58 protein-coding genes and 1 pseudogene (1 of these 59 only partly in view) are annotated in these 54,969 nt (G+C 69.0%); 43 read left to right on the top strand and 16 right to left on the bottom strand.

Going from position 1 to position 54,969, the window contains the following annotated elements:
* Positions 1–696, top strand: partial view of a class I SAM-dependent methyltransferase gene (locus BKN37_RS00820; RefSeq protein WP_071019911.1) — the 3' portion only. Its footprint begins 111 nt before the window's first position; the window shows 696 of its 807 coding nt (coding positions 112–807); its start codon lies off the left edge, out of view; it ends in the stop codon at positions 694–696.
* Between the two features lie 64 nt (positions 697–760).
* Positions 761–1,141 carry a DUF427 domain-containing protein gene (locus BKN37_RS00815; RefSeq protein WP_071019713.1) on the top strand — a complete coding sequence of 127 codons (381 nt, stop codon included), beginning with the start codon at positions 761–763 and terminating at the stop codon, positions 1,139–1,141.
* On the opposite strand, the gene BKN37_RS00810 is transcribed toward BKN37_RS00815, so the two are convergent.
* Positions 1,138–1,533: a nuclear transport factor 2 family protein gene (locus BKN37_RS00810; RefSeq protein ID WP_095406960.1), complete on the bottom strand. Its 396-nt coding sequence runs from the start codon at positions 1,531–1,533 to the stop codon at positions 1,138–1,140. The genes BKN37_RS00815 and BKN37_RS00810 overlap by 4 nt on opposite strands.
* A gap of 59 nt (positions 1,534–1,592) precedes the next feature.
* Between BKN37_RS00810 and BKN37_RS00805 the strand changes: the two genes are divergently transcribed.
* Together BKN37_RS00805 and BKN37_RS00800 are read left to right on the top strand one after the other, a co-directional pair.
* Positions 1,593–2,501 (top strand): DNA-3-methyladenine glycosylase family protein, encoded by a 909-nt coding sequence (locus BKN37_RS00805; protein WP_071019905.1) that lies wholly within the window; start codon positions 1,593–1,595, stop codon positions 2,499–2,501.
* A gap of 148 nt (positions 2,502–2,649) precedes the next feature.
* Entirely contained in the window at positions 2,650–3,621 is a 972-nt protein-coding gene (locus BKN37_RS00800) for a pirin family protein (protein ID WP_071019709.1), read from the top strand.
* A gap of 12 nt (positions 3,622–3,633) precedes the next feature.
* On the opposite strand, the gene BKN37_RS00795 is transcribed toward BKN37_RS00800, so the two are convergent.
* Positions 3,634–4,197: a TetR/AcrR family transcriptional regulator gene (locus tag BKN37_RS00795; RefSeq protein WP_071019706.1), complete on the bottom strand. Its 564-nt coding sequence runs from the start codon at positions 4,195–4,197 to the stop codon at positions 3,634–3,636.
* Between the two features lie 104 nt (positions 4,198–4,301).
* Here BKN37_RS00795 and BKN37_RS00790 point away from each other — a divergent pair, with 104 nt between their 5' ends.
* From BKN37_RS00790 to BKN37_RS00765, 6 genes are all read left to right on the top strand, one after another.
* Positions 4,302–4,493, top strand: coding sequence for a ferredoxin (locus BKN37_RS00790; protein WP_071019901.1), 192 nt, complete (start codon positions 4,302–4,304; stop codon positions 4,491–4,493).
* A gap of 63 nt (positions 4,494–4,556) precedes the next feature.
* Positions 4,557–5,192: a TetR/AcrR family transcriptional regulator gene (locus BKN37_RS00785; protein WP_071019702.1), complete on the top strand. Its 636-nt coding sequence runs from the start codon at positions 4,557–4,559 to the stop codon at positions 5,190–5,192.
* A gap of 69 nt (positions 5,193–5,261) precedes the next feature.
* Complete coding sequence (locus BKN37_RS00780; RefSeq protein WP_071019898.1) at positions 5,262–6,209, top strand: class I SAM-dependent methyltransferase; 948 nt, start codon at positions 5,262–5,264, stop codon at positions 6,207–6,209.
* Between the two features lie 23 nt (positions 6,210–6,232).
* Positions 6,233–7,168, top strand: a complete 936-nt coding sequence (locus tag BKN37_RS00775) for a class I SAM-dependent methyltransferase (RefSeq protein WP_071019699.1) — start codon at positions 6,233–6,235, stop codon at positions 7,166–7,168.
* 66 nt (positions 7,169–7,234) lie between these two features.
* Positions 7,235–8,632: an aldehyde dehydrogenase family protein gene (locus BKN37_RS00770; protein WP_071019696.1), complete on the top strand. Its 1,398-nt coding sequence runs from the start codon at positions 7,235–7,237 to the stop codon at positions 8,630–8,632.
* 36 nt (positions 8,633–8,668) lie between these two features.
* Positions 8,669–9,532 carry an SDR family oxidoreductase gene (locus BKN37_RS00765; protein WP_071019692.1) on the top strand — a complete coding sequence of 288 codons (864 nt, stop codon included), beginning with the start codon at positions 8,669–8,671 and terminating at the stop codon, positions 9,530–9,532.
* Between the two features lie 100 nt (positions 9,533–9,632).
* On the opposite strand, the gene BKN37_RS29010 is transcribed toward BKN37_RS00765, so the two are convergent.
* The 3 genes from BKN37_RS29010 to BKN37_RS00750 all read right to left on the bottom strand — a co-directional run bounded on the left by BKN37_RS29010 (position 9,633) and on the right by BKN37_RS00750 (position 12,108).
* Positions 9,633–9,821, bottom strand: coding sequence for a hypothetical protein (locus BKN37_RS29010; RefSeq protein WP_158260372.1), 189 nt, complete (start codon positions 9,819–9,821; stop codon positions 9,633–9,635).
* A gap of 257 nt (positions 9,822–10,078) precedes the next feature.
* Positions 10,079–10,894 (bottom strand): tyrosine-protein phosphatase, encoded by an 816-nt coding sequence (locus BKN37_RS00755; protein WP_071019683.1) that lies wholly within the window; start codon positions 10,892–10,894, stop codon positions 10,079–10,081.
* Positions 10,891–12,108, bottom strand: a complete 1,218-nt coding sequence (locus tag BKN37_RS00750) for an acyl-CoA dehydrogenase family protein (protein WP_165618279.1) — start codon at positions 12,106–12,108, stop codon at positions 10,891–10,893. The genes BKN37_RS00755 and BKN37_RS00750 overlap by 4 nt, the downstream gene beginning before the upstream one ends.
* A 133-nt stretch (positions 12,109–12,241) precedes the next feature.
* Between BKN37_RS00750 and BKN37_RS00745 the strand changes: the two genes are divergently transcribed.
* The 4 genes from BKN37_RS00745 (at position 12,242) to BKN37_RS00730 (ending at position 15,644) form a co-directional block, all read left to right on the top strand.
* A complete protein-coding gene (locus BKN37_RS00745; protein ID WP_071019677.1) occupies positions 12,242–12,703 on the top strand; it encodes a nuclear transport factor 2 family protein in 462 nt (153 codons plus the stop codon).
* A gap of 90 nt (positions 12,704–12,793) precedes the next feature.
* Positions 12,794–13,888 carry a Re/Si-specific NAD(P)(+) transhydrogenase subunit alpha gene (locus tag BKN37_RS00740; RefSeq protein ID WP_071019672.1) on the top strand — a complete coding sequence of 365 codons (1,095 nt, stop codon included), beginning with the start codon at positions 12,794–12,796 and terminating at the stop codon, positions 13,886–13,888.
* Positions 13,888–14,223, top strand: a complete 336-nt coding sequence (locus tag BKN37_RS00735) for an NAD(P) transhydrogenase subunit alpha part 2 (RefSeq protein ID WP_071019669.1) — start codon at positions 13,888–13,890, stop codon at positions 14,221–14,223. The genes BKN37_RS00740 and BKN37_RS00735 overlap by 1 nt, the downstream gene beginning before the upstream one ends.
* A complete protein-coding gene (locus BKN37_RS00730) occupies positions 14,220–15,644 on the top strand; it encodes an NAD(P)(+) transhydrogenase (Re/Si-specific) subunit beta (RefSeq protein ID WP_071019666.1) in 1,425 nt (474 codons plus the stop codon). Before BKN37_RS00735 ends, BKN37_RS00730 begins: the two co-directional genes overlap by 4 nt.
* 66 nt (positions 15,645–15,710) lie before the next feature.
* On the opposite strand, the gene BKN37_RS28220 is transcribed toward BKN37_RS00730, so the two are convergent.
* Entirely contained in the window at positions 15,711–15,836 is a 126-nt protein-coding gene (locus BKN37_RS28220; RefSeq protein WP_095406959.1) for a hypothetical protein, read from the bottom strand.
* Between the two features lie 142 nt (positions 15,837–15,978).
* On the opposite strand from BKN37_RS28220, the gene BKN37_RS00725 reads away from it, so the two are divergent.
* Complete coding sequence (locus tag BKN37_RS00725) at positions 15,979–16,641, top strand: TetR/AcrR family transcriptional regulator (protein ID WP_071019662.1); 663 nt, start codon at positions 15,979–15,981, stop codon at positions 16,639–16,641.
* Here the strand turns inward: BKN37_RS00725 and BKN37_RS00720 are convergent.
* Positions 16,604–17,428: a class I SAM-dependent methyltransferase gene (locus BKN37_RS00720; RefSeq protein ID WP_071019659.1), complete on the bottom strand. Its 825-nt coding sequence runs from the start codon at positions 17,426–17,428 to the stop codon at positions 16,604–16,606. The genes BKN37_RS00725 and BKN37_RS00720 overlap by 38 nt on opposite strands.
* On the bottom strand, positions 17,425–17,892 hold the full coding sequence (locus BKN37_RS00715) for a GbsR/MarR family transcriptional regulator (RefSeq protein ID WP_071019656.1): 468 nt from the start codon (positions 17,890–17,892) through the stop codon (positions 17,425–17,427). Before BKN37_RS00715 ends, BKN37_RS00720 begins: the two co-directional genes overlap by 4 nt.
* 224 nt (positions 17,893–18,116) lie before the next feature.
* On the opposite strand from BKN37_RS00715, the gene BKN37_RS00710 reads away from it, so the two are divergent.
* The gene (locus tag BKN37_RS00710; protein WP_071019653.1) at positions 18,117–19,250 is read left to right on the top strand and encodes a cellulase family glycosylhydrolase; all 1,134 of its coding nucleotides are present in this window, start codon (positions 18,117–18,119) and stop codon (positions 19,248–19,250) included.
* Between the two features lie 15 nt (positions 19,251–19,265).
* Positions 19,266–20,039: an SDR family oxidoreductase gene (locus BKN37_RS00705; RefSeq protein ID WP_071019894.1), complete on the top strand. Its 774-nt coding sequence runs from the start codon at positions 19,266–19,268 to the stop codon at positions 20,037–20,039.
* Here BKN37_RS00705 and BKN37_RS00700 read toward each other — a convergent pair.
* Positions 20,036–20,923 carry an alpha/beta hydrolase gene (locus BKN37_RS00700; protein WP_071019650.1) on the bottom strand — a complete coding sequence of 296 codons (888 nt, stop codon included), beginning with the start codon at positions 20,921–20,923 and terminating at the stop codon, positions 20,036–20,038. The genes BKN37_RS00705 and BKN37_RS00700 overlap by 4 nt on opposite strands.
* 47 nt (positions 20,924–20,970) lie before the next feature.
* Between BKN37_RS00700 and BKN37_RS00695 the strand changes: the two genes are divergently transcribed.
* A complete protein-coding gene (locus BKN37_RS00695; RefSeq protein ID WP_071019647.1) occupies positions 20,971–22,767 on the top strand; it encodes an acyl-CoA dehydrogenase in 1,797 nt (598 codons plus the stop codon).
* Positions 22,768–22,829: 62 nt separating this feature from the next.
* Positions 22,830–23,477 (top strand): SDR family NAD(P)-dependent oxidoreductase, encoded by a 648-nt coding sequence (locus BKN37_RS00690; protein ID WP_165618278.1) that lies wholly within the window; start codon positions 22,830–22,832, stop codon positions 23,475–23,477.
* Positions 23,478–23,486: 9 nt separating this feature from the next.
* Here BKN37_RS00690 and BKN37_RS00685 read toward each other — a convergent pair whose 3' ends face one another.
* The 3 genes from BKN37_RS00685 to BKN37_RS00675 all read right to left on the bottom strand — a co-directional run bounded on the left by BKN37_RS00685 (position 23,487) and on the right by BKN37_RS00675 (position 25,681).
* The gene (locus BKN37_RS00685; RefSeq protein WP_071019640.1) at positions 23,487–24,293 is read right to left on the bottom strand and encodes a thioesterase family protein; all 807 of its coding nucleotides are present in this window, start codon (positions 24,291–24,293) and stop codon (positions 23,487–23,489) included.
* A 20-nt stretch (positions 24,294–24,313) separates the two neighbouring features.
* Positions 24,314–25,132 (bottom strand): SMP-30/gluconolactonase/LRE family protein, encoded by an 819-nt coding sequence (locus BKN37_RS00680; protein ID WP_071019891.1) that lies wholly within the window; start codon positions 25,130–25,132, stop codon positions 24,314–24,316.
* A 75-nt stretch (positions 25,133–25,207) separates the two neighbouring features.
* On the bottom strand, positions 25,208–25,681 hold the full coding sequence (locus tag BKN37_RS00675) for an SRPBCC family protein (RefSeq protein ID WP_071019636.1): 474 nt from the start codon (positions 25,679–25,681) through the stop codon (positions 25,208–25,210).
* A gap of 118 nt (positions 25,682–25,799) precedes the next feature.
* On the opposite strand from BKN37_RS00675, the gene BKN37_RS00670 reads away from it, so the two are divergent.
* Both BKN37_RS00670 and BKN37_RS00665 read left to right on the top strand, forming a co-directional pair.
* The gene (locus tag BKN37_RS00670; protein WP_071019886.1) at positions 25,800–26,681 is read left to right on the top strand and encodes an acyl-CoA thioesterase; all 882 of its coding nucleotides are present in this window, start codon (positions 25,800–25,802) and stop codon (positions 26,679–26,681) included.
* Positions 26,682–26,693: 12 nt separating this feature from the next.
* The gene (locus tag BKN37_RS00665) at positions 26,694–27,830 is read left to right on the top strand and encodes an acyl-CoA dehydrogenase family protein (protein ID WP_071019633.1); all 1,137 of its coding nucleotides are present in this window, start codon (positions 26,694–26,696) and stop codon (positions 27,828–27,830) included.
* 3 nt (positions 27,831–27,833) lie between these two features.
* Here BKN37_RS00665 and BKN37_RS00660 read toward each other — a convergent pair whose 3' ends face one another.
* Together BKN37_RS00660 and BKN37_RS00655 are read right to left on the bottom strand one after the other, a co-directional pair.
* On the bottom strand, positions 27,834–28,394 hold the full coding sequence (locus tag BKN37_RS00660) for a TetR/AcrR family transcriptional regulator (RefSeq protein WP_071019629.1): 561 nt from the start codon (positions 28,392–28,394) through the stop codon (positions 27,834–27,836).
* Positions 28,395–28,468: 74 nt separating this feature from the next.
* Positions 28,469–29,602, bottom strand: coding sequence for a phosphotransferase (locus BKN37_RS00655; RefSeq protein WP_071019626.1), 1,134 nt, complete (start codon positions 29,600–29,602; stop codon positions 28,469–28,471).
* Positions 29,603–29,718: 116 nt separating this feature from the next.
* Here BKN37_RS00655 and BKN37_RS00650 point away from each other — a divergent pair, with 116 nt between their 5' ends.
* From BKN37_RS00650 to BKN37_RS00610, 9 genes and pseudogenes are all read left to right on the top strand, one after another.
* On the top strand, positions 29,719–30,912 hold the full coding sequence (locus tag BKN37_RS00650) for a CaiB/BaiF CoA transferase family protein (RefSeq protein WP_071019623.1): 1,194 nt from the start codon (positions 29,719–29,721) through the stop codon (positions 30,910–30,912).
* Between the two features lie 122 nt (positions 30,913–31,034).
* A complete protein-coding gene (locus BKN37_RS00645; RefSeq protein ID WP_071019618.1) occupies positions 31,035–31,607 on the top strand; it encodes a hypothetical protein in 573 nt (190 codons plus the stop codon).
* Positions 31,608–31,621: 14 nt separating this feature from the next.
* Entirely contained in the window at positions 31,622–32,326 is a 705-nt protein-coding gene (locus BKN37_RS00640; protein WP_071019614.1) for an NIPSNAP family protein, read from the top strand.
* 11 nt (positions 32,327–32,337) lie between these two features.
* Positions 32,338–33,552, top strand: a complete 1,215-nt coding sequence (locus BKN37_RS00635) for a cytochrome P450 (RefSeq protein ID WP_071019883.1) — start codon at positions 32,338–32,340, stop codon at positions 33,550–33,552.
* 1 nt (position 33,553) lies between these two features.
* The gene (locus BKN37_RS00630) at positions 33,554–34,522 is read left to right on the top strand and encodes a zinc-binding dehydrogenase (protein ID WP_071019610.1); all 969 of its coding nucleotides are present in this window, start codon (positions 33,554–33,556) and stop codon (positions 34,520–34,522) included.
* Positions 34,519–35,271: an HpcH/HpaI aldolase family protein gene (locus BKN37_RS00625; RefSeq protein ID WP_071019606.1), complete on the top strand. Its 753-nt coding sequence runs from the start codon at positions 34,519–34,521 to the stop codon at positions 35,269–35,271. Before BKN37_RS00630 ends, BKN37_RS00625 begins: the two co-directional genes overlap by 4 nt.
* Positions 35,268–36,008, top strand: coding sequence for an SDR family NAD(P)-dependent oxidoreductase (locus tag BKN37_RS00620; protein ID WP_083341499.1), 741 nt, complete (start codon positions 35,268–35,270; stop codon positions 36,006–36,008). Before BKN37_RS00625 ends, BKN37_RS00620 begins: the two co-directional genes overlap by 4 nt.
* Positions 35,990–37,513: a flavin-containing monooxygenase gene (locus BKN37_RS00615; protein ID WP_071019595.1), complete on the top strand. Its 1,524-nt coding sequence runs from the start codon at positions 35,990–35,992 to the stop codon at positions 37,511–37,513. The genes BKN37_RS00620 and BKN37_RS00615 overlap by 19 nt, the downstream gene beginning before the upstream one ends.
* 2 nt (positions 37,514–37,515) lie before the next feature.
* Positions 37,516–38,415, top strand: a pseudogene (locus tag BKN37_RS00610) (alpha/beta hydrolase).
* On the opposite strand, the gene BKN37_RS00605 reads toward BKN37_RS00610, so the two are convergent.
* Complete coding sequence (locus BKN37_RS00605) at positions 38,412–39,518, bottom strand: alcohol dehydrogenase catalytic domain-containing protein (RefSeq protein WP_071019879.1); 1,107 nt, start codon at positions 39,516–39,518, stop codon at positions 38,412–38,414. The pseudogene BKN37_RS00610 and the gene BKN37_RS00605 sit on opposite strands and share 4 nt — an antisense overlap.
* A 14-nt stretch (positions 39,519–39,532) precedes the next feature.
* Here BKN37_RS00605 and BKN37_RS00600 point away from each other — a divergent pair, with 14 nt between their 5' ends.
* Together BKN37_RS00600 and BKN37_RS00595 are read left to right on the top strand one after the other, a co-directional pair.
* Positions 39,533–40,024, top strand: coding sequence for an acyl-CoA thioesterase (locus BKN37_RS00600; RefSeq protein WP_071019591.1), 492 nt, complete (start codon positions 39,533–39,535; stop codon positions 40,022–40,024).
* A 32-nt stretch (positions 40,025–40,056) separates the two neighbouring features.
* A complete protein-coding gene (locus BKN37_RS00595) occupies positions 40,057–40,497 on the top strand; it encodes an SRPBCC family protein (RefSeq protein ID WP_071019876.1) in 441 nt (146 codons plus the stop codon).
* A 128-nt stretch (positions 40,498–40,625) separates the two neighbouring features.
* Here BKN37_RS00595 and BKN37_RS00590 read toward each other — a convergent pair whose 3' ends face one another.
* Entirely contained in the window at positions 40,626–41,360 is a 735-nt protein-coding gene (locus BKN37_RS00590) for a GntR family transcriptional regulator (protein ID WP_083341494.1), read from the bottom strand.
* 70 nt (positions 41,361–41,430) lie between these two features.
* Here BKN37_RS00590 and fadD5 point away from each other — a divergent pair, with 70 nt between their 5' ends.
* The 11 genes from fadD5 (at position 41,431) to BKN37_RS00535 (ending at position 54,913) form a co-directional block, all read left to right on the top strand.
* Positions 41,431–43,065: a fatty-acid--CoA ligase FadD5 gene (gene fadD5 / locus BKN37_RS00585; protein WP_071019584.1), complete on the top strand. Its 1,635-nt coding sequence runs from the start codon at positions 41,431–41,433 to the stop codon at positions 43,063–43,065.
* Positions 43,066–43,361: 296 nt separating this feature from the next.
* Entirely contained in the window at positions 43,362–44,099 is a 738-nt protein-coding gene (locus BKN37_RS00580; RefSeq protein WP_095406957.1) for an MlaE family ABC transporter permease, read from the top strand.
* A 1-nt stretch (position 44,100) separates the two neighbouring features.
* Positions 44,101–44,970, top strand: a complete 870-nt coding sequence (locus BKN37_RS00575) for an ABC transporter permease (RefSeq protein WP_071019576.1) — start codon at positions 44,101–44,103, stop codon at positions 44,968–44,970.
* 7 nt (positions 44,971–44,977) lie between these two features.
* On the top strand, positions 44,978–46,303 hold the full coding sequence (locus BKN37_RS00570; protein ID WP_071019572.1) for an MCE family protein: 1,326 nt from the start codon (positions 44,978–44,980) through the stop codon (positions 46,301–46,303).
* Entirely contained in the window at positions 46,300–47,340 is a 1,041-nt protein-coding gene (locus BKN37_RS00565; RefSeq protein WP_071019568.1) for a virulence factor Mce family protein, read from the top strand. The genes BKN37_RS00570 and BKN37_RS00565 overlap by 4 nt, the downstream gene beginning before the upstream one ends.
* Positions 47,337–48,908 (top strand): MCE family protein, encoded by a 1,572-nt coding sequence (locus BKN37_RS00560; RefSeq protein WP_071019565.1) that lies wholly within the window; start codon positions 47,337–47,339, stop codon positions 48,906–48,908. Before BKN37_RS00565 ends, BKN37_RS00560 begins: the two co-directional genes overlap by 4 nt.
* 3 nt (positions 48,909–48,911) lie before the next feature.
* Positions 48,912–50,522: a virulence factor Mce family protein gene (locus BKN37_RS00555; protein ID WP_071019561.1), complete on the top strand. Its 1,611-nt coding sequence runs from the start codon at positions 48,912–48,914 to the stop codon at positions 50,520–50,522.
* Positions 50,523–50,560: 38 nt separating this feature from the next.
* The gene (locus BKN37_RS00550; protein ID WP_083341498.1) at positions 50,561–51,670 is read left to right on the top strand and encodes a virulence factor Mce family protein; all 1,110 of its coding nucleotides are present in this window, start codon (positions 50,561–50,563) and stop codon (positions 51,668–51,670) included.
* 2 nt (positions 51,671–51,672) lie between these two features.
* The gene (locus BKN37_RS00545) at positions 51,673–53,289 is read left to right on the top strand and encodes a virulence factor Mce family protein (RefSeq protein ID WP_071019869.1); all 1,617 of its coding nucleotides are present in this window, start codon (positions 51,673–51,675) and stop codon (positions 53,287–53,289) included.
* Positions 53,259–53,948, top strand: a complete 690-nt coding sequence (locus tag BKN37_RS00540; RefSeq protein WP_071019553.1) for a flagellar basal body-associated FliL family protein — start codon at positions 53,259–53,261, stop codon at positions 53,946–53,948. The genes BKN37_RS00545 and BKN37_RS00540 overlap by 31 nt, the downstream gene beginning before the upstream one ends.
* Entirely contained in the window at positions 53,945–54,913 is a 969-nt protein-coding gene (locus BKN37_RS00535; RefSeq protein WP_083341493.1) for an RDD family protein, read from the top strand. Before BKN37_RS00540 ends, BKN37_RS00535 begins: the two co-directional genes overlap by 4 nt.
* The last annotated feature ends 56 nt before the right edge of the window (positions 54,914–54,969 follow it).

Below are 54,969 nucleotides of genomic sequence, written 5' to 3'. Positions count from 1 at the left end.
ATCGTCGACCGCATCGACTACGACTGGAAGAAAACGACGATCACCGCGCGCCGGGCGCCGTCGGTGACCACCCGCACGGCGCACTTCGACATCTGGACCCGCCAGTTTCTGGCCGCCCACCCGCAGGCCGTGGTGCTGCATGTGGGTTGCGGGCTGGACAGCCGGTTTTTCCGGGTGCAGCCCGGGCCCGGCGTGCAGTGGTACGACGTCGACTATCCCGAGGTCGTCGCGCTGCGCAGCCAGCTGTACCCGAGCGCCGACCACTACCGGGTGATCGCGGCCTCGGTCACCGACCCGGGCTGGCTGGCCGACATCCCCGCCGATCGGCCGACCCTACTGATCGGCGAGGGGCTGACCATGTATCTGACCGAGCGGGACGGTGTTGCGCTGCTGCGCCGGGTGGTCGACCGGTTCGGCTCCGGGGAGCTGCAGTTCGACGTGTTCAACTGGCTCGGGGTCAAATCGCAGTGGCTCAACACCGTGGTGCGCCGCTCCGGGTCGACGCTGCGCTGGGCGGTCAACGGGCCCGACGACATTCTCGCGGCGGTGCCCGGGGTGCGGCTGTTGGCCTGGGAGCGGTGGTTCGAGTCGGTCACGTTCGCCCGGCTGCCCCGGTCGTCGCGGGCGCTGGGCAAGGTGATGGCGCTGGTTCCGGCGGCGGCCAATATGTCGCAGTACCACCGGTACGCGTTCTGAGGTTCGGGAATCTTCTCCGGCGACCGGTGTTGGACCTGCTATTCGCATGTGAGGAGAGGTCACCATGAGCCACCGTCCCGTCCTGGAACCGACCGCCGGGCACCCGATCACCATCGAGCCGACCGAAGGCCGGGTGCGGGTCCGCATCAACGGAGAAGTCGTCGCGGACACCCGCGCGGCGCTGGGGCTGCGCGAGGCCACTATTCCTGTGGTGCAATACATTCCGTTCGACGACGTCGTGCAGGAGCGGCTGACCCGCACCGACACCACCACCTACTGCCCGTTCAAGGGCGACGCCAGCTACTACAGCGTGACGACCGCCGCGGGGGACACGGTCGACGACGCGGTCTGGACCTACGAGCAGCCCTACCCGGCGGTGGCGGCGATCGCCGGTCACGTCGCCTTCTACCCCGACAAGGCCGACATCGACGTGCAGCCCGATTAGCCGAAGAGCTGCGCGGCCAACGCGGTGTCGCTGTACTCGCGCACCGAGGTGATCAACCCGTCGCGGGTCTCCACGATGAACACAAACGGGCTGTCGTAGCGCACCCCGGCGGCGGTGACGCCGTCGGCCTGTGCCTCGATCACCACGCTGTGGCCGTCGTTGACGCACCGAATGAGGTCAAGGCTGATCGGTAGGGCGCGGTTGCGTCGCTCGACGTCGCGCCGCAGTGCCGCCTTGTCCACCGCTTGCCGGGTGACGATGCTCCAATAGGTGAAGTCGTCGCTGAGCAGGGCGAAGCATTCGTCGAGGTCGGCGCCGTCGGAGAAGCACTGCAAAAACATCCACGCCAGTTCGGCCTGCGGGTCGTCGAACGGTGTGGTCACGCTCGCCATCCTGTCCGGAACCCGGCCGAGGGTCAATCATGCGGTGGTACCTATTGATCGTGGGTCTGATGAAGCGCGAGCGCACGGTCACGTTCCCGGGCCCGGTCAGCCCCGAGCTCACCCTCGCGCCGCTGCGCCGCGGCCCGCTCGACCCGTGCTTTCAGGTGCACGACCGCACCATCTGGCGGACCAGCCTGGTGGCCACCGGGCCGGTCACCGCGCGCATCGCCCGGTCGGCATGCACCGCTGTGACCTGCACCGCGTGGGGCGGCGGCGCCGAGGAGTTCCTCGACGCGGTGCCGGCGCTGCTCGGCGCCGACGACGACGCCTCGGGCTTTGTGCCGCACGACCCGACGGTGGCCGCCGCGCGCCGGCGGGTCCCGCACCTGCGGCTGGGTCGCACCGGGCGGGTGTTGGAGGCGCTCATCCCGGCGGTGCTCGAGCAGCGGGTGCCCGGCGCCGACGCGTTCCGCTCCTGGCGCACGCTGGTCGCCCGGTTCGGTGCCCCCGCGCCCGGTCCGGCGCCGCCGCGGCTGACCGTGCCGCCGTCGGCCGAGGTGTGGCGGGCGATCCCGTCCTGGGAATTTCACCGCGCCAACGTCGACCCCGGGCGAGCCCGCACGGTGGTGGGCTGCGCGCAGCGGGCCGCGGCGGTGGAGCGGCTGGTGTCGCGGCCGGCCGGGCAGGCGCGGGAGGCGTTGATGTCGTTGCCCGGCGTCGGGGTGTGGACGGCGGCCGAGACCGCGCAACGCGCGTTTGGCGACCCCGACGCGCTGTCGGTCGGCGACTACCACATCCCGAAAATGATCGGCTGGACGCTGCTGGGCCACCCGGTCGACGACGCGGGGATGGTCGAGTTGCTCGAACCGATGCGCCCGCACCGGCACCGGGTGGTGCGGCTGCTGCAAGCCAGCGGATTGGCGGTCGCCCCGCGCCGCGGCCCCCGGCTGCCGCTGCAGAACCTGCGCGCGCTGTAGCGGGGCGGCCCGGTCTCCCGGCGAGCAGACGTAAACGCCCCCTATTTCGGCCCGAAATGGGGGCTTTTGTGTCTGCTCGCCGCGCGCAGCCGGGAATAATCGGACTGCGGTCCGGTTATATCGGGTAACTCTGACTCAGGAGGTACCCATGCCCGCGGTTACCGCAGACACCTTGACGTTGCCCCGGCTCAGCCCGGCCGCGCCCGCCGACACCGAACGCCCGGTCCGCTCGATCACCACCGGTCCCCGCGGCTTTGAGGGCCTCGGATTTCCGGTGGTGCGCGCGTTCGCCGGGGCCCGGGCCGCCGACCTGGACCCGTTCGTGCACATGGACCAGATGGGCGAGGTCGAATACCAGCCCGGCCAGCCCCGCGGCACCGACTGGCATCCGCACCGCGGCTTCGAAACGGTCACCTACATGATCGACGGCCAATTCGCCCACCAGGATTCCCACGGCGGCGGCGGCCTGATCACCGACGGCGCCACCCAGTGGATGACGGCCGGCTCCGGGATCCTGCACATCGAGACCCCGCCGGCGGAGCTGGTGGAAAGCGGCGGCGTCTTCCACGGCATCCAGCTGTGGGTCAACCTGCCCAAGGCCGACAAGTTCGCCGCGCCGCGCTACCAGGCGATCGAGGGCAACGACGTGGCGTTGCTGGCCTCCGCCGACGGCGGGGCGCTGGTCCGCCTCATCGCCGGCGACCTCGACGGCCACCGCGGCCCCGGGTCCACCCACACCCCGATCACGGTGGCGCACGCCTCCATCCAGCCCGGGGCGGGCCTGGACCTGCCGTGGGACCGCGCCTTCAACGCGCTGGTGTACGTGCTGTCCGGCAGTGGCCGGGTCGGGCCGGTCGCGCACCCAATCCGGCAGGGTCAACTCGCCGTGCTGGGCCCGGGTGACCGGATCAGCGTCGCCGCCGACCCGACCCAGGACGCGCACCGCCCCGCGCTGGAGGTGCTGCTGTTGGGGGGCCGCCCGATCCGGGAGCCGGTCTTCCACTACGGACCGTTCGTGATGACCACCAAGGCCGAGCTGATCCAGGCGCTGGAGGACTACCAGGCCGGGAAGTTCGGCACCATCCCGCCCGACGCGCTGATGCCGCACACCGGCGGCTAGCGGCCTGCCGGGTCACTCCGGCGGGATGGTGGCGAAGCTGCCGGTGTCGAGCGCGTGCAGCAGCTGCCCGGCGATCCAGGCCAACGCGTCGTTATCGCGCGGCAGGGTGGCCTGCTCGTAGCCGACCAGCAGGTAGACCGCCCAGGCCGCGAAGAGTTGGGCGGGGCGCGCCTGGTGCAGGATCTCGAAGGCCGACTCGTACATGATGTCGAAGCGCTGCCGGTCGACCTCCTCCTGGATCGCGCGGACCTGCGGATCGGTCGAACTCCACGACCGGATGGCCGCTTCGGCGCCGTGCGGCAGCCCCAACCCGATCTGAATCAAGGTGTCGATCCGGCGACGCGGATCGGGATCGGTGCGCACCTCTTCCACCAGCCGCAGGGTCAGCGCCTCCTGCCAGTGTTTGACCAACGCCCGGGTGTACGCCGACCAGTTGGCGAAGTAGTGGTAGAAGGAGCCGGTCGTCACGCCCAACCGGTTGCACACCTCGGCCAGCTTCAGCCCGCCGTAGCCCAGGTCGGACAGCACGTCGAGGCCGACCTCGAAGTAGGCCTCCCGGGAGATCACGGTCGCCATGTTCGGAACTGTAATTCGCGGCGCGTCGGGCTCGGCACCGATCCCACCGATGACCCGCTCGCCCGCTCCGCCCGGTGCGGCGGTCGCTGTTCTACGGTGGGCAGATGAAAGTCAGTGTGAACCTGGATAAGTGCGTCGGCATCGGGATGTGTGAAGTTGCGGCGCCGAACGTGTTTGAGGTCGGCGACGACGGTCAGTCGCACGTGCTGGTCGACGAGATCGCCGAGGCCGACGTTGCCGGCGTCAAGCAGGCGGTCGCCAATTGCCCCACGGAAGCGTTGACGATCCAGGACTGATCCCCAGTCTGGGGATTAGCTGAGCCGCCGGGGCCACGGCGTGATCTATGGCACAATTTAGCGGTGCGGTATACCGCGAGCCGGGGGCCGGGACGCCCCCCCGCAGCGAAGGCGGCGGAGACGCGGAAACGCATTGTGCGTGTGGCCCGCGAGGTTTTCAGCGAACTCGGTTACGACGCGGCCACTTTCCAGGCGATCGCCCTGCGCGCCGATTTGACCCGCCCGGCGATCAACCACTACTTCCCCAGTAAACGTGTGCTGTACCGGGAAGTGGTGGAGCAGACCAACGAGCTGATCATCGCCACCGGGATGGAACGGGCGCGGCGCGAGACCACCTTGATCGGACGGGTCTCGGCGTTCATCGAAACCGCGGTCCAGGCCGACTCCGAGGACCGGTCGGCGGCGGCGTTTCTGGTGACCTCGGTGCTGGAATCGCAGCGGCACCCGGAATTGCGTCTGGTCGAGCACGACTCGCTGCTGAACTCCCGGGAGTTTTTGACCTGGGCGGTCACCGACGCGATCGAGCGCGGCGAACTGGCCACCGATTCCGACGTCGCGTCGCTGGTGGAGATGCTGACCGCGGTGCTGTGGGGCGTCGGCTTCTACGCCGGTTTCGTCGGCAGCCATCAGCAACTGGAGGACATCACCACCAACCTGCGCCGGCTGCTGGCCAACAAACTCTGGCGGCACCAGGACTAACCCCGCGCAGTGATCTGAGCCACAGCAGCAGATAGGCTGCCTAACTTATTCGGTAGCATGGCGCAGGACATGACTGATCTGGATGAAGTGCGGTCGGTCCGAACCGACGGCGACAGCTGGGAGATCACCGAATGCGTCGGTGCCACGGCGCTATCGGTGGCGGCCTGCCGGGCAGCCGAAACCGCGCAACCGCAACCCCTGATCCGCGACGAGTTCGCCTACCTGCTGGTGTCCAAGGCCGGCGAGGCCTGGGCGCGGCTGGCCAGCGGCCGCCTGGACTGGCTCGACGACGACGACGAGTACGGGCGTCGGGTGACCGACCTGGGGCGCGACTACCAGGCGGTGCGCACCCACTTCTTCGACGCCTACTTCGCCGACGCGACGGCGGCCGGCATCCGGCAGGCGGTGATTCTGGCGGCCGGATTGGACGCCCGGGCCTACCGGTTGGACTGGCCGGTGCACACCACCGTGTACGAAATCGACCAGCCCCAAGTGCTGGCCTACAAGGGGGCGACGCTGGACGCGGCCGGCGCGCGGCCCACGGCGACCCGGCGGGCGGTGCCGATCGACTTGCGCGACGATTGGCCGTCGGCGCTGGCCGGCGCCGGCTTCGACGCGGCGCAGCCGACCGCCTGGCTGGCCGAGGGCCTGCTGCCCTACCTGCCCGCCGACGCCCAGGACCGGCTCTTTGAGATGGTGACCGCGCTGAGCGCCCCGGGCAGCCGCATCGCCGTCGAAGCGTTCGCCATGTTTCGGCCCGGCGCCGACGGGCAACGCCGCCAGGTTTCGCGTGAGCGGCGGGCCCGGTTGCGGGACCGGTTGGGCCTCGACGTCAACGTCGAGTCGCTGGTCTACCACGAAGACGACCGCGCCGACGCCGCGTCGCTGCTGGACCAGCACGGGTGGCACGTGCAGGCGGTGGACAGCCGCGACGAGGCGGCCCGGCTGGGCCGGGCGGTGCCCGACGACCTGGCCGAGCAGACCGCCAGCACCACGCTGCTGATCGGTCGGCGTTAACCACCCCCAACCGAAGGACACCGATGAGCACCATGCGCACGCACGACGACACCTGGGACATCACCACCAGCGTCGGTACCACCGCGGTCATGGTGGCCGCGGCCCGCGCGATCGAAACCGATCGCCCCGATCCGCTGATCCGCGACCCGTACGCCAAGATCCTGGTCGCCGACGCCGGCACCGGGGTGTGGGAGTTCCTGCTCGACGACACGATCGACGCCCGGTTGGAAACCGTGGACCCGGAGTCGGCCGCCATCTTTCGGCACATGCGCGGCTACCAGGCGGTGCGCACCCACTTTTTCGACAGCTACTTCGCCGACGCCGTGGCCGCCGGGATCCGCCAGGTGGTGATCCTGGCGTCCGGGCTGGACTCCCGGGCCTATCGGCTGGACTGGCCGGCCGGCACCACCGTGTATGAGATCGACCAGCCCAAGGTGCTCGAGTACAAGGCCGCCACGCTGGCCGCGCACGGGGTGAGCCCGGCGGCGGACCGGCACGAGGTGCCGATCGACCTGCGCCAGGACTGGCCGGCCGCGTTGCGGGCGGCGGGATTCGACCCGGCGGCGCCGACGGCCTGGCTGGCCGAAGGGCTGTTGATGTACCTGCCCGGTGATGCCCAGGACCGCCTGTTCGCGCAGATCACCGAGCAGAGCGCGCCGGGCAGCCGGGTCGCGACCGAGACCGCCGGGACCCACTCCGACGAACGGCGCGAGGAGATGCGGGAACGGTTCAAGAAGACCGCCGAGCAACTCGGGATCGCCCAGCCCGTCGACTTCGCGGACCTGACCTACAACGACCCGGACCGCGCCGACGTCGCCGCCTGGCTGGGCGGGCACGGCTGGCGGGCCACCGCGCAGCACTCCCAGGACGAGATGCGGCGGCTCGGTCGCTGGCTGGAGGTGCCGATGGGCGACGACAAGGACGCCTTCTCCGAGTTCGTCACCGCCAGCAAACTCTGACGACGACCTGTTGCCCAACCAGCTGGTTGGTTAGGATTGGGTTTCCGCCGGTGAGGAAGGGAACCCATGAGCACCCCTGAGGTCGTCGCCCCCGTCACATCGGCCATCCCACAAACCGTTGCCGGACTACGGGATACCTTCGCCACCGGGCGCACCCGCGACGTGGCGTGGCGGCGCGCCCAGCTGCGCGGCATCGAGGCGATGATGGCCGAGAACGAAGCCAAGATCGCCGCCGCGCTGGAAGCCGACCTGGGCCGCAAACCGTTCGAGTCGTGGCTGGCCGACACCGCCACCACCGTCGGCGAAGCCCGCTACGCCGCCAAACACGTCAAGAAATGGATGCGGCGCCGGCACCGGCTGCTGGAGCGCGCGCAACTGCCCGGCCGCGGCTGGGTGGAGTACGAACCGTACGGCACGGTGCTGATCATCGGCGCCTGGAACTTCCCGTTCTACCTGACGCTGGGTCCGCTGGTGGGCGCGGTGGCGGCCGGAAACACCGTGGTGCTCAAACCATCTGAGATCGCGCCGGCCTCGTCGCAGCTGATGGCCGAACTGGTGCCGGCCTACCTGGACCGCGACGCGATCGTGGTGGTCGAAGGCGACGGCGCGGTCAGCCAGGAACTGATCGCCCAGGGTTTCGACCGGGTGATGTTCACCGGCGGCACCGAGATCGGGCGCAAGATCATGGCCGCCGCGGCCGAACACCTCACCCCGGTCACCCTCGAGCTGGGCGGCAAAAGCCCCTGCATCGTGGCCGCCGACGCCGATGTGGACGTCGCGGCCAAACGCATCGCGTGGACCAAACTGGTCAACTCCGGGCAGACCTGTGTGGCACCCGACTACGTGCTGGCCGACGCCACCATCCGGGACCGGCTGGTCGCCAAGATCGGCGAGGCGATCACCAGCTTCTACCCCGATCAGCCGCAGGGCATGCGGATCGTCAACCAACGCCAATTCGACCGGCTGACCGGCTATTTGGCGAACACCCGGGGCACGGTGGCGCTGGGCGGCGGCTCGGAGGCCGCGACGTTGCGCATCGAGCCGACCGTGGTCGTCGGCCCCGACCCGGACGAGCCGCTGATGACCAACGAGATCTTCGGCCCCATCCTGCCAGTCATCTCCGTCGAATCCCTCGACGACGCAATATGTTTCGTCAATGCTCGGCCGAAACCCTTGGCGGCCTATGTGTTCACCAAAACCCGCGCGGTGCGGGAGCGGGTGATCAACCAGGTACCGGCCGGCGGCATGCTGGTCAACCACCTGATCTTCCAGGTGTCGACCGCCAAACTGCCATTCGGTGGGGTCGGCCCGTCCGGGATGGGTGCCTACCACGGCCGGTGGGGCTTCGAGGAATTCAGTCACCGCAAGTCGGTGCTGACCAAACCGACCCGACCCGACTTATCCCAGATGATCTACCCGCCGTATACAGAGAAGGCGTGGAAGTTGGCGCGCCGGCTGTTCTAGCCGGCGACCGAGCAATCACATTCAGAGAGGAAACTCATGCCCGGAGTGCAGGATCGCGTCATCGTCGTTACCGGAGCCGGTGGCGGGCTGGGTCGGGAATACGCCCTGACCCTGGCCCGTGAGGGCGCCAGTGTGGTCGTCAACGACCTGGGTGGGGCCCGCGACGGGACCGGCGCCGGACACAACATGGCCGACCACGTGGTGGCCGAGATCAAGGACGCGGGCGGGCGCGCGGTGGCCAACTACGACAGCGTCGCCGACGAAGCGGGCGCGGCCAACATCATCAAGACCGCGCTCGAGGAGTTCGGCAAGATCGACGGGGTGGTGTCCAACGCCGGCATCCTGCGCGACGGCACCTTCCACAAGATGACGTTCGACAACTGGAACGCCGTGCTGCAGGTGCACCTGTACGGCGGCTACCACGTGATCCGCGCCGCCTGGCCGCACTTCCGGGAGCAAAGCTTCGGCCGGGTCGTGGTGGCCACCTCCACCAGCGGGCTGTTCGGCAACTTCGGCCAGGCCAACTACGGTGCGGCCAAGCTCGGGTTGGTCGGGCTGATCAACACGCTGTCCATCGAGGGCGCCAAGTACAACATCAAGGCCAACGCGCTGGCCCCGGTCGCGGCCACCCGGATGACCGAGGACATCCTGCCGCCGGAGGTGCTGGCCAAGCTCAAGCCCGAGTTCGTCGCGCCGGTGGTGGGCTACCTGTGCACCGAGGAGGTGCCCGACACCGGGTCGGTGTTCATCGTCGGCGGCGGCCGGGTGCAGCGCGCCGCGCTGTTTGAGAACGCCGGCGCCAACTTCGAGAACCCGCCGTCGGTCGACGAGGTGGCCGCGCAGTGGGAGACCATCAGCGACCTGTCGGCCGCCAAGCAGGCCAGCTTCTCGGTCCGCTAATTTTGCCGAGCATTGCGCTCATGACTGTGCGGTTTCATACGCCCCGTCGCCGGAAAGCGTATGAAACCGCACAGTCGGCGCAATTTTCTGCTCGCCGGGGTTAGGCGGCCCGCAGCACGACCGGGTCGTCGGTGGCGTTGCGGGCATCGCCGTCGCAGGGGCCGCCCCAGTCCTCGTCGAGGACGCCCTCCAAGGCGAAGGCCACGTCGTTGGTCAGCGAGGTCAGCAGCCGGGCGGTGGTGCCGGCGGCGATGGCGCTGATCCCGGCGAGGACGGCTGCGGTGGTCATGCGCATCATGGTGGTTCTCCTTGGTGGGGCGGTCTCGGTATGCGGATGACTGTAGCGCACATGTCGATGCAGTGCAACAGTTTGGCTGCTACGGAAATGGCGTGCTGCGCTAGCGGTAGCCGGATCCAAGACCGTCGCTCACCCGATGTTCTCCGCAAAGCACCAGTTAGAGACGGTTTCCCGCGTCGCGGAGAGCGGTGCCGCACTAACTGCAGCGCCGCTCCATTTTTAGCCGCGCGCGATGGCGCCGAAACCGTTCAGCCGAGCAGCGCGCGACGCAACCGGTCCAGGTCGGTGCGGGTCACCTCGGCCGCGCGCAGGTAGCCGGCCAGCGAGCCGAAATTGTCGTCGATCGCGCGGCGCGCGGTGTCCAGGTACTCCGGGCGGACCCCGAGCACCGCCTCGGTCAACCGGGCCTCGCTGAACGTCACCAGCTCCGGCGGCACCTCGTTGCTGGCGCGCTGCTGGATCATCTCCACGATCTTCGCCCGCAGTTGCGGCACCGCGTCGTTGCTACGCAGATAGTCGGCCATGATGGCGTCCCGGTCGACGCCGACCGCCTCCAACACCACCGCGACGGTCAACCCGGTGCGGTCCTTGCCGGCCAGGCAGTGTGTCAGTACCCGGCGGCCGGCGCCGAGCAGCGTGACGACGCGATGCGCGGCGCGGCGCGCGCCCGGCAGGGTGGGGAAGCGGCGGTACTCCTCGGTCATGTAGCGGGCGGCGGCGTCCTGGATCGACTCCGCATCGGGCTGTTCGGTCAGCAACCGGGTGAACGCGTGCTCATGCGGGGAGCCACCGTCGTCGGTGTCGGCGGCCAGGTCCGGGAACGGCAACAGGTGGATGTTCACCCCGTCGGGAACCCGGCCCGGTCCGCGACGCTCCACTTCGCGGGGGGAGCGCAGGTCGGCGATATCGCTGATCCCGAGCCGGCGCAGCTCGGCGCGACCGTCGTCGGTCAAGCCGCTCAGCTCGCCGGACCGGAACAGCCGACCCGGCGCGACGGCCGCCGCATTGTCGGCGACGTCGCGGAAGTTCCACGCCCCGTCCAGTTCTCGCACCTCGGTGGTCACGGCTGCGTCACCGCCGCCGCGAATGCGCTCTTGTCCCGACCGAGCTCGGCGCGGGCGATGGAGCGCAGGTGCACCTCGTCGGGTCCGTCGAAGATGCGCATGGCGCGATGCCACCCGTACAGGCGGGCCAGCGGGGTGTCATCGCTGACGCCGGCCGCACCGTGTACCTGGATGGCGCGGTCGATGACGTCGCAGGCGACCTGCGGGGCCACCGCCTTGATCATCGCCACCAGGTGGCGCGCCTCCTTGTTGCCGTGCTGGTCGATGGTCCACGCGGCCTTCTCGCATAACAGCCTGGCCTGGTCGATCTCGTTGCGGGACTTGGCGATCGACTGCTGCACCACACCCTGTTCGGCCAGCGGCCGGCCGAACGCCACCCGGTTGCGGGCCCGGTCGACCATCAGCGCCAACGCCCGCTCGGCGGCGCCCAGGGCGCGCATGCAGTGGTGAATACGACCCGGACCCAACCGGGCCTGGGCGATCGCGAAACCGGCGCCCTCCTCGCCCAGCAGGTTGGCGGCCGGCACCCGCACGTTGTCGTAGATCACCTCGCAGTGCCCGTGCTGATCCTGCCAACCGAACACCGGGGTGGAGCGCACCACCGTCACGCCCGGGGTGTCCATCGGCACCAGGATCATCGACTGCTGCTGGTGGGCGGCGGCGTCGGGGTTGGTGCGGCCCATCACGATCAGGATCTGGCAGCGCGGGTCGGCCGCACCCGACGTCCACCATTTACGGCCGTTGATGACGTAGTCGCCGCCGTCGCGGGTGATGCTGGTTTCGATATTGCGGGCGTCGCTGGAGGCCACCGCCGGTTCGGTCATCGAGAACGCGCTGCGGATCTCGCCGTCCAGCAGCGGCCGCAGCCACCGCTGGCGTTGGTCCTCGGTGGCGAACAGGTGCAGGGTTTCCATGTTGCCGGTGTCGGGGGCGGCGCAGTTGAGCGCCTCGGGTGCGATGTCCACGCTCCAGCCGGTCAGCTCGGCCAGCGGCGCATACTCCAGGTTGGTCAGCCCCGACTCGGCCGGCAGGAACAGGTTCCACAGCCCACGCCGTTTGGCCTCGCGCTTGAGGTCTTCCACGATCGGGGGCACCGTGTGATCGTCCGGCCCGGCCCCGCGGCGATACCGCTCGTAGTCGGCCTCGGCGGGAAACACCCGCTCGATCATGAACGCCGACAACCGCTTGTGATAGTCGGCCGCGGTGGCCGACATCGCGAAGTCCATGCCCGTCACGATATGACACCTGTCGACTACCGGCGCGAGCAGACGCAGACTCGCATGCTGCGGTGCGGATTCGTGCGATTCTGTGTCTGCTCGCGGTAGATGCCGCGGTAGATATGGGGGCATGACCGAGAGCCGCCCGCCGTTCCCGCCGTTCACCTTCGAGACCGCGACCCAGAAGGTGCAGGCCGCCGAGGATGCGTGGAACACCCGCGACCCGATCACGGTGAGCCGGGCCTACACCGTGGACTCGCGGTGGCGCAACCGCGATGAGCACATCGTCGGCCGCGACCAGATCGTGGCGTTCTTGACCCGCAAGTGGCAGCGGGAACTGGACTATGTGCTGCGCAAGAGCCTGTGGGACTTCCACGACAACCGGATCGCCGTGCGGTTCCAATACGAGTCGCGCGACGCGGCCGGGCAGTGGTACCGCAGCTACGGCAACGAGCTGTGGGAGTTCACCGCGACGGGCCTGATGTCGCGCCGGGAGGCCAGCATCAACGACGTGCCGATCGCCGCCTCGCAGCGCCGCTATTTCGGGCCGCGCCCACCGGCCGAACACGGTCACGACATCCCGCTGTGGTGAGGCCCGGGTGGCCCCCAGAGTTTTGCGGTGACCCGCTAGGGTGACGGGGCACGCGGACTATCCACGGGCCGATGAGGAGGAACGGCGGTTGTGACCGATACGCAGACAACGGTGGGGGTGGTCGCCGAGTCCGGGGCCGACGAGCGACGCGTGGCCCTGGTCCCGAAGGCGGTCGCATCCCTGGTGAAAAGCGGCGTCGCCGTCGTCGTGGAATCGGGGGCGGGGGAACGCGCGCTACTGCCCGATCCGCTCTACACCGAGGCGGGTGCCACCGTCGGGGACGCCTGGGCGGCCGAGATCGTCGTCAAAGTGGCGCCGCCGACCGCCGCGGAGGTGGACCGGTTGCGTGCCGGCCAAACGCTGATCGGGTTCCTGGCTCCCCGCAACGCCGACAATCAGATCGACGCGCTCAAGGCCGCTGGGGTGCAGGCGTTCGCGTTGGAGGCGATCCCGCGGATCTCCCGGGCCCAGGTGATGGACGCGTTGAGCTCGCAGGCCAACGTGTCCGGGTACAAGGCGGTGCTGCTGGCGGCCTCGGAGTCCACCCGGTTCTTCCCGATGCTGACCACCGCGGCGGGCACCGTGAAGCCGGCCACCGTGCTGGTGCTCGGCGTCGGGGTGGCCGGGCTGCAGGCGCTGGCCACCGCCAAGCGGCTGGGCGCCCGCACCACCGGCTACGACGTGCGCCCCGAGGTGGCCGACCAGGTGCGGTCGGTGGGGGCGCAGTGGCTCGACCTCGGCATCGACGCGGCCGGGGAGGGCGGTTATGCCCGCGAACTCACCGACGCCGAACGCGAGCAGCAGCAGAAGGCGCTGGAGCAGGCCATCACCGGCTTCGACGTGGTGATCACCACCGCGCTGGTGCCCGGCCGGCCGGCGCCGAGGTTGGTGACCGCCGCCGCGGTGGAGGGCATGAAGGCCGGCAGCGTGGTGGTGGATCTGGCCGGCGAGACCGGCGGGAACTGCGAGCTGACCGAGCCCGGCCAGACCGTCGTCCGCCACGACGTCACCATCGCCTCCCCGTTGAACCTGCCGGCGACGATGCCCGAGCACGCCAGCGAGCTGTATTCCAAGAACATCACCGCGCTGCTGGAGCTGCTGGTCACCGACGGCCAGCTCGCCCCGGACTTCGGCGACGAGGTGGTCGCGGCGGCCTGTGTGACCCGAACTGGAGAGGACGCCTGATGCTCTACGACGACCTGTTGGCCAACCTGGCGATCCTGGTGCTGTCCGGATTCGTCGGCTTCGCCGTGATCTCCAAGGTGCCCAACACGCTGCACACCCCGCTGATGTCGGGCACCAACGCCATCCACGGCATCGTGGTGCTGGGCGCACTGCTGGTGCTCGGGCGGGTCGAGCACCCCTCGCTGGCCCAGCAGATCATCCTGTTCGTCGCGCTGGTGTTCGGCACCCTGAACGTCATCGGCGGGTTCATCGTCACCGACCGGATGCTGGGCATGTTCAAGGGCAAAAAACCCGGCAAGCAGGTCGCCAAGGTCGAGGAGCCGGCCGCCAAATGAACTACCTCGTCACGATCCTTTACCTGGTCGCGTTCTCGCTGTTCATCTACGGCCTGATGGGCCTGACCGGGCCCAAGACCGCGGTGCGCGGCAACCTGATCGCCGCGGTCGGGATGGCCATCGCGGTGGTGGCCACGCTGATCCTGATCCGCGACACCGACCACTGGCCGCTGATCATCGCCGGGCTGCTGCTGGGGGTGGTGCTCGGCGTGCCGCCGGCGCGGCTGACCAAGATGACCGCGATGCCGCAGCTGGTGGCGTTCTTCAACGGCGTCGGCGGTGGCACGGTGGCGTTGATCGCGTTGAGCGAGTTCATGGACACCGACGGCTTCTCCAACTTCCAGCACGGCGAGAACCCGACCGTGCACGTCGTGGTGGCGTCATTGTTCGCCGCGATCGTCGGGTCGATCTCGTTCTGGGGGTCGATCATCGCGTTCGGCAAACTGCAGGAGATCATCTCCGGGCGGCCGATCGGTATCGGTCGGTTGCAGCAGCCGCTGAACCTGTTGCTGCTGGCGGCGGCGGTGGCCGCCGCGGTCGTCATCGGGGTGCAGGCGCATCCCGGCAGTGGCGGGGCGTCGCTGTGGTGGATGATCGGCCTGCTGGTCGCAGCCGCGGTGCTGGGCCTGATGGTGGTGCTGCCGATCGGCGGCGCCGACATGCCGGTGGTCATCTCGCTGCTCAACGCGATGACCGGGTTGTCGGCGGCGGCGGCCGGTCTGGCGCTCAACAGCACCGCGATGATCGTGGCCGGCATGATCGTCGGCGCCTCCGGGTCGATCCTGACCAACCTGATGGCCAAGGCGATGAACCGGTCCATCCCGGCGATCGTGATGGGCGGCTTCGGCGGCGGTGGGGTGGCGCCCGGCGCCGATGGCGGCGGCGACAAACACGTCAAGGCCACCTCGGCGGCCGACGCGGCCATCCAGATGGCCTACGCCAACCAGGTCATCGTGGTGCCCGGCTACGGCCTGGCCGTCGCGCAGGCCCAGCACGCCGTCAAGGACATGGCCAGCCTGCTGGAGGACAAGGGGGTGCAGGTCAAGTTCGCCATCCACCCGGTCGCCGGCCGTATGCCCGGGCACATGAACGTGCTGCTGGCCGAGGCCGAGGTCGACTACGACGCGATGAAGGACATGGACGACATCAACGACGAGTTCGCCCGCACCGACGTGGCCATCGTCATCGGCGCCAACGACGTCACCAACCCGGCCGCGCGCAACGACCCGTCCAGCCCGATTCACGGCATGCCGATCCTCAACGTGGATCAGTCGCGGTCGGTGATCGTGCTCAAGCGATCGATGAACTCCGGCTTCGCCGGGATCGACAACCCGCTGTTCTACGACGAGGGCACCACCATGCTGTTCGGGGATGCCAAGAAGTCGGTGTCGGAGGTCATCGAGGAGCTCAAGGCGCTGTAGCCCGCCGAGCAGACGTAAAAGCCCCCGTTTCCGGCGGAAATCGGGGGCCTTTACGTCTGCTCGCGGTCAGACCGGGGGATAGGCGGGCGGTGGATAACCCTGGCCGTCCGTCACGCCGCGCAAACCCCAGAAGACGTAGTTGAAGAAGTACTCGATCTCGTCCGTGGCGTCGTAGTCCGGATTCGGATCCATCGGCCAACCTCCCTGCATCACCCCGACGTGGCGAGTCTAGCGCTGCCGACGTCCCGCCAACACAGCAGTGGCGGCATTGCCTAGACTATCCAACCAGTTGATTGACTCCGGGTGACAACCCGCCCTGCCGATAGTGAGAACCATGCCCTCCGAGACCACTAATGGCCTTACCCGCCGCGAGGAGCTGCTGGCCGTCGCCACCAAGCTGTTCGCGGCCCGCGGCTACCACGGCACCCGGATGGACGACGTCGCCGACGTGGTCGGGCTGAACAAGGCCACCGTCTACCACTACTACGCCAGCAAGTCGCTGATCCTCTACGACATCTACCAGCAGGCCGCCGAGCGCACCCTGGCCGCCGTGCACGACGACCCGTCCTGGACCGCGCGGGAAGCCTTGTACCAGTACACGGTGCGGCTGCTGACCCAGATCGCCACCAACCTGGAGGGCGCCGCGGTGTACTTCCAGGAGCAGCCCTACATCACCGAGTGGTTCACCGAAGAGCAGGTCGCCGCGATCCGCGAGCAGGAGATCAAGGTCTACGAGCATGTGCACGGGCTGATCGACCGCGGCATCGCCAGCGGCGAGTTCTATGACTGCGACTCGCACGTGTTGGCGTTGGGCTACATCGGGATGACGCTGAGCAGCTACCGCTGGCTGCGGCCCAGCGGCCGGCGCACGGCCAAGGAGATCGCCGCCGAGTTTTCCACCGCGCTGCTGCGCGGCCTGATCCGCGACGAGGCGGTCCGGGTCGAGTCCCCGCTGGGCGTCAGAACCGAAATCGATACAGCCGGTCATAGTTCCTGACCGCCGGCAGGGCCCCGAAGAGGCGGTACAGCACCCGTTGCGGCGTGGCCGGGATCTGCGTCGGGTCGATGAACGTTGCGCTCTGCACCAGGCCGAGTCGCGGGTTCCACTCGGAAAGTTCATGACCGTCCCGGGTGCCCCATTTGACGATGCCCTTGGTGAAGACCTTGGAGAGCCGGGGACCCGATTCGGACAGCAGGTCGGCCAGCAGCTCGCCGGTGCCGAATCGATCGGTCAACCGGTGCAGCAGGTCGCCGATCTCCGCGGCGGCCAGGTACATCAGCAGGCCTTCGGCGACGATCAACGCGGGACGATCCGCCGGTACCCGATCGAGCCAGCCGGGGTCGGTGACCGAGGACCCGATCATCGTGTAGCCGGGACGATCGTCGTACAGCTCACGCCGCAAGTGAATGACCTGCGGGACGTCGACGTCGAACCACTGCACCCCGGCCGGCGGCTGCAGCCGGTCGATCCGGGTGTCCAGCCCGCAGCCCAGATGCAGCACCACGGCGTCGGGGTGGCGGGCCAGGAAGTCGGCCGCCCACCCGTCCAACTGCTTGGCGCGCAACGCCACCAGGAACTGGTTGGTCCACGGCTGGATGGACCGGTGCACCCGGGCGAAGTCGTAGTCGATGCGATCCACGGCGTCCGCGGCCGCGCGGTCGCCGAGAACCGGCTGGGCTGACCGGCTTTCGTAGGCCCGCAGGTACAGCGTGCACAGATTCGTCCACTCCACCGAGCCCCAGCGCACGCCGCGGAAGTCGACCTTGTCGGGCTGCGTCGTCATCGTGTCCTCCGTTCGGCACGAAACTTGGCCCACCGCTGCGTCATCGCGTCGCCGTCGCTGGTGCAGAAGTCGCAGAAGTCCCGGAAGTCCTCCAGCCGTTCCCGCTGTTCGACGCGGTCCGCGCCCAGCAACGACAGGCCGAACGTGGCGGTGTCGATGCCGCCACGCATCCGGCTCAGTTGCGCGGTGAGCACCTGGGTGAAACCGCCGGGGGTGACCCGGTACTGATGCTGACGGGTGGCCGCGGGCAGCCGCTCGATCATGCCGCCGTCGTGCAGTTGGCGGGCGACGGTGCTGACCGACGCCTTGCTCACCGACAACGCCGCGGCCAGCTCCGCCAACGACTGCTGCGGCGGGTCGCAGATCATCAGCCAGCCGTAGATGCGGCCCATGGTGCGGGTGCCGCCGATGGCTTCGAAGAACAACCCGATCCGGTCGACGAACTCGGCTTCATCGGGAGACATTGACCACCTCAAGCAATCAGTACGTTCAGTCTGTACTGAACGCTACTAATGTAGTCGTGGCGGCGGTCGGCGGTCAAGGCGAGGTCAGGCCGGTGTCGACGACCGGCCCGTCCGATAGGGCTGAAACCCGCGCGGTGACGGGGAGATAACAATCCGGACCGAAACTGTGGCGACGCGGCACGCAGATACCGGGGACAGTGACCCGGGCAAATTACCGTCAGTACGTGAACCGTCGAATGGCCCTGAAACTACCGCTGCTGCTGGCGGCCGGCACCGCGTTGACCCACGTACCGCGTGCCGCTGCCGAACAACCCACCCGGTGGTCACCGGACCGCGCCAACCGCTGGTATCAAGCGCAGGGTCAGCTCGTCGGCGCGAACTTCATCACCTCCACCGCGATCAACCAGCTGGAGATGTTTCAGACCGGCACCTACGACCCGCGACGCATCGATACCGAGTTGGGCTGGGCCCGGTTTCACGGGCTGAACACGGTGCGGGTCTTCCTGCACGATCAGCTCTGGGCCCAGGACTCGCGGAGCTTTCAGCTGCGGCTGGCGCAATTCGTCGGCATCGCCGCGCGGCACCGCATCAAGCCGCTGTTCGTGTTCTTTGACTCCTGCTGGGATCCGCACCCCAGGGCCGGGCGCCAGCGCGCACCCAAGCCGGGGGTGCACAACTCCGGGTGGGTGCAAAGCCCCGGCGCCGAACGCCTCGCCGACCCCCGCTACCGACCCACCCTGCAGGCCTACGTCACCGGGGTACTGACCCAATTCCGCAACGACGATCGGGTGCTGGGCTGGGACCTGTGGAACGAGCCCGACAACCCGGCGAAGGTGTACGGCAGCCTGGAGCCCAGCGACAAACTGGACCGGGTCGCCGACCTGTTGCCCCAGGTATTCGGGTGGGCCCGTTCGGTCGACCCCAGCCAGCCGCTGACCAGTGGGGTGTGGCAAGGGGACTGGGATGCGGGCAGCCGCAGCACCATCGCCGGCATCCAACTCGACAACTCCGACGTGGTTACCTTCCACAGCTACGACGGACCGTCGGGCTTCGAGAACCGCATTGGGGAGTTGGCCTCGCTGGGGCGGCCGATCATGTGCACCGAATACATGGCGCGCCCCCAGGGCAGCACGGTGGAAAAGATCCTGCCGATTGCGCAGCGGCACAACGTCGGTGCGTTCAACTGGGGTCTGGTCGCCGGGAAGACCCAGACCTACTTCCCGTGGGATTCCTGGGATCACCCCTACACCACCATCCCGAAGGTGTGGTTCCACGACCTGCTGCGACCCGACGGGCATGCCTTTCAGGACACCGAAAGCCAAACCATCCGTGCGCTGACCGGGGTGCGCCCGGCGTAGCGCACACTGATGACCATGACTGACCTATTCGGACTGCCGGGAAAGGTCGCCGTGGTCACCGGCGGCGGCCGCGGCATCGGCTTGATGATGGCGCGGGGACTGCTGCAGGCCGGCGCGACGGTGTACCTGTCCAGCCGCAAAGAGGCCGAACTCGACGCCGCGGTCAGCGAGCTGGCGACGCACGGACCGGTGTACGCGATCCCGGCCGATCTCGGCACCGCCGACGGTGTCGCCGCGCTGGCCGCGGGACTGGCCGAGCGGGAGAACGCGATTCACGCGCTGTTCAACAACGCCGGGGCGACCTGGGGGGCGCCGTTCGCCGAGTTCCCCGAGTCCGGCATCGACAAGGTGCTCGACGTCAACGTCAAAGGCGTGCTGCTGTTGACGCAGGCGCTGACGCCGATGCTGCGGGCCGGCGCGACCGCCGACGATCCGGCCCGGGTGATCAACACCGGCAGCGTCGACGGGCTGCGGGCGCCGGCCAAGGGCATGAACAACTTCTCCTACAGCGCCAGTAAGGCCGCCGTGCACATGCTGACCCGGCACCTGGCCGGCGAACTCGCCCCGGAGATCCTGGTCAACGCGATCGCGCCGGGTTTGTTCGCCTCCAAGATGACCAAACACCTGCTGACCGCCGGGGACGATGTGGTGGGCGCTGGGTTGCCGCTCGGCCGGATCGGCAGCCCCGACGACATGGCCGGCATCGCCGTCTTCCTGGCCAGCCGGGCCAGCAGCTACATCACCGGCGCGGTGATCCCGGTCGACGGCGGCGTGAGCACCATCCGCTAAGCCCGTAAATGCTTGTTCAGGAAGGCGATCTGGTCGGCGACGACGCGCTCGAACGCCTCGCCGACGTAGATGTCGAAGTGGCCGTCCGGGTAGAGCTTGATCTCGCCGCGCGGCGCTCGGGCGGCGTGGCGCCGGGTGGGCCCGGCCGGGGCCACCGAGTCGGCGGCGCACACACAGAACAAGATCGGGCAGCTAACCTGCGCGGCCAACCGGCCCGGTCGGTAGGGCAGCAGTTTCAGGGCGAACCGGGCGGCCACCGCATTGGGCACGCCACCGCCCTCGGGCTGCAACGCCAGGTAGCCGGGGTAGGCGTCCGGGGTGGTCATCAGCGCGACCTCGCCGGGTCTGCCGGCCACCGGCACCATCACCGGGGACCAGCCGAGTCGGGCCGCGACCACATCCCGGAGCGCGAGCGTCATGATGCGCGCCATGACGCCGGGTTTGATCACCAGTGACGAGGCGATCCCGTCGGTGAACGGGCATTGGGAGACCACCGCCGCGATTCCCGGCACCCGGGCCGCGGTCGCGATCACATGCCCGCCCGCGAACGAGGTGCCCCACAACGCGATCCGGTCAGGGTCGACACCGGCCACGGTGCGGGCGTAGCCGACGGCGGCCGCCCAGTCGGCGAGCTGCTTGTTGTTGTCGAGGACCTGACGCGGCTGGCCCTCGCTGTCGCCGAAGTTGCGGTAGTCGAACACCAGGCAGGCGTAGCCGGCCGCGCAGAATCGTTCGGCGTAGGCATCCAGCCGCATGGTGCGCACCCCGCCCAGGCCGTGCGCCATCACCAGCAGCGGTGCGTCGCCGTCGCCGTCGGGCCGATACAACCAGGCGCTAATCCGGTCGTTACCGGAGGTGAACTGGACGTCCTCGCGAGGAGCCATGGCACAAAGGTATTACGCTCCGAGGCAGGTCCGCGGGAAGGAGGTCGATGAAATCCGACCTGCTATCCCGGCGCGACCTGGATTTCTTGTTGTTCGAATGGTTGCGGGTCGACGAGCTGACCCAGCGGGCGCGGTTCGTCGAACACTCCCGGGAAACCTTCGCCGACGTCCTGGACCTGTTCGAGCAGCTGGCCACCCGGTACTTCGCGCCGCACAACAAGAAGAGCGACGCGTGCGAGCCCAGCTTCGACGGCACGTCGGTCACCGTCATCGGCGAGGTCAAGGAGGCGTTGGACGCGGTCGCCCGGGCCGGTGTGCTCGGCATGACGATGGACTACGAGCTGGGCGGCGCCCAGCTGCCGGTGACCGTCGGGCAGGCCGGCACCGCCTGGCTGTCGGCCGCCAATGTCAGCACCGCCGGCTACCTGATGCTGACGGCGGGCAATGCGAATCTGTTGGCCACCTTCGGCGCCCCCGACCAGATCGACGCCTACGTCCGGCCGATGCTGGCCGGCCGGTTCTCCGGGACGATGTGTCTGTCGGAAACCCAGGCGGGTTCCTCGTTGGCCGACATCACCACCCGCGCCGAGCCCCGCCCGGACGGCAGCTACCGGCTGTTCGGGTCGAAGATGTGGATCTCCGGCGGCGACCACGAACTCACCGACAACATCGTGCATCTGGTGCTGGCCAAGATCCCGGGCGGCCCGCCGGGCACCAAGGGGATCTCGCTGTTCATCGTGCCGAAATTCCTGGTCGGGCCGGACGGGTCGCTCGGCGAGCGCAACGACGTGGTGCTGGCCGGGCTCAACCACAAGATGGGATTCCGGGGCATCACCAACACCGTGCTGAACTTCGGGGAGGGCGGATTCCGGCCGGGCGGTGAACCCGGCGCGGTCGGCTACCTGGTCGGCGAACCGCACCGCGGCCTGACCTACATGTTCCACATGATGAACGAGGCCCGGCTGGGCGTGGGGATGGGCGCGGTGGCGCTCGGCTACACCGGCTACCTCAAGTCACTGGAGTATGCCCGGCAACGCCCCCAAGGCCGCCCGGTCACCGCCAAGGATGCCTCGACCGGTCAGGTGCCGATTATCGACCACCCCGACGTGAAGCGAATGTTGTTGGCGCAGAAGGCCTACGTCGAAGGCGCGCTGGCGCTGCTGCTGTACTGTGCCCGGCTGGTCGACGTGCAACACAGCCCGACCAGCGATGAGGAGCGGGACTCCGCGGCGTCGCTGCTGGACATTTTGACTCCGGTCGCCAAAAGCTGGCCGTCACAGTGGTGCCTGGTGGCCAACGACCTGGCCATCCAGGTGCACGGCGGGTACGGCTATACCCGCGAATACGACGTCGAGCAGCACTACCGGGACAACCGGCTCAACCCTATCCACGAGGGCACCCACGGGATTCAAAGCCTCGACTTGTTGGGCCGCAAGGTGGTTCAGCGTGGCGGCGCCAATCTGGCGGCGCTGGGCGCGGCGATCGCGGCCACCGTGTCGTCGGCCACCGCGATCGGCGGCGACCCGGCGCAGCTGGCCGCCCAGCTGGACACCTCCTGGCAGCGGCTGGTCGAGGTGACCGCGGCGATGTTCTCCTCGGGGGATATCGAGGCCGCACTCGCCAACAGCGTGATCTATCTGGAGGCATTCGGCCACCACGTCATCGCGTGGATGTGGCTGGAACAGCTGCTCGCCGCCCACGGCAAGGCCGGGGATTTCTACGACGGCAAACGCCAGGCCGCTCGCTTCTTCTTCGGGTATGAATTGCCGAAGACCGCACCGCAGCTGGACCTGCTGGCTCGGCTGGATCGGACCACGCTGGAGATGCACACCGGCTGGTTTTGACCCGGGCGGAACCGGACCACCTGAGGCTTTACAAAACTGCGCCGAAGTGTCACGCTGTTGCGGTGCCGCGCTCACGCTCGTTCGTGGCGGCGTCCGCCGGTGCGGTCGCCGCTCCCGCCCACGGTGGACGCGCCGTGGTGATCACCGAGGCGTCGTCGTCGATCGGCCGGGCGACCGCGGCTCGGGTGGCCCGGGGCGGCGATCTGGTCGTGCTGGGCAGCAGCGGTGACAGATGCGAGCGGTTCGCCGCCGGGCTGCGGGCGCGCGGCGCCGCGGTGTTCGCCGCGCCGCTGGATCTGGCCGACCCCGCCTCCATCGATCGGTTCGTTGACGCCGCGCACTATCTGGTCGGGCAGATCGACGTCATGGTCACCGACGTCACCCCGTTGGTGGCGACGGCCGGACCCTGCGCGATCGGCGCCCAGCACCTGGCGACCCGACTCGTTCCGCCGATGCTCGAGCGCGGGTCCGGCGATGTGGTGCTGGTCAGCGCGACGCCGCTGGCCCGAACCGGTCAACGGCACCTCGAGGCCTGGCTGGCGGGGCTCGACGCCGAGTTCGTCGGAACCGGGGTGCGGGTGTCGATCGTCCGGACGGCCCCGGCCGGCGGCCCCCTGGCGCCCGGCGCCGTGGGCCACTACGTCGCCGCGCTGCTGGAGCCGACGCGGCGCAGCCACCTGCGCGTCGTCGAGGTCATCCCGCCGCGGTAGCGACCCCGGTCAGCCGCGGCGGCGCACCAGCACGGACTGCTGGATGGCGCCGATCGCCCCCGCCTCGTCGAACAGGGTGCCCACCGTGGTGCCGATACCGTCCGGGCCGTAATTGGTTTCGGCGCGGATCCCGATCCATTCGCCCCGCGGGACGCGGTGCACGTGCACCACCAGGTCGGTGTTGAGGAACGTCCACGCGCGGATATCCAGTTTGGTGCCAATGCCGTTGGCGTCGTCGGCGACGGCGAACAGCCGCTGCAACGGTGTCATCGTCTCGCCGTGGACCAGATCCACCGTCGGGGTGATCCACGATTCCCCCGGACCGTCGGTCAGCGGTTCGGTCAGCCACCGCCAATCCAGGCTGTGCACGTAGTTGCGGTCCCAATCCTTTTCCAGGTTGCGGCTGCGGGCTTCGCTGAGCGGGCGCAGCGGGGCGGCCGCCGCGTGCGTCACCTCGGTGGTGTCGAGCCGCTGCAAGCGCCAGCCGCTGGCCCGGGCGACGGGCCGGGGCGCGCCGTCGGGTCCCGGGGCCAGCATGTCGGCGGTCAGCAGCTCAATTTGCTTGCCGGGACGGACGAGTTCGGCGCGCACCCACAGGTCGCCCTCGGCCGGCACCGGCCCCAGCAGGTCGACGGCGACCCTGCTCAGCCGGGTGTCGTCGCGGGCCGCGCAGCGCTCCAACGCCCGCACCAGCAACGCCGAAACCGGTGCGGCGTGCTGAATCTGGGCTGACCAGGTGCTGCGTACCAGGTCGGTCGCGACGAACTTCTCGCCGATGCCGGTGTCCTCGAGGCGTTCGTAGTAGCAGTCGGTCATCGTCCACCTTTATCGGCGCATCAGGGCAGGCCCGCCCCGGGGATATCCACGGTCACGGTGTCCAGCCGGGAGTTTCGGGTCCCGGCGAGCCGCTGCGGGTAGGCGTCGGTGCTCGACAGCAGAAACAGCGTGCGCCGCTCCGGACCACCCAGGGCGCAGGCGATCGCCGCGCGGTCGCCGACGTCGATGCGGTGGGTCACCTCGCCGTCGGCGACGATGCGCTCGAACCGATGCGCCAGCGTCATCGACGTCCAGACGCCGCCGTCGGCGTCCAGGGCGATGCCGTCCGGTGGGCCGTCGAGTCCGTCGGCGAAGACCCGCCGGTCCGACAGGGCGCCGTCGGCGCCGATCGCGAACGCGGTCAGGCGCCGGCCGATCGATTCGGCGACGATCAGCCCGCGGCCGTCCGGGGTGATCGCCATCCCGTTGGGAAAGTCCAGGCCCTCGGCGACCACCGTCGCGGTGCCGTCGGGGTCGACGCGCACGATGACGCCGTCGGTGAACGCCTGCGCGCCGAGGTAGGCCCGGCCGCGGCGGTCGACCACCATATCGCCGAGGTCGGCCGGGACGCGGTCGGTCACGTCGGCGACGGTGGTGACGGTTTCCCCGTCGTAGCGCAACAGCTGGCGGGCCGCGGTGGAGGCGATCAGCAGCGAGCCGTCCGGCCGGAACCCCAAGCCGGACGGCACGTGCCCGAGCAGCGGCAGGGTGGTCATGGCGCCGCCCAGGGTGACGGTGTGCACCGCCTCGCCGAGCATGTCGGAGAACCACAGCAGCCCTTCGAACCAGCGCGGCCCCTCGCCGAAGCAGAAGCCGTCGGCCAGCGGGGTGGGGGACAGCAGCGTGCTACCCATCCACCACCCCCGCTCCGTTACAAAACATCATAAAAGTGTCACGTACGGGGGTGGGCGGTGTCAACGCGGCGCGTCCAGCTCGCGGGCGACCGCCGCGTGATAGGCGTCGATGTTGGCCGGGTTGACCACCCGGAAGAACGCGTCGGGCAGCGGTGCGTCTTTGTACGCCTCGATCGTCATGGTCCGGCTGAACAGGGTGACGTCGTGACCGGGCCGACTGAATTGGTACTGAATCGTCATGCGGCCCTCCAGTCCGCCGTTGCCGTCGCGGTCATGACCCAGCCGTCCCACCGAAGTGAACACCCATATCCGCGGACGCATCGCGATCGCCAACTGCCAGGTGAACACCCGCTCGCCGTCGGGTCCGGCCTCCTCCCAGACATCGCCGACCCGCAGCGGCACCTCCGGCAGCTTGCCGATATGGGCGCTGCCTGGATAGGTCTTGGTCCAGTTGTCCGGGTTGGTGACGAAGTCGTAGACCGTTTCGGCGGGGTGCGCGAATGCCGTCTCGGAGCTTGTCGTAACGATGCCCAACTGGGTTGCCCTTTCCGCCGTGGGTGGCCGACGGCTATAGACTTTACAGATTGGTTCAGTAATGTCACGCTGGCCAGTGGCAGGCCGTCGGCCGCCGGAGATGGAGGTGCACGCGAACATGACAACCGACGCCGATCAGACCCAGTGGTCGGTCACCGGCCTGCTCGACTTGTTCGACGTCGCACCCGACGGCGCCGACCGGTTCACCGGCGTCACCGGCCTGGCCGGCGACGACGAGCGGCAGGTGGTGGAAGGCACCCAGGTGCTCGCCCAGGCGATTGTCGCGGTGGCCAAACGGTTTCCGGACAAGTCGGTGCGCTCGGTGCACGCGGTGTTCGCCCGGGCGGTGATGGTCGGACCCCCGGTCGAACTCGCCATCGATGTGGTGCACGAGGGCCGTTCGACGGCCACCGCGGTGGTGACCGCGCAGCAAAACGGCCGACGCTGCATCAGCATGACGGTGCTGGCCGATGTCCCCACTGCCGACGTCATCCGCCACCACCAGCCGCGTCCCGCGGTGGCCGCCCCCGCCGAGGCCAACGCCTGCGAGATGCCGATGATCGGACGCGAAGTGCGGCTGGTGGATGTGGTCGACGTCAACAGCCCCGACGAGGTCGGGCCGCCGGAACTGTACGCCTGGCTGCGCTACCAGCCGATCCCGGCCCGCGACGAGCTGGCCAAGGCGCTCATCGCGTATTTCACCGGGCACCTGGGGATTTCGACGACGATGCGCGCCCACCCGGGCATCGGCACCAGCCAGGCGCACCTGACGGTGTCCACCGCGCCGATGACCATCACGGTCAGCTTCCACGAACCGGTGTCCTGGGACGGGTGGCTGCTGTACTCCCACGAAAGCACCCAGGTCGGCGCCGGCATGTCCTATGTGCGCGGCACCGTGCACACCGAGGCCGGGGAGCTGATCGCCTCCTTCGCCCAGGACGCCCTGATCCGGCCGCTGCGCACCAGCGACACCGCGATCGCCGCCCAGGCCCGGCTGTAAGGCTTGCGTTCGGTGGATTTTTCGCGGGTCACCCTCGACGACGCCGATGCGGCCTTCCGCGCGGAGCTGCGGGATTTCCTGCGCACCCAGGTGACCGACGAGGTGATCCGCCGGGACCGGGCGACCGGCGACAATTTCGACGAAGGGGTGCATTTGGCGCTGGGCGCCCGCGGCTACCTCGCCGATGATTGGCGGACCGAATCCGAAGGCGGCTTTTCCGCGGTGCGGCGGCGCATCTTCGAGCTGGAGATCGGTCGGGCCCACACCCCGTGGTTTCACTGGGGTACGACGGCGATGGTGGCGCGGACGGTGGCCCGGTTCGCGGCGCCGGAACTGGTGAACGAGGTGCTGCCGGGTGTGCTGTCCGGTGCGGTGCGACTGTGCTTGGGCTACACCGAACCCGAGGGCGGCTCGGATGTGGCGACGTGCAAAACCCGGGCGGTGCGCGACGGCGACGGCTGGATCATCAACGGCTCCAAGATGTTCACCTCGAACGCCCAGCACAGCCGCTACGTCTTCCTGCTCACCAACACCGACCCGGACGCGCCGAAACACCAGAGCCTGACCATGTTTCTGGTGCCGCTGGACTCGGCGGGCATCGAGATCCAGGGCATCCGCACCGTCGACGGGGATCGCACCAACATCGTCTACTACAGCGATGTGCGGGTCGCCGACCGGTACCGGATCGGCGCGGTCAACGGCGGCTGGTCCATCCTGCGTGAGGCGCTCGATGTGGAACACGGCACCGCCGAGCGGGCCGCCGACGGCCTGCAGAAGATCGCCACCATGACCGAACACGGCCTGCTGATGGCCGAGGCCGTCGACAAGATCGCGGCCGGCGCGGCCGACGCCGACCGGTCGGTGAAGTACCGGTTGGGTCACGGCATCGCCCGGATGGAGGCGGCACTGAGCACCGCGGGGATGTTCGGCCGCGTTGCGATCGCGCAGACGATGCGGGACATCGCACCGGAGCTGATGGACATTCTCGGCGCCGCGTCGAGCCTGCCCGCCGAGACCGACGGCGCGGCCGATGACGGCGGCGCCGAATACCTGTTTCGGCTGGCGTCACCGACCGGGATCTACGGCGGCACCCTGGAGGTGTTTCGCAACATGATCGCCCGGCACGCGCTTGGCCTCGCCCGGACCTAGGCGTCAGCCGTCCACGGCCTTCAGCCCCACCGCGTGCCGCAGCTGCGCCAGGAACTGGTCGTCGTCGTCGCTGCGCACCATGTAGTGCGACACCGCGAGCCGGATCGCCGTCGCGGCCTTGACCGCACCGTTGGGGCCCGGCAGCAGCCGCTGCAACCGTGACCGCATCACCGGAATCACCCGCGACAGTTGCTCGATCACCACTTCGGGCTCGATATCGACGAGGCGCACACCGGAATACGAGTGCTGATAGTCGACGATGAACCGCAGCGCCGCGTCGAGTTTTGCCGTGCCCCGCAGGCCGGCGGTGGCCCGGCCGATTCCGACGTCGAAGGTGCGGCGCTCAAACGCGCCGAACGCGGCAAGCAGATCCTCCTTGGAGGCGAACCAGCGGTACAGGGTCGGCCGGGAAACCCCGGCCTGCAGCGCCACCTCGGACAGGCTCAGTTTGGTCTGCCCGCTGCGGCTGAGCACCTCGGCGGTGGCCAGCAGAATCCGGTGCTTGGTTGACCCGTCGTCGTCGACGACGGCGGTGTCCGGCTCCGCGGTCGGTTGCTGATCCACTGCTCAAACCTTACAAATCGTGGTGAATGTGTCGTGCCGTTGTGGTGCCACTGTAGGCCCCGCGGCGCGCGGATTCACAGCGCTTGCTGCAGCCGCGCCACCGTGTCGAGGTCGCCCAGCGCCGCCACGGATCGTTGCAGTCCTTCCAAAGCGATGTTTTCGGCTTGCATTCCACCCAGACCGGCGGTGGCCAACGCCGCCACATAGGCATACGCCGCGGCCTGCCGGTAACGCTCCCACAACTGGCCGCGGTCGAGTTCGGGGCCGCCGGCGGCGACCAGCGCCGCCCGATAGGTGCCGACCAGCTCGCGTTCACTGGCCCGCCGCTCCGCCGTGGTCATACTGGTGATCAGGGTGTAGGCCAGGTCGCGGGCCGGATGGCCGCGGCGGACCGCCTGCCAATCCAGCAGGCCGGCCGCGCCGTCGCGGAAGTAGCAGTTGCCCGGGTGGGCATCACCGTGCAGCACGGTATGCGGCGGCGCGTCGATCAGCCGGGCCACCGCGGGATAGTGCTCGATGATGAACCGGCCGTCCTCGACCCCCGGACGATCGGCCAGCCGCCGCGCCGACCGGCGCAGCAGCGCGGGCACCAACGGCACGCTGGGATCGCCGGACCCGGAGTACAGCCAGCCCAGCGGCCCGCCGCCCCCGACGGCGGGCAGGCGTCCCCAAAAGGCGGCGTGCAGCCCGGCCAGCAGCTCCACCACCCGGCCGGCGTGGTCCGCGTCCAGCGGATGCACGGTGTCCGGAAACTCGCACGGCCCGGCCGCCAGATCCTCCAGCACCAGCACGAACCGGCCGGTCAGGGCGTCGAATGCGGAGCCGAACGCGCGCGGCACCCCGGTGAGCTGCGGCGCCAAATCGCGATAGAACCGCACCTCGGTCTCGGCCAGCCGACCCAACTCGCCGATCAGTCGGGTGCCCGCCGCTCCGGCCGACATTTTGATGAACACCGACGCCGGGACGCCCGCGCCGGTCAGCGCCACCCGGGCCCGGCTGGTCGTCCCGGCGGTGCCATCGAGCACCGTCACCGACGTCACCCGCCGTCCCAGGATCCCGGTGAGCGTGTCGGTGTCCAGGTCGGCGATGCGCCGCGGAAATGTCCGCACGCCGCGCAGCGCCGCGTCGGTGGTCACCCGCGCAATCCCGTGTCCCAGATGCGCTGCCAGCGCCAGCAACGGAGGCACCCGCCGTGCCGTGTGCGTCATCGCGCCGCCTTCCGTCACCGCCCTAGATTACAAATAGCACAGGAATTGTAAAGCTGCCGCACAAAACCGGGATGGCATGGTTGCCTGCTGAAACGAAGCGAGGCGGAAGGTGGACCATGGCCGGACCGATGGACGGTGTTCGTGTCGTCGAACTCGGCGTCTGGGTGGCGGCCCCGGCGGCGGGCGGAATCCTCGCCGACTGGGGCGCGGACGTCGTCAAGATCGAGCCGCCGACCGGGGATCCGGGGCGCACATTCGCCCGGATGCTGGGCGTCCAGGGCGACCTGAACCCGCCGTTTGAGATGGACAACCGCTCCAAACGCGGTGTGGTGCTGGACCTGACCACCGACGCGGACCGGGCGGTGGCGCGCGACCTGCTGCATGACGCCGACGTGTTCGTGACCAATGTGCGGCCCGGCGCCCTGCAGCGCCTCGGCCTGGACTACGCCACGGTGGCCGCCGACAACCCCGGGCTGGTCTACGGCCTGATCACCGGCTACGGCGAGACCGGACCCGACGCCGACCGGGCCGCCTTCGACGTGGCCGCGTTCTGGGCCCGCGCCGGGGTGGCGGAGCTGCTGACCCGGCCCGGCGATACGCCGCCGTTTCAGCGGGGCGGCATGGGCGATCACTCGGCAGCCATGACCCTGGTGGCAGCGATCGGGGCGGCGCTGTTCGCCCGGGCGCGGACCGGGGTCGGGCAGCTGGTCACCACCTCGCTGTATCGGCAGGGCGCCTACACGGTCAGCTTCGACCTCAACACCTTCTTGCTCACCGGTCACCCGATCGCGGTCGGGCAGCGCGAGTCGATGGGCAACCCGTGCATGAACAACTATGCGGCCGGCGACGGTCGGCGGTTCTGGATCGTCGGCCTGCAGGCCGCCCGGCACTGGCCGGCGCTGTGCCGGGCGGTGGACCGCCCGGACTGGCTGACCGACCCGCGTTATGCGAGCCCGGCCGACCGCGCCCGCAACGCGGCCACGCTGATCGCCGAGCTGGATGCGATCTTCGCGACCAAGCCGCTCGACGACTGGGCGGCGGTCTTTGCCGGGGAAGACGACTTCTTCTGGTCGCCGATCAACACCCTCGAAGATGTGCTGGCCGACGGTCAGTTCCACGCCGCCGGCGGTGTGGTGTATGTCCCCGACGGCGAGACGACGGTGCCGATGGTCGCCACCCCGGCGGACTTTCACGGCACGCCGTGCGCGCCCCGGTCGCGGGCACCGCGGCTCGGTGAGCACACCGAGCAGGTGCTGGCCGAGCTGCAGGCGCAGCGGGCCGCCCGGGCGAATCCAGACTTTACAGATTGACGTGAAACTGTCACGCTAGGTGCGTCGCGTCGGACGGCCGATCCAGCCCCCGCTCGGCCCAGGACGCCACCCCGCACCGGACCGCTGGCGTGCACCAGCCCCTCGACCGGAGGAATGACCCTGTGACCGCTCACGTTTTCGGTCTCGCCGACCTCACGCCCACACCGCAGCCGCGGACCAACGACGACAGCATCGGCTACCGCCTCGATGTGGTGGCGTCCAGCGTGGTCGAGGTGGTCGGTGCGGCGGGCGGCTGGTTGTATGACCGGCGCGCCGCCGGGTGGCAGGTCAACGTCTTCCTGCCCGGCACCGCGGATCGGCGACCGCTGCAGATCCTCGGGGTGGGCAGCTGGGCGCTGGACGACGCCTTCGCGTCGGGGCCGGTGAGCGGGCGCGCGCTGGCGGTCAGCGCGGCCCTGGTCGCCGGCGACGCACGCATCCGCGACATGGTCCGCGCCGCGCTGAACAACACCCGCGCCAGCGTCACCCTCTGGGGCGACGACTGGCCGGTGCCGGTGGACCGCACCATGCAGCCGGCCCACCACCGGCTCAGCGCCGCAGCCCGGGCATTCAAACAACACGCGCTCACCGCGGCGGGGGCCGCACACCGCGCGGTCGACCCGGCCGAGGCGTTCCTCAGCGACCTCACGCCGTGCCGCGCGGTCGATGCCGACCTCATCCCGCTGGCCCGGTGAGCGGGTCGCGATAGATGAAGAAGTACTACAGCCACACGCTGCTGTACCTACACGAGACGATCGACCTCGGCGGCGGACGCAGCGATCGGTTCACCCAAGCATTCGTCGACACCTACCAGCCGATGATGGAAGACCTCGGCGCCCGGCTGTTCGCGATGTGGGAAACCACGCCCTACAACGGGCACTGGCCGCAGGTCACGATCATCTGGGAGATCGACGGGTTCGCCGACTACGCCCGCATCGGCGCCGCGCAAACCCGCGGCGGCAGCCACCGGGCGGCCGCCGAGGCGTGGGCGTGCTTCCTCGCCGAGATCGCCGCGTCGGGGGAGGGGCGGATCATGTACCCGGGCCCGCACAACAAGACGCTGGCGCAGCTGCGGGACGCCGACTTCGACGCCACGGTGGTGATCCAAGAGATCATGCAAACCAAACCGGGCCGCCAAGACGACTACATCCGGGAGCTGGAACGGCTGTACGTGCCGTGGTCGGAGCGCACCGGGAAACGCTGGCTCGGGTCCTTCACCACCACGTTCCGCTACAACGAGGTCATCCACTATTGGGCGCTGGACGGCGGCTGGGCGGGGTTCGCCGAGCACTATCCGTCCTGGAAAGACCACCCGCCGGCCGAGATCGTCACCTGGATGAGCGTGGCGCCGGCGCTGCGCGACGGCTGGGAGGATTCCATCCTGCACGCCCTGACCCCCTCCCCGCTGCAGTGAGCGAGGTGGTGATGCCGGATTTCGCCTACGACCCGTTCGACGCCGCGGTGATGGCGAATCCGTTGCCGTACTACCGGATTCTGCGGGATCGGCACCCGGTGTACTACCTGCCGCAGTGGGACACCTTCGCCATCTCCCGGTTCGACGACATCTGGCGGGTATTGCAGGTCGCCGACGGTACCTTCGTCGCCTCGGAGGGCACCCTGCCCGCCGCGACCGTGTTGGCGTCCCACAACGACGGCCCGGTGGCCGATCCGCCGCTGCACCCGATGCCGTTTCACGCCGTGTTCGACGCGCCGGTCCTCGACGGGCTGCGGCGCGCCCACACCCAACCGCTGCGGCCTAGGCCGGTCGCCGCGCTGCAGGCGCGGATCCGGCAGCTGGCCAACGAGCGCCTCGACGCGTTGCTGCCGCGCAAGACGTTTGACCTGACCCACGACTACGGCGGCATCGTGGTGGCCACCATCGTGTGTGAGCTGCTCGGCATCCCCGCCGAGCGCGCCGCGGACGTGTTGGCCGCGGTCAATGCCGGCAGCCTCGCCGAGCCGGGCTCGGGCGTGGACACCGCCGACGCCCGACCCAACTACCTGGAATTCCTGATTCCGGCCGTGCAACGCCGGCGCGCGAACCCCGGCGACGGCGAACTGCCGGTGATCGACGGGCTTTTCGACTACCGGCTGCCCGACGGCAGCGCCCTCGACGACGCCGAGGTGGCCACCCAGATGCTGGGCATCTTCATCGGCGGCACCGAAACCGTCCCCAAGATCGTGGCCCACGGGCTGTGGGAGCTGCTGCGCCGACCCGAGCAGCTGGCGGCGGTGCGCGCCGACCTGGACACCAATGTGGCCATCGCGCGCGAAGAGATCACCCGCTACTGCGCTCCGGCGCAATGGTTCGCCCGCACCGCACGCAAACCATTCACCCTGCACGGCACCACGATCCGGCCCGGGCAGCGGATCATCGCGCTGATCGCCTCGGCCAACCGCGACGAACGGGAGTACCCCGACCCCGACGAGTTCATCTGGGACCGCAAAATCCAGCGGTCGTTGGTGTTCGGCCGCGGTCAGCACTTCTGCATCGGCTATCACCTGGCCCGTCTGGAAGTGGCCGTGCTGCTGCAGGAGTGGCTGCGGCGGGTGCCGGACTACACCATCCGCGCCGACGCCGCCTCCCGGCCACCGTCGAGCTTCCAGTGGGGCTACAACACCATCCCGGTGGAGGTGTGAGATGTGGTCCTACCGGGTGGTGGCCCCCTACCAGTTCGAGCGAACCACGCTGACCGACACCACCGCCGACCAGCTGCAGGACCGGCAGGTGCTGCTGCGGTTCCTCGCCGCCGGGGTCTGCGGCAGTGACCTGCCGGCGTTTCGCGGGGTGCGGGGCCGGCTGCCCGGCGACACCGGCACCAGCGGCGCCGAGAAAAACGGCTACCCGATCCACGAAGTGGTGGGCGAGGTGATCGCCAGCCGGCACCCCGATCACCGGCCCGGAGATCGGGTGGTGGGCTGGGCCTCCGGCTTCGACGGTCTGATGGAGCGGGTGGTGACCGACGGGGACCAGGTGGCGCCGGTACCTCCGGCGATCCCGCCGGGGCAAGCGGTCGGGCTGCAGCCGCTGGCGTGCGTGCTCTACGCCCTCGAGCAGCTAGGCGACCTGACCGGCCGGCAGGTCGCGATCCTGGGTCAGGGCTCGATCGGGCTGTTGTTCGCCTACGCGGCCAAAGCGGCGGGCGCCGCACACATCACCGGTGTCGACCCGGTCGATCGCCGCGGGGTGGCGGCGCGGTTCGGCGTCGACACCGCGGTGCGCGCCACCAGCGACCGCTGGGTCAGCCACCTCGCCCCCGCCGACCGCCCCGACATCGTCATCGAAGCGGTCGGCCACCAGGTGGCCACGCTGGGCCACGCCGTGGCGGCGGCGGCCCCCGGCGGCACCATCTTCTACTTCGGTGTCCCCGACGACGACAGCTATCCGATCAGCATGCGCACCATGCTGCGCAACAACCTGACCCTGAAGTCGGGGGTGACGCTGCAGCGGCGGCGGGTCCTGGAGCTGGCCGTCCGGTTCGCCGCGCAGCATTCCGAGCTGCTCGGGGCGTACCTGACACACACATTCGGGATTGCCGACGTGCCGGCCGCGTTCGAGCTGGCGTGTCGGCCCGCCCCCGACCGGATCAAGATCGCGATCGTCGCGTGAGGTCGGCGCTGCGGGATGCGTTGGGTCGCCGAAGCCCGGTCTGGGGCGGCTGGATCACCGGACCCACGCCGTCGGGCCCCGAGGAATTCGCCGCCGCCGGTTACGATTACGTGGGCTTCGACGCCCAACACAGCTACCTCGACGACGCCGATATCGCCGCCATGCTGCGGCAGCTGCAACACCTGCCGATCGCGACGGCGGTGCGGCTGCCCTCGGCGGCGCCCGCCCCGATCGGCCGCGTGCTCGACGCCGGGGCCGACGCGGTGATCATCGCCATGATCGAATCCGCCGACCAGGCCGCGGCCGCGGTGGCCGCCACCCGCTATCCGCCGTCGGGCGTGCGCAGCTTCGGTCCGCTGCGGGCCAGCCTCGGGCGGGACACCGCGGTGCTGGAGTCCCGGGTCGACGTGTTCGCGATGATCGAAACCGCCGCGGCGCTGCGCGATATCGACCGGATCTGCGCGGTGCCCGGACTGTCCGGGATCTACGTCGGCCCCGCCGACCTGGCGATCTCGATGGGCGTGGACGTCGCCGCGGCCACCACCCACGCCGAGCTGCGCGACGCCATCACCGCCATCCACCGCGTCGCGTCCGGTGCCGGGCTCATCACCGGAATCCACGCCGGCAGCGGCACGGTCGGCCAGGCGATGGCGCAGCTGGGCTATCAGGTGATCACCCTGGCCGCCGAATCCCAAGCGCTGCGCCGCGGCGCCGCCGACCATCTCACCGAGGCAAGGGGAGAACACTGAACGCCACCGCCGACCGCCGCGTCGCCCTGGTGACCGGAGCCGCCCGCGGCCAGGGCTGGGCCATCGTGCGGCGGCTGCGCGCCGACGGCTACGCGGTCGCCGCCTGCGACGTCAACGGCGCCGACCTCGACGCCGCCGTCGACGGATTGGCCGACGACGCGGTGATCGCGGTGCCACTGGACGTCACCGCCCCGTCCCAATGGGAGCACGCCGTCACCCGGGTGGTGGACCGGTTCGGCGGATTGACCGCGCTGGTCAACAACGCCGGCGTGCTGCACCGGGCGTCGATCGCCGACGAAACGGTCGCCGGTTTCGAAAACGCGTGGCGGGTCAACTGTTTGGGCGCCTTCCTGGGGATTCGCGCCTGCCTGGAGCCGTTGCGGCGCGCCGACGGCGCGGCCGTGGTCAACACCTGCAGCACCGGCGCGATCCGGCCGTTCCCGCAGCACAGCGCCTACGGATCGTCGAAGTGGGCGCTGCGCGGGCTGACCCAGACCGTGGCCGCCGAACTCGCCCCGACCGGGATCCGGGTCAACGCGGTATTCCCCGGCCCGATCGCCACCCCGATGCTCGACGACACCACCCAGCAGCGGCTGGCCGCCGTCGCCCCCGCGGGGCGGCTGGGCCGACCGACCGAAGTCGCCGACGCGGTCGCGTTTCTGGTGTCCCCGCAGTCGTCCTTCATCACCGGGGCCGAACTCGTCGTCGACGGTGGGCAATGCCTGCAGATCCGATGAAACACGCGCGGCCCAACCCGTCGGTGGGCATCATCGGCGCCGGGCCGGGCGGGCTGGCGTTGGGAATCCTGCTGGCGCGCGCCGGGTTTGACGACTTCACCATCTTCGACCGCGAGGACGGGGTGGGCGGCACCTGGCGGATCAACACCTATCCCGGGCTGGCGTGCGACGTCAAATCGCATCTGTACTCCTACTCGTTCGACCTGAACCCGCACTGGTCGCGGCTGTGGTCCGGGCAAGCCGAGATCCTGGACTACTTCGAACGCTGCGCCGACGACCACGGGCTGCGGCCGCATCTGCGGCTGCGCACCGAGATTCGCGCCGCACGCTGGGAGGCGGGCACCCACCAGTGGTGTGTGACCACCAGCGGCGGCGCCGAGCACCGGTTCGACATCCTGGTCTCGGCGGTCGGCCTGTTCACCCAGCCCGTGCTGCCGGATCTGGTGCACGAGGAGCCGTTCACCGGAACCGTGATGCATTCGGCACGTTGGGATCATTCGGTTCGGCTCGACGGCGCGCGGGTCGCGGTGCTCGGCACCGGCTCCACCGCCGCGCAGCTGGTGCCCGAACTGGTCAAAACCGCCGACAAGGTCTACTCGGTGCAGCGCTCACCGACCTGGATCCTGCCCAAACCCGACCGGCACTACAGCCAGCGGGAGCGCTGGGTGTTCGCCCATATTCCGTTGGCCAAACGGCTGTACCGGACCCGGCTGTGGCTGCGCAGCGAGGCCAACATCGCGGTGATCGAGCACGGCAGCGACAAAACCCGGGAATTCACCGCCGTCGCGCGCCGGCTGCTGGAGACGACGGTGGCCGACCCGGAGCTGCGTCGTAAGCTGACCCCGCAGCACCCGCTGGGCTGCAAGCGGCTGGTGTTCTCCTCGGACTACCTGCCCGCGTTGACCCAACCCAATGTCGAAGTGGTGAGCAGCCCGGCGCGGGCGCTGCGCGGCCGGTCGCTGGTGACCGCCGATGGTGTCGAACGCGACGTCGACATCGTGGTGTGCGCCACCGGCTATGCCGCCGCCGACTACCTCGGCCAGATCGAAGTGACCGGCGAACACGGCACGGCGCTGCGCGAGGTGTGGCGCGACGGGGCGCACGCCTATCTGGGGATGACGGTGCCCGGCTTCCCGAACTTCTTCATGCTGTACGGACCGAACACCAACGTCGGCTCCAACAGCGTGATCTTCGTGCTGGAAGCCCAAGCCCGCTACATCGTGCGGGCCGTGAAATACCTGCGGCGCCATCGCAAGACCTACGTCGCGGTGCGGCCCGCCGCGATGGCCCGGTTTTTGGCCAGCATCGACCGGTGGATGCAAGGCACGGTGTGGACGACCCGGTGCAGCAACTACTTCCGGGCGGCCAACGGGCGGGTGGTCACCCAATGGCCGCGCAGCGCGCGGGCCTTTTGGGCGATGACCCGCCGATTCCGGCCCGCCGACTTCACCTTCGACCCGGCCGCGGTACCCCAAACCCGGGCGCCGTCGGTCGGGCACCGGTAGTCATGCTGGATCCCGAACTGCGCGCGGTGGCGGCGCCGTCGAGCCCGCTGACGGCGCAGACGCTCGGGCCGACCCGGGTGTCGCTGAACCAGCGGCGCCGCACCGCCGCCGAGCGCACCGACACCACGGGCGTGACGATCCAGCCCGGCGACGCGGCCGGGGTCCCGGTGCGGATCTACCGCGGCGGCCCCGCACCGGGCCCGGCCCTCGTCTACTGCCACGCCGGCGCGTTCGTGTTGGGCAACCTCGACACCGATCACCGGCAGTGCGTGGAACTGGCCCGGCGCGGACGCTGCACGGTGGTGTCGGTCGACTACCGGCTCGCGCCGGAACACCCCTACCCGGCCGCGCTGTAGGACGCGCTGACCGTGCTGGGCTGGGTGACCGACACCGCGGCCACCCTGGGCGTCGACCCCACCCGGGTGGGCGTGGCCGGCAGCAGCGCCGGCGCCGCGCTGGCGGCCGGGCTGGCGCACCGCGCCGCCGACGGGGCGGCGCCGCCGGTGGTGGTCCAACTACTGCACCAACCGGTGCTCGACGACCGGCAAACCGAGTCCAAGGCCCGATTTCGGGACGCCCCAGCGTTCGACGGGACGGCCGCCGAGCTGATGTGGCGGCACTACCTGGGCGGTGCGCCGCCGTCGGCGCCAGCCGCCCCGGGCCGCCGGGAGTCGCTGGCCGGTGCGCCGGCGGCGTTCATCAGCTGCTCGGAGATCGACCCGTTGCGCGACGAGGCGGTGGACTACGCGCGGCGGCTGCTGGCCGCCGGGGTCTCCACCGAACTGCACGTGTTTGCCGGCACCTGCCACGGATTCGACTCGCTGCTGCCGGATTGGGCGGTGTCCGAGCAGCTGTTCGCGCTGCAGGGGCACGCGCTGCGGCGGGCGTTTGCGTTGCGCTAGAAGGTGATCAGCTGGCGCACCGCGGTGCCGTCGGCGAGGCGGTCCATCGCCGCGTTGATGTCGTCCAACCCGATGGTGGTGGACACCAGCGACTCCACCGGCAGCCGGCCGGACCGCCACAACGCCACGAAGCGGGGGATGTCACGGGCGGGCACCGCCGACCCCAGGTAGCTGCCGATCAACGACCGGCCTTCGGCGACAAACCCCAACGGCGCCACACTGATCCGCGCCTCCGGCGGCGGCAGGCCCACGGTGATGGTGCGGCCGCCGGGCGCGGTGAGCGCGATCGCGGTCTGCAGCGCGGCGGGATGGCCGGCCGCCTCGATCACCACCGCGGCCTTGACGCCGGCGTCGGCCGCCTGCTGCGGGGTGTAGGCCTCGTGCACCCCCAGACCGGTTGCGGTCGCCAGTTTCTCGGGCAACTGGTCCACGGTGATGACCCGCACGTCGTCGTGGGCCAGCGCGGTCAGCGCCGCGGCCATCCCGACACCGCCCAGCCCCACCACGACCACGGTCTGGCCCGGCCGCGGGTGCCCCACATTGAGCACCGCCCCGCCGCCGGTGAGCACCGCGCAACCCAGCAGCGCGGCCGCGGCCGGCGGGACCTCCGCCGGCACGGCCACCACGCTGGCGCGGTGCACCACGGCGTGGGTGGCGAACCCGGACACCCCGAGGTGGTGGTACACCGGCTGACCGCGGCGGCTGAGCCGAATCCCGCCGCCCAGCAAGGTGCCGGCGCCGTTGGCCGCACTGCCGGGTTCGCACGGCGTCAACCCCTCGGTGGCGCAGGCCGGGCAGTGCCCGCAGCGCGGCAAAAACGTCATCACCACCCGTTGCCCGACGGTCAGGTCCCCGACGGCGGCACCGACCCGTTCGACGATCCCGGCGGCTTCATGACCCAGCAGCATCGGCACCGGGCGCACCCGGTTGCCGTCCACCACCGACAGGTCGGAGTGGCAGAGGCCGGCGGCCTCGATCCGGACCAGCAACTCGTCCGGGCCCGGCGGCGCCAACTCCAGATCCTCGACCCGCAGCGGCCGGGACTGGGCGTAGGGCCGGGGCAACCCGATTCGCTCCAGCACCGCGCCCCGGATTCCGGTCATGTTGGAATACAACCATGACAGACAGCCGCGGGCGGACGGAGCCGTCGGTTCCCGCCGGGTCCGAGCAGCTCACCAGCCACGACTTTCCGGTGCTGTGGCCGGTACTGACCCGGTGGGCCGACAACGACATGTTCGGCCACCTCAACAACGCGGTCTACTACCAACTGTTCGACACCGCGATCAACGGCTGGATCAACACCAGCATCGACCTGGATCCGCTGGCCACGCCGTCGCTGGGCATCGTCGCCGAATCCGGGTGCCGGTATTTTTCCGAACTGCGGTTTCCCGAGCGCCTGGTGGTGGGGCTGGCGGTGACCCGGCTCGGGCGCAGCAGCGTGACCTACCGGCTCGGCGTGTTCCGGGCCGGCGAGGAACTCGATGCCGGTGAACCCCAGGCCATCACCGCGCTCGGGCACTGGGTGCACGTCTACGTCGACCGCGCCACCCGGCGGCCGGTCCCGATCGCCGACCCGATCCGGGAGCTGCTGGCCACCGCGTGCGTGTAGGGCCGCCCGGGCCCGTCGATATGCTGGCGCGCATGCCAATCGTGAGCAAGACCGTGGAGGTCGCCGCCGACGCGGCGTCGATCATGGCCATCGTGGCCGACTTCGAGGCGTATCCCCAGTGGAACGAGGAAATCAAGGGCCTGTGGATCCTCGCCCGCTACGACGACGGCCGGCCCAGCCAGGTCCGCCTGGACGCTTCGGTGTCCGGCTTCGAGGGCAGCTACATCCAGGCGGTGTACTACCCCAGCGCCACCCAGATCCAGACCGTCATGCAGCAAGGCGACCTGTTCAGTAAGCAGGAGCAGCTGTTTTCGGTGGTGGAGATGGGTGCGTCCACCCTGTTGACGGTCGACATGGATGTGGACACCCAGATGCCGGTGCCCAAGCCGATGGTCAAGAGCATGATCAACAACGCGCTGGACCACCTGGCCAACAACCTCAAGCAGCGCGCCGAACAGCTGGCCGCCAGCTAGCGCGAGCAGCTATCCGGCGGCTTCACCCCACGGTGGGGGATGAAAATTGCGCCGACTGTGCGGTTTCATACGCTTTTCGGCGACGGGGCGTATGAATCCGCACAGTCACGAAAGGTCTGCGAGGCGGGTTAGCGCCAGATGCCGCTGCGCTCCAGCTTGGCGGTCAGCCGCTGGGCGCCGTCGCTGAACTGCCAGCCGACGTGCTCGGCCACCGCCGCGGCGTCGCGGGCCCGCAGCGCCGCGATCAGCCCGCGGTGGTTATCGACCGCGGCCGCACCCCAATCCGGGTCGGCGGCGTACACCAACGCCGGCATGTAGCGGGCGGCGTGCAACAAAAACCAGGCCAACTTGATCCGGCCGCTGGCCAGGTTGAACACCCGGTGGAAGGAAAACTCGATCCCGGCGATCGCCTCGGTGTCGGTGGACCCGACGGCCGCGGCCAGCAGGTCGGTGAGCCGGTCCAGTTCATCGATGTCGGCGTCGGTGATGCGCTCGGTGGCGGTGACGGCCAGCTCCCGGGCGATCGTGGCCTGCAACCAAAAGATGTCGGCGATGTCTTGACGGGTCAGCGGCAACACCACATGGCCGCGATGCGGTTCTAGCTGCACCATGCCCTCGCCGCGCAGCTTGAGCAGCGCCTCGCGCACCGGCGTCACGCTGACCCCGAGCTGCGCCGCGGTCTCGTCGAGCCGGATGAACGTCCCCGGCCGCAGCGACCCGGACATGATGGCCGCCCGCAGGTGTCCGGCGACTTCGTCGGACAGTTGTGAGCGGCGCACCGTGGGCGGGACCCCGGGTGCGGCCGTGGGCGGGACGCCGGTCGGATCGGGACCCTGGACTTGTCTTCGCGCTGCCAACGCCATAGTGTGACCCAGGCAACACGAAATTTGATCAAATATCAACTTGCCCTAAATCACGAAGGGACATGCAGCGTTGACCGCCCAGTTAATTGGCCAGCAGACCTCCACCGAGCAGCCCTACCGTGCGCGACGGCAGAACTGGATTAACCAACTCGAACGGCACGCACTGATGCAGCCCGACCGGCCGGCGCTGAGGTTTCTGGGCAACACCGTGACGTGGGCCGAACTGCGCCGCCGGGTGGTGGCGCTGGCCGGTGCCCTCAGCCGTCGCGGAGTGGGTTTCGGGGACCGGGTGATGGTGCTGATGCTCAACCGCACCGAGTTCGTCGAATCGGTGCTGGCCGCCAACATGATCGGCGCCATCGCGGTCCCGGTGAACTTCCGGTTGACACCACCGGAGATCGCGTTCCTGGTCGGCGACTGCGAGGCGCGGATCATGATCACCGAGTCGGTGCTGGCGCCGGTGGCGACCGGGGTGCGTGAGATCGCGCCGCTGCTCAGCGAGGTGGTGGTGGCCGGCGGCGACACCCAGGACGGCCTGCAGGGCTACGAGGACTTGATCACCGAGGAGCCGGATCCCGGTGCCTCGCTGGAGCTGCCCGACATCCCCAACGATTCGCCGGCGCTGATCATGTACACGTCGGGAACCACCGGGCGGCCCAAGGGCGCGGTGCTCACCCACACCAACCTCACCGGGCAGACGATGACGGCGTTGTACACCAGCGGCGCCGACATCAACAACGACGTCGGTTTCATCGGTGTCCCGTTCTTCCACATCGCCGGGGTCGGCAACCTGTTGACCGGGATGTGGCTGGGCACCCCGACCGTGATCCATCCGCTCGGCGCGTTCGACCCCGGACAGTTGCTCGATGTGCTGGCCGCCGAGAAAGTCACCGGCATCTTCTTGGTGCCCGCGCAGTGGCAGGCGGTATGCGCTGCCCAGCAGGCCAATCCGCGCGACGTGCGGCTGCGGGTGATGTCCTGGGGCGCCGCCCCGGCCTCCGACACCTTGCTGCGCCAGATGTCGGAGACGTTCCCGGGCACCCAGATTCTCGCCGCGTTCGGTCAGACCGAGATGTCGCCGGTCACCTGCATGCTGCTCGGCGACGACGCGATCAGAAAACGTGGCTCGGTCGGCAAGGTGATCCCCACCGTGGTCGCGCGGGTGGTCGACGAGAACATGAACGACGTGCCCGTCGGCGAGGTGGGGGAAATCGTCTACCGCGCACCGACGTTGATGAGCGGCTACTGGAACAACCCGGGGGCCACCGCGGAGGCGTTCGCCGGCGGCTGGTTCCATTCCGGTGACCTGGTCCGGATGGACGCCGACGGCTATGTGTGGGTGGTGGACCGCAAGAAGGACATGATCATCTCCGGCGGGGAGAACATCTACTGCGCCGAGGTGGAGAACGTCTTGGCCAGTCACCCCAGCATCGTCGAGGTCGCCGTGATCGGTCGGTCCGACGAGAAATGGGGCGAGGTGCCGATCGCGGTCGCGGCCGTCGCCACCGACGATGCGCAACGCCCGCTGCGCATCGAGGACCTCGACGATTTCCTCACCGAGCGACTGGCCCGCTACAAGCACCCCAAGGGGCTGGAAATCGTTGACGCGCTCCCGCGCAACCCCGCGGGCAAGGTGCTCAAGACCGAACTGCGGGTCCGCTACGGCGGCACCAGCGCGCCCCGGGGGCCGTCCGAAACCGGTTAAGCGTCAAGGGATCTTACCCGCCCCACATCAAGTTGACATAACGAATTTTCCCAATCTGGCCTGGAAAAAAGGGCATGATTACGAGGTGACCTGCACAAAGGACACAATCGTGCGGATGCGGTGCATACCCGGTTAGCCATCGGGTATGGTCCTGTGGTCTCTCTTACTACCGGAGAGTAGCGAGGTGGCCGTCACAGACGGATCTGGCAAGGAGGAGGGGTGCGACAGCGGTGACGGCGCCGGCAAGGACGGGCCTCTTCGATTACGTCCGAGATCAGCTAGGGCCCCCGCTGACTATGGTCGGCGGGTTCTTTCGAATGTGCGTGCTGACCGGCAAAGCCCTTTTTATGCCGCCCTTTCAGTGGCGCGAATTCATTTTGATGAGCTGGTTCGTGATGCGGGTGGCGATCATGCCGACCATCGCGGTCTCGATCCCGTTGACCGTGCTGCTGATCTTCACGCTGAACATCCTGCTCGCACAAATCGGCGCCTCCGACATTTCCGGGTCGGGCGCGGCCATCGGCGCGGTCACCCAGCTCGGACCGCTGACCACCGTGCTGGTGGTCGCCGGCGCCGGGTCGACCGCCATCTGTGCTGACCTAGGGGCCCGCACCATTCGCGAGGAAATCGACGCGATGGAGGTGCTGGGCATCGACCCCATCCACCGGCTGGTGGTACCGCGGGTGCTGGCCGCGACCCTGGTCGCGACCCTGCTGAACGCGCTGGTGATCACCGTGGGTCTGGTCGGCGGCTTCATCTTCGGCGTCTACCTGCAAAACGTGTCGGGCGGTGCGTATCTGTCCACCCTGACCCTGATTACCGGTCTGCCCGAAGTCGTGATCGCGACGGTCAAGGCGGCGACGTTCGGTCTGATCGCCGGCCTGGTCGGCTGCTATCGCGGGTTGACGACGCGGGGTGGCTCCAAGGGGTTGGGCACCGCGGTCAACGAAACCGTGGTGCTGTGCGTGATCGCGTTGTTCGCGGTGAACGTGGTGCTGACCACCATCGGTGTGCGATTCGGAACGGGGCGCTGACATGTCGACCGCCGCTGTCCTTCGCGCCCGCTTCCCGCGGATCGCCGCCAATGTCGACCGCTACCCCGGCATGCTGGGGCGGGCGCTGGAGCGCATCGGGAAGCTGGCCTGGTTCTCGGTCGTCAGCGTCGGCCAGATCGGGTGGGCACTGCGCCGCTACCGCAAAGAAATGCTGCGGCTGATCGCCGAGATCGGGATGGGCACCGGCGCCATGGCCGTCGTCGGCGGCACCGTGGCGATCATCGGTTTCACCACGCTGGCCGGCGCCTCACTGGTCGCCATCCAGGGCTTCGCGTCGCTGGGCTATATCGGGATCGACGTGTTCACCGGATTTTTCGCCGCGCTGATCAACGTGCGCCTCGCCGGCCCGGTGGTCACCGGGATCGCGCTGGCCGCCACCGTCGGCGCCGGGGCCACCGCTGAGCTCGGCGCCATGCGGATCAGCGAGGAGATCGACGCGCTGGAGGTGATGGGCATCAAGTCGATCGCGTTCCTGACCTCCACCCGGGTGGTCGCCGGGCTGGTGGTGATCGTCCCGCTGTACGCGATGGCGATGCTGATGTCGTTTGTGTCCCCGCAGCTGGTCACCACGCTGATCTACGGCCAACCATCGGGTACCTACGACCACTACTTCCGGACATTCCTGCGTCCCGACGACGTGTTCTGGTCGTTCGCCGAGGTCATCATGATCGCGGTGGTGGTGATGGTCACGCACTGCTACTACGGCTACACCGCCAGCGGCGGGCCGGTCGGCGTCGGCGAGGCCGTCGGCCGCTCGATGCGGCTGTCCCTGGTCTCGGTGAATGTTGTTGTCCTACTGGCCGAGTTGGCGCTGTACGGCACCAACGCCAACTTCAACCTCACGATGTGAGCGCGCCATGACCACTCCCGCGAAGGTAAACAAGATCTCCAACCCGCCGTACAAGGTGGCGGCGGTGGTGTTGGTGGCGCTGTTGGCCGTCATCGTCGCCCTGGTCTATGTGCAGTTCCGGGGCGGGTTCACCCCCGAGTACCGGCTGACCATGATCGCCAACCGGGCCGGGTTGGTGATGGATCCCGGTGCCCCGGTGACCTACAACGGCGTGCAGATCGGCCGGGTCGCCAGCATTTCGGAGGTGCAGCGGGAGGGCAAGCCGGCGGCCCAATTCGCGCTGGACGTCAAACCCCGCTACATCAAACTGATTCCGCAGAACGTGGTGGCCAACATCGCGGCCACCACGGTGTTCGGCAACAAGTATGTGGCGTTGACCTCCCCGAAAAAGGAGGAGGACGGGGAAGAACCCAGCGCCAAACGGATCAGCTCCAAGGATGTGATCGACGCGCGGTCGGTCACCACCGAGTTCAACACCTTGTTCCAGACGATCATGCAGATTTCGGAGAAGGTGGACCCGGTCAAACTGAACCTGACGCTCAGCGCGGCCGCTGACGCGTTGACCGGGTTGGGCGACAAGTTCGGTGCTTCGCTGGTTAACGCCAACAACATCCTCGACAACGTCAACCCGCGGATGGACCAGGCCCGCCACGACATCCGGCAGCTGTCCGCGTTGGCGGATGTCTACGCCGACGCCTCACCGGATTTGTGGGACGCGTTGAACAACGCGGTCACCGCGGCGCACACCCTGCACGAGCACGAGGCCGATCTGGACGCCGCGTTGCTGTCGGCGGCCGGTTTCGGCAACACCGGCGAGGACATCTTCAACCGCGGCGGTCCGTACCTGGTGCGTGGCACCGCCGACCTGGTGCCCACCACCGAGCTGCTCGACACCTACAGCCCCGAGTACTTCTGCATGCTGCGCAACCACCACGACGCCGCACCGAAGGTCTTCGCCGCATTCGGTGGTGACAACCACTACTCGCTGAAAACCGAGACCGGGCTGCTGTCGGGGGCGGGACTGCTGCTGAACCCCATGGTCATTCCGCTCGTCGCGGGAACGCTGGGACAGGGGGCGCTGTTCGGGTTGGTCGGCGGGGCGCAGAACCCGTATGTCTACCCGGACAACTTGGGGCGGGTGAACGCGCACGGCGGCCCGGCCGGCGCGCCGGGATGCTGGCAGCCGATCACCCGTGACCTGTGGCCGGCACCGACCCTGGTCGTGGACGACGGCGCCAGCATCGCGCCGTACAACCACCTTGAGGTCGGGTCGCCCTGGGCCATCGAGTACGTCTGGGGTCGCCAAGTCGGGGAGAACACGATCAACCCATGAAAATCACCGGTACCGCTGTCAGGCTCGGCATCATCTCGGTGGTGCTGTTGATGTTCACCGCGTTGATCATCGTGGTGTTCGGTCAGATGCGCTTCGGTCGGACCAACAGCTACTCCGCGGAGTTCAGCAACGCCAGCGGGTTGCGGCAGGGACAGTTCGTGCGGGCCTCCGGGGTCGAGATCGGCAAGGTCAAGCGGCTCAAGCTGGTTGACGGCGGCCGGCGGGTGCGGGTCGATTTCGACGTCGACCGGTCCCTGCCGCTGTTTGAGTCGACGACCGCGCAGATCCGCTACGCCGACCTGATCGGCAACCGCTACGTGGAACTCAAGCGCGGTGAGGGGGAAGGCTCCGATCGGCGACTCCCGCCGGGCGGATTCATCCCGCTGTCGCGCACCGAGCCCGCCCTGGACCTCGACGCGTTGATCGGCGGTTTCAAACCCGTGTTTCGGGCGCTGGACCCGGAGAAGGTGAACACCATCGCGTCGTCGATCGTGACGGTCTTTCAGGGGCAGGGCGGCACCATCAACGACATCCTCGACCAGACCGCACAGCTGACCGCGCACATCGCCGAACGCGACCAGGCGATCGGCGAGGTCGTCAAGAACCTCAACATCGTGCTGGACACCACGGTGCGGCATCGCAAGGAATTCGACCAAACCGTCAACAACTTCGAGGTGCTGATCACCGGGCTGAAGAACAAGGCCGATCCGCTGGCCGCCGGCACCGCGCATATCAGCGACGCGGCCGGCACGCTGGCGGCGCTGCTGGCCGACAACCGCGCGCTGCTGCACGACAGCGTCAACTACGCCGAGGCGCTGAACGGTCCACTGATCCAGGATCTTCCCGACCTGAACCGCAAGATCGAAGAGTTTCCGGTCAACATGAACAAGATTGGGCGCTCGGGCGGCCTCTACGGTGACTTCTTCAACTTCTATCTGTGCGACATCTCGCTGAGGTTGAACGGCCTGCAACCCGGTGGCCCCGTTCGCACTGTGCGGCTCACGCAGCAGCCGACGGGTAGGTGCACGCCGCAATGAGGACACTGGAGCCGCCCAACCGGCGTCGTATTGGGCTGATGGGCATCATCGTGGTGCTGCTGATGGTCGGGGTGGGCCAAAGCCTCACCAGCGTGCCGATGCTGTTCGCCCGGCCGAGCTATTACGGGCAGTTCGCCAACACCGGCGGGCTGCACAAGGGCGACAAGGTCCGCATCGCCGGCATGGACATCGGCAAGGTGGAAGACATCGCCATCGCGGGCGACCACGTGGTGATGAAGTTCTCCGTCGGCGACACCACCATCGGCAACGAGAGCCGACTGGCGATCCGGACCGATACCATCCTGGGCCGCAAGGTGCTTGAGGTCGAGCCGCGCGGCGCGCAGCAGTTGCGTCCGGGCTCGACCCTGCCGCTGGGGCAAAGCACCACCCCGTACCAGATCTACGACGCGTTCCTGGACGTCACCAAGGCCACCGACGAGTCGAGCGGCTGGAACGTCCAGACCGTCAAGGACTCGCTCAACGTGTTGTCGCAGACCGTCGACGAGACCTATCCGCACCTGAGCGCGGCGTTGGACGGGGTGGCCAAATTCTCCGACACCATCGGCAAACGCGACGAGCAGATCAAACATCTGCTGGCCCAAGCCAATCAGGTGGCCAGCGTACTGGGGGATCGCAGCCAACAGGTCAACGCGTTGCTGGTCAACGCGCAGACGCTGCTGGCCGCGTTCAACCAACGCAGCCGCGCCATCGACGCGCTGCTGGCGAACGTCTCCGCGGTGTCGGCGCAGGTGCAGGGCTTCATCAACGACAACCCCAACCTCAACCATGTGCTTGAGCAGCTGCGCACCCTCACCGACATGCTGGTGGAGCGCAAGGGCGACCTCGCCGAATCGTTCATCCGGGCCGCAAAATTCGCCGGCGCGTTGAACGAGGCGATCGCCTCCGGGCCGTACTTCAAGGTGATGATCGTCAACCTGCTGCCGTATCAAATCCTGCAGCCGTGGGTGGATGCGGCCTTCAAGAAGCGCGGCATCGATCCCGAGGAGTTCTGGCGTAACGCCGGGTTGCCGTCGTTCCGGTTCCCCGACCCCAACGGCACCCGGTTCCCGAACGGGGCACCGCCCGCGGCGCCGCCGGTGTTGGAGGGTACCCCCGAGCATCCGGGGCCGGCGGTGCCACCGGGATCGCCGTGCTCCTACACGCCTGCGGCCGGTGCGTTGCCGACCCCCGGCATTCCACTGCCGTGTGCGCTGACCGAACATCTCCCGTTCGGCGCCCCGCCCTCGGGCGGCTACGGGGCACCCGATGTGCTGTCGCTGCCGCCGAACCCCGACGCCACGCCGGGACCGGGCATCACGATCTCCGGGCTGCCCGGTGAGACACCCCCGATGGTTCCCGGCGTCCCGGTGCCGCAGCCGGAGGGCCCACCGGGTGCCCGGACCGAACCGGTCGCCCCGGTGGCCGGCCCCGGCCCGGCCAACCCCGGGGCGGCACCGCCGCCGGGCCCGTTGCCGCCCGGCCCACCGGCACCGCCGGGACCCGGCCCGCAGATCTCCGGCGGCGAGCTGTGCATGAATGTGTTGTTCTGTCCCGGGCAAGGGGGCTAACGGATGTCGACCCTCTTCGACTTGCGCAACCTGCAGATGCCGCGGCTGACCCGCACCTCGGTGATCCTCGGCATCGTGGCGGTGGTGGTGGCATTGGTCGCCGGCATCGTCGGCTGGCAGCTGTACCGCAAGCTGACCACCAACACGGTGATCGCCTATTTCACCGAGGCCAACGGGATCTACCCGGGGGACCGGGTGGAGATCATGGGGGTGCCGGTGGGCGCGATCGACAAGATCGAACCGGCCGGCGATCAGATGAAGGTGACGTTCCACTACGCCAACAAGTACAAGGTTCCCAAAGACGCCCGCGCGGTGATCGTCAACCCGACCCTGGTGGCCTCGCGCAACATCCAGTTGGAGCCGCCCTACACGGGTGGGCCGGCGCTGCAAGACAGCGCGGTGATCCCGGTGCAGCGCACCCAGGTGCCGGTGGAGTGGGACCAGCTGCGTAACGACCTCACCCGCATCATCAAAGACCTCGGCCCCACCAAGGAGCAGCCCAAGGGCCCGTTCGGCGACGTCATCGAGTCCTTCGCCGACGGTTTGGCCGGCAAGGGCGACCAGATCAACACCACCCTCAACAGCCTGGCGACGTCGCTGACCGCGCTGGGCGAGGGACGCGGCGACTTCTTTGCGGTGGTGCGCAGTTTGGCGTTGTTCGTCAACGCGCTGCACGAAAACGACCGGCAGTTCGTCGCGTTGAACAAGGACCTGGCGCAGCTGACCGGGAACCTCACCAACTCCGACCAGGAACTGGCCGACGCCATCCAACAGGTCGACAAGCTGCTGCCGACGCTGCGGACGTTCCTCGACCAGAACGGGCCGGTGCTGACCCACGACATCAACAACCTGTCCGAGGTGACCACCGCGCTGGTGCAACCCGACGCGTTGGACGGTATCGAGACCGTCTTGCACGTGTTGCCGGCGCTGCAGTCCAACCTCAACGGCATCTACCACCCGGCCAACGGCGGTGTCACCCAGATCCCGGCGCTGAACATGTTCGCCAATCCGTTGTCGTTCATCTGCAGCGCCATCCAGGCCGGCAGCCGGCTCGGTTACCAGGAGTCAGCCGAGTTGTGTGCGCAATACCTGGCACCGATCATGGACGCCATCAAATTCAACTACCTGCCCTTTGGGCTGAACCCGTTCCAGCCGGCCGCCGTGCTGCCCAAGCAGGTTTCCTACAGCGAGGAACGGCTGCGGCCACCGCCCGGGTACAAGGACACCACCGTGCCCGGGATCTTCGCCAAAGACACCCCGACGTCGCACGGCAACCACAACTCCGAAGGCTGGATCGTGGCTCCCGGAATGCAGAACACCCAGGTTGGCGGCTTCACCGCGGCCATGCTGACCCCGGAGTCGCTGGCCGAGCTGCTGGGCGGGCCGAACATCGTGCCGCCACCGGATGGGCAGACCCCGCCCGGGGCGCCCAACGACTACGACGAGCAGAATCCCTTGCCGCCGCCCTGGTACCCGCAGCCCGGTCCGCCGCCGGCCCCGGGGCCGGGCGTGGTGCCGGGTCCGCCGCCGCCCAACCTCGTCATCCCGGGCACCGGGCCCGCCCAATCACCGCTCGCCGCTGAGGCGCCCGCACCGCCGGGGGCGGGACAGTGAGCGCGCTGAGCGCGGTGCGGCGCCGCCTGTGGCAGGGCATGGTGCTGTCGGTCGGCGCCGTGCTGCTGAGTTCGTGCGCCTGGCATGGCATCGCCAACGTGCCGTTGCCGGGCGGGCCGGGCTCGGGGGCCGGCTCCTACACCGTCTACGCGCAGATGCCGGACACGCTGGCCCTCAACGGCAACAGCAAGGTGATGGTTGCCGACGTGGTCGTCGGCACGGTGCACAAGATCGAGCTGAAAAACTGGGTCGCCACGCTCACCCTGCGGCTGAACAAGGATGTGCGGCTGCCGAAGAACGCCACCGCGAAGATCGGGCAAACCAGCATCCTGGGCTCCCAGCATGTGGAGTTGGCACCGCCGGCGGACCCGTCGCCGCAACGGTTGAAGAACGGCGACACCATCCCGCTGGCGCATTCGTCGGCGTACCCGAACGTCGAGCGGACGCTGGCCAGCGTCGCGCTGATCTTGCGCGGCGGCGGGGTACCGAACCTGGAAGTGCTGTCCAACGAGGTCACCAACATTTTCAGTGGTCGCAAAGACCAGATCCACGACTTCTTGGGCAAGCTCGACACGTTCACCGCGCAGCTGAACGAGCAGCGCGACGACATCACCCGCGCCATCGATTCCACCAATCGGCTGTTGGCGTACGCCGCTGGCCGGTCGGAGACCCTGGACCGGGTGCTGACCGAATTCCCGCCGCTGATCAAGCACTTCGCCGATAAGCAGGACCTGTTCATCAACGCGGTCGACGCGGTGGGCCGGTTCAGCGGCGTGGCCGATGAGACGTTGTCGGCGTCCCGGGCCAATCTGCATCAGAACCTGCAGATGCTGCAGCGCCCGCTCAAACAGATCAGCCGCGGGGCGCCGTACATCAACGGTGCGCTGGATCTGATGGCGACCACGCCGTTCGAACTCAACGGCATCAAGTACGCGATCCGGGGCGACTACATCAACGTGTCGCTGATGCTGGACACCACGTTGAGCATGGTCGACAACGGGATCCTGACCGGCACCGGCTTCTCGGGGGCATTGCGGGCGCTCGAGCAGTCGTGGGGCCGCGACCCCAACACGATGATTCCCGACATCCGGTTCACCCCGAACCCGCTCGACGCACCGGGCGGCCCGCTTGTGGAAAGGGGTGAGTGAGCGTGCTGACCCCGTTCATCAAGCGGCAGCTGATTTTGTTCACCGTGGTGACGACGATCGCGCTGGTCGCACTCGGCTGGTACTACCTGCGAATCCCCTCGCTGGTGGGTATCGGCCAGTACACGCTGACGGCCGACCTGCCCTCGTCCGGCGGGCTGTACGCGACCTCCAACGTGACGTATCGGGGCACCACCATCGGCAAGGTGACGAGCGTCGAGCCAACCGAAGCGGGTGCGCGGGCCACGATGAGCATCGCCAGCAAGTACAAGATCCCGATCGACGCGTCGGCGAACGTGCACTCAGTGTCGGCGGTTGGTGAGCAGTATCTGGACCTGGTGTCCAAGGGCAATCCGCCGCAGCACTTCCGGCCCGGGCAGACCATCCCCCAAAAATTCGCAGACGGGCGCCCCCGCAACACGGTGCCGTCCCCGATCGGGCCGGCCTTGGATACCGCCAACCGCGGGTTGGCGGCGCTGCCGGCGGACAAGATCGGCGGGCTGCTCGACGAAACCGCCCAAGCGGTCGGCGGGTTGGGTCCGTCGCTGCAGCGGTTGGTCGACTCCACCCAGGCGATCGTCGGTGACTTCAACACCAACATCACCGATATCGACGACATCATCGCCAACTCCGGTCCGATCTTGGACAGCCAGGCCGAGTCCGGCGACGCGATCCAGCGCTGGGCCGCGAACCTGAACACGCTCGCGTCGCAGGCCGCCGCCCAAGACCCGGCCGTGCGGCGGATCCTGCCGCAGGCGGCGGCGTCGGCGGACCAGGTCGCCGGGGTGCTCGGCGGTTTGCGCGAGTCGCTGCCGCAGACGCTGGCCAACCTCGAGATCTTCTTCGATATGTTCAAGCGCTACCACGGCTACCTCGAGGGCATCCTGGTGGCGCTGCCGCAGGAGGCGTCGGCGGCGCAGACGGCCACCCTCCCGTTCGAGTCGGAGCACCGGGCGCTGCTGCCACTGGGGCTCACGATCAACCAACCGCCGCCCTGTATGACCGGGTTCTTGCCGGCGTCGGAGTGGCGGTCCCCCGCCGACACCAGCCTGCAGCCGCTGGTGGACGGGCTGTACTGCAAGATCCCCAAGGACGCCCAGAACGTGGTGCGCGGCGCGCGGAACATCCCGTGTGCCGATGTGCCGGGCAAGACGGCGGCCACCCCGAAGGAATGCCGTAGTGACAAGCCGTACGTGCCGCTGGGCACCAACCCGTGGTACGGCGACCCGAACCAGATCCGCAACTGCCCGGCGCCGGGCGCGCGCTGCGATCAGCCGGTCGACCCCGGCCGGGTGATCCCGGCGCCATCGATCAACAACGGGATGAACCCGGCCCCGGCCGACAAACTGCCGCCGCCGGTGCGGCTGCCCGACGGGACGATGTCGCCCGGCGGGACCCCGCCGCCGGTCAGCGACCCGCTGACGCGGCCGGGCACCGGGACGGTCGAGTGCAACGGCCAGCAACCTAACCCGTGTGTATACACTCCGGGTGCGGCGCCCTCAGCGATCTACAGTCCGTCCAGTGGACAGCTGATTGGGCCCGACGGCGTCAGATACACCGTCGATAACTCGAGCAACACAGGAGACGACGGATGGAAGGAGATGCTGGCACCGGTCAGCTGAACCACCCCGAACCTGACGCCACGTCGTCGCCCACGGATGAAATGGACCAGACCAGCACGGCGGCTGCTTCGCCAGAAGCGGCCGCCGGAACCGACCAGACCAGCACCGAACCCGCCGCTGACCTGCCGGAGGCTGACGCCGCCGGTGGCGATGCGGTAGTCCGGGGTCCGTCGCGACTGCGGGGCCGCTGGCTGATCGGCATCGCCGCGGTGCTGATCGTGCTCGCCGGCGTGCTGGGTGCGGGTGGTTACCTGGCGCTGCGTTTCCACCGCGACAGCCAAGCCACCGCACGGGCCGACGGGGCCGCCATCGCCGCGGCCAAGGACTGCATGACCGCACTGAACGCACCCGATCCGGCGGCGATGCAGGCCAGCCAGCGCAAGATTATCGAGTGCGCCACCGGTGCCTTCGAGGCACAAGCCCCGATGCTGAGCAGCCTGCTCGCCGACGCCTACGCCCAGGCGGATGTCCACGTGCAACTGCTGGACCTGCGGGCGGCGGTGGAACGCAACAACGACGACGGGTCCATTGACGTGTTGACGGTGCTGCGGCTCATCGTGTCGAGCACCGGCAAGGAAGTGAGCTATCGGCTGCGGGTGACGATGGCACCGGTGGACGGCGATTACAAGGTGGCCAAGGTCGACCAGGTGGCGCAGTGACCGCAGCGCTGGCGGACGCGCCGACCACCGAGAGCACCGCAGCGGCCGGCGGGAAGTCCGCCGCGCGCTGGCCCGCGCGGGCCGGCGCATTCGTCGTCGACGTGCTACCCGCCACCGGTGTGGTCGCCTCGGCGGCGCTGGCCGCGTTGACCCTGCCGCCGTACGGACTGTGGTGGTGGATCTGCGTCTGGGTCGGCGGCGTAGCGATGCTGGCGATTCCGGTCAACCGGGTGATCCTGCCGTCGGTCACCGGGTGGAGCCTGGGCCGCGCGGCCTTTGGTGTGCAGGTGGTGCGCCGCGGCGGCGACCCGGCGGGCCCGGTGCGGCTCGCGGTGCGCGACCTCGCGCACCTGCTGGACACGCTCGCGCTGCTGCTCGGCTGGTTCTGGCCGCTGTGGGATCCGCCCCACCGCACCTTCGCCGACATGCTGCTGGGCACCGAAGCCCGCGCGGTGCGGTGTCCCGCGCCCCCGCGAGCCGTGCAGCGGCGGGTGGTGGCGCTGGTCAGCGCCGCCGCCGTGCTGTGCGCCGCGCTGGGTGCGCTGAGCTTTTTCGTCGTCTACCAGCGGGACCGCGCAAACGACCAGGCCCGCACCCAGTTGAGCGAGCAGGGGCCCAGAATCGTCGCCGAACTGCTGACTTACGACACCAAGACGCTGACGGAGGACTTCGCCCACGCGCAATCGTTGACCACCGACAACTACCGCGGTCAACTCATCGAGGTGCAGCAGACGGTGCAGAAGGGGGCGGTACCGCACGCGTACTGGATTCCCGACAGCGCGGTGCTGGCGGTGGCGCCGCGTCACGGAACCATGCTGATGTTTTTGCGGGGCCAAGCCGGTGACCCGCCCCAGATCCGGCCGATCACCGCGACCCTGCGGGTGCAGTTCGCGAAACCCGCCGACCGTTGGCTCGTCGATGACCTGGCCTTCGTCCCGCCGCCGCAGCCGCAGGGGCATCGATGAGCCCGCGGCGCAAGATCGAACTCGGCGAGCCCGGCCTGCTGGTCGCACCGCCGCCC

The sequence above is a fragment of the Mycobacterium talmoniae genome (assembly GCF_001854525.1).
In the GTDB taxonomy this organism is placed as follows: domain Bacteria; phylum Actinomycetota; class Actinomycetes; order Mycobacteriales; family Mycobacteriaceae; genus Mycobacterium; species Mycobacterium talmoniae.
Note: the sequence above shows the minus strand (reverse complement) of the source record. Positions and strands in the feature narration are given on the sequence as shown.

What these genes read in the sequence shown, in the direction of transcription:
- BKN37_RS00745 (WP_071019677.1), top strand. Translation starts at nt 12,242, where the DNA reads ATGACCGAGAGCCGCCCGCCGTTCCCGCCGTTCACCTTCGAGACCGCG.
- BKN37_RS00600 (WP_071019591.1), top strand. Translation starts at nt 39,533, where the DNA reads ATGACAGACAGCCGCGGGCGGACGGAGCCGTCGGTTCCCGCCGGGTCC.
- BKN37_RS00565 (WP_071019568.1), top strand. Translation starts at nt 46,300, where the DNA reads ATGAAAATCACCGGTACCGCTGTCAGGCTCGGCATCATCTCGGTGGTG.
- BKN37_RS00555 (WP_071019561.1), top strand. Translation starts at nt 48,912, where the DNA reads ATGTCGACCCTCTTCGACTTGCGCAACCTGCAGATGCCGCGGCTGACC.
- BKN37_RS00670 (WP_071019886.1), top strand. Translation starts at nt 25,800, where the DNA reads ATGACAACCGACGCCGATCAGACCCAGTGGTCGGTCACCGGCCTGCTC.
- BKN37_RS00815 (WP_071019713.1), top strand. Translation starts at nt 761, where the DNA reads ATGAGCCACCGTCCCGTCCTGGAACCGACCGCCGGGCACCCGATCACC.
- BKN37_RS00770 (WP_071019696.1), top strand. Translation starts at nt 7,235, where the DNA reads ATGAGCACCCCTGAGGTCGTCGCCCCCGTCACATCGGCCATCCCACAA.
- BKN37_RS00595 (WP_071019876.1), top strand. Translation starts at nt 40,057, where the DNA reads ATGCCAATCGTGAGCAAGACCGTGGAGGTCGCCGCCGACGCGGCGTCG.
- BKN37_RS28220 (WP_095406959.1), bottom strand. Translation starts at nt 15,836, where the DNA reads ATGGATCCGAATCCGGACTACGACGCCACGGACGAGATCGAGTACTTC.
- BKN37_RS00705 (WP_071019894.1), top strand. Translation starts at nt 19,266, where the DNA reads ATGACTGACCTATTCGGACTGCCGGGAAAGGTCGCCGTGGTCACCGGC.
- BKN37_RS00810 (WP_095406960.1), bottom strand. Translation starts at nt 1,533, where the DNA reads ATGGCGAGCGTGACCACACCGTTCGACGACCCGCAGGCCGAACTGGCG.
- BKN37_RS00550 (WP_083341498.1), top strand. Translation starts at nt 50,561, where the DNA reads ATGGTGCTGTCGGTCGGCGCCGTGCTGCTGAGTTCGTGCGCCTGGCAT.
- BKN37_RS00720 (WP_071019659.1), bottom strand. Translation starts at nt 17,428, where the DNA reads ATGACGACGCAGCCCGACAAGGTCGACTTCCGCGGCGTGCGCTGGGGC.
- BKN37_RS00735 (WP_071019669.1), top strand. Translation starts at nt 13,888, where the DNA reads ATGCTCTACGACGACCTGTTGGCCAACCTGGCGATCCTGGTGCTGTCC.
- BKN37_RS00635 (WP_071019883.1), top strand. Translation starts at nt 32,338, where the DNA reads ATGCCGGATTTCGCCTACGACCCGTTCGACGCCGCGGTGATGGCGAAT.
- BKN37_RS00700 (WP_071019650.1), bottom strand. Translation starts at nt 20,923, where the DNA reads ATGGCTCCTCGCGAGGACGTCCAGTTCACCTCCGGTAACGACCGGATT.
- BKN37_RS00570 (WP_071019572.1), top strand. Translation starts at nt 44,978, where the DNA reads ATGACCACTCCCGCGAAGGTAAACAAGATCTCCAACCCGCCGTACAAG.
- BKN37_RS00750 (WP_165618279.1), bottom strand. Translation starts at nt 12,108, where the DNA reads ATGTCGGCCACCGCGGCCGACTATCACAAGCGGTTGTCGGCGTTCATG.
- BKN37_RS00605 (WP_071019879.1), bottom strand. Translation starts at nt 39,518, where the DNA reads ATGACCGGAATCCGGGGCGCGGTGCTGGAGCGAATCGGGTTGCCCCGG.
- BKN37_RS00775 (WP_071019699.1), top strand. Translation starts at nt 6,233, where the DNA reads ATGAGCACCATGCGCACGCACGACGACACCTGGGACATCACCACCAGC.
- BKN37_RS00790 (WP_071019901.1), top strand. Translation starts at nt 4,302, where the DNA reads ATGAAAGTCAGTGTGAACCTGGATAAGTGCGTCGGCATCGGGATGTGT.
- BKN37_RS00560 (WP_071019565.1), top strand. Translation starts at nt 47,337, where the DNA reads ATGAGGACACTGGAGCCGCCCAACCGGCGTCGTATTGGGCTGATGGGC.
- BKN37_RS00575 (WP_071019576.1), top strand. Translation starts at nt 44,101, where the DNA reads ATGTCGACCGCCGCTGTCCTTCGCGCCCGCTTCCCGCGGATCGCCGCC.
- BKN37_RS00640 (WP_071019614.1), top strand. Translation starts at nt 31,622, where the DNA reads ATGAAGAAGTACTACAGCCACACGCTGCTGTACCTACACGAGACGATC.
- BKN37_RS00655 (WP_071019626.1), bottom strand. Translation starts at nt 29,602, where the DNA reads ATGACGCACACGGCACGGCGGGTGCCTCCGTTGCTGGCGCTGGCAGCG.
- BKN37_RS00650 (WP_071019623.1), top strand. Translation starts at nt 29,719, where the DNA reads ATGGCCGGACCGATGGACGGTGTTCGTGTCGTCGAACTCGGCGTCTGG.
- BKN37_RS00615 (WP_071019595.1), top strand. Translation starts at nt 35,990, where the DNA reads ATGCCTGCAGATCCGATGAAACACGCGCGGCCCAACCCGTCGGTGGGC.
- BKN37_RS00800 (WP_071019709.1), top strand. Translation starts at nt 2,650, where the DNA reads ATGCCCGCGGTTACCGCAGACACCTTGACGTTGCCCCGGCTCAGCCCG.
- BKN37_RS00765 (WP_071019692.1), top strand. Translation starts at nt 8,669, where the DNA reads ATGCCCGGAGTGCAGGATCGCGTCATCGTCGTTACCGGAGCCGGTGGC.
- BKN37_RS00580 (WP_095406957.1), top strand. Translation starts at nt 43,362, where the DNA reads ATGGTCGGCGGGTTCTTTCGAATGTGCGTGCTGACCGGCAAAGCCCTT.
- BKN37_RS00730 (WP_071019666.1), top strand. Translation starts at nt 14,220, where the DNA reads ATGAACTACCTCGTCACGATCCTTTACCTGGTCGCGTTCTCGCTGTTC.
- BKN37_RS00715 (WP_071019656.1), bottom strand. Translation starts at nt 17,892, where the DNA reads ATGTCTCCCGATGAAGCCGAGTTCGTCGACCGGATCGGGTTGTTCTTC.
- BKN37_RS00805 (WP_071019905.1), top strand. Translation starts at nt 1,593, where the DNA reads ATGAAGCGCGAGCGCACGGTCACGTTCCCGGGCCCGGTCAGCCCCGAG.
- BKN37_RS00590 (WP_083341494.1), bottom strand. Translation starts at nt 41,360, where the DNA reads ATGGCGTTGGCAGCGCGAAGACAAGTCCAGGGTCCCGATCCGACCGGC.
- BKN37_RS00630 (WP_071019610.1), top strand. Translation starts at nt 33,554, where the DNA reads ATGTGGTCCTACCGGGTGGTGGCCCCCTACCAGTTCGAGCGAACCACG.
- BKN37_RS00725 (WP_071019662.1), top strand. Translation starts at nt 15,979, where the DNA reads ATGCCCTCCGAGACCACTAATGGCCTTACCCGCCGCGAGGAGCTGCTG.
- BKN37_RS00780 (WP_071019898.1), top strand. Translation starts at nt 5,262, where the DNA reads ATGACTGATCTGGATGAAGTGCGGTCGGTCCGAACCGACGGCGACAGC.
- BKN37_RS00540 (WP_071019553.1), top strand. Translation starts at nt 53,259, where the DNA reads ATGGAAGGAGATGCTGGCACCGGTCAGCTGAACCACCCCGAACCTGAC.
- BKN37_RS00795 (WP_071019706.1), bottom strand. Translation starts at nt 4,197, where the DNA reads ATGGCGACCGTGATCTCCCGGGAGGCCTACTTCGAGGTCGGCCTCGAC.
- BKN37_RS00695 (WP_071019647.1), top strand. Translation starts at nt 20,971, where the DNA reads ATGAAATCCGACCTGCTATCCCGGCGCGACCTGGATTTCTTGTTGTTC.
- BKN37_RS00685 (WP_071019640.1), bottom strand. Translation starts at nt 24,293, where the DNA reads ATGACCGACTGCTACTACGAACGCCTCGAGGACACCGGCATCGGCGAG.
- BKN37_RS29010 (WP_158260372.1), bottom strand. Translation starts at nt 9,821, where the DNA reads ATGACCACCGCAGCCGTCCTCGCCGGGATCAGCGCCATCGCCGCCGGC.